At 52.9% G+C, this 57,671-nt stretch carries 43 protein-coding genes, 1 tRNA gene and 1 pseudogene (1 of these 45 cut by a window edge); 29 read left to right on the top strand and 16 right to left on the bottom strand.

Annotation, left to right across the window (positions count from 1 at the left end; genetic code table 11):
- Positions 1-266 precede the first annotated feature (266 nt).
- A complete protein-coding gene (locus CA13_RS06175) occupies positions 267-1,406 on the bottom strand; it encodes a DHH family phosphoesterase (RefSeq protein ID WP_146395082.1) in 1,140 nt (379 codons plus the stop codon).
- A 430-nt stretch (positions 1,407-1,836) separates the two neighbouring features.
- On the opposite strand from CA13_RS06175, the pseudogene CA13_RS06170 reads away from it, so the two are divergent.
- Together CA13_RS06170 and CA13_RS06165 are read left to right on the top strand one after the other, a co-directional pair.
- Positions 1,837-3,060 (top strand): annotated as a pseudogene (locus CA13_RS06170) (RimK family alpha-L-glutamate ligase).
- Positions 3,061-3,100: 40 nt separating this feature from the next.
- Positions 3,101-3,487: a universal stress protein gene (locus CA13_RS06165; protein WP_146395081.1), complete on the top strand. Its 387-nt coding sequence runs from the start codon at positions 3,101-3,103 to the stop codon at positions 3,485-3,487.
- Between the two features lie 42 nt (positions 3,488-3,529).
- Here CA13_RS06165 and ppk2 read toward each other — a convergent pair whose 3' ends face one another.
- Positions 3,530-4,396, bottom strand: a complete 867-nt coding sequence (gene ppk2, locus CA13_RS06160) for a polyphosphate kinase 2 (protein ID WP_146395080.1) — start codon at positions 4,394-4,396, stop codon at positions 3,530-3,532.
- Between the two features lie 375 nt (positions 4,397-4,771).
- Here ppk2 and CA13_RS06155 point away from each other — a divergent pair, with 375 nt between their 5' ends.
- Together CA13_RS06155 and CA13_RS06150 are read left to right on the top strand one after the other, a co-directional pair.
- Positions 4,772-5,089 carry a hypothetical protein gene (locus CA13_RS06155; RefSeq protein WP_146395079.1) on the top strand — a complete coding sequence of 106 codons (318 nt, stop codon included), beginning with the start codon at positions 4,772-4,774 and terminating at the stop codon, positions 5,087-5,089.
- Between the two features lie 152 nt (positions 5,090-5,241).
- Complete coding sequence (locus tag CA13_RS06150) at positions 5,242-5,925, top strand: hypothetical protein (RefSeq protein WP_146395078.1); 684 nt, start codon at positions 5,242-5,244, stop codon at positions 5,923-5,925.
- 111 nt (positions 5,926-6,036) lie between these two features.
- Here the strand turns inward: CA13_RS06150 and CA13_RS06145 are convergent.
- Positions 6,037-6,108 (bottom strand) — tRNA-Gln (locus CA13_RS06145).
- 317 nt (positions 6,109-6,425) lie between these two features.
- Between CA13_RS06145 and CA13_RS06140 the strand changes: the two genes are divergently transcribed.
- The 3 genes from CA13_RS06140 to CA13_RS06130 all read left to right on the top strand — a co-directional run bounded on the left by CA13_RS06140 (position 6,426) and on the right by CA13_RS06130 (position 10,201).
- On the top strand, positions 6,426-8,192 hold the full coding sequence (locus CA13_RS06140; protein WP_146395077.1) for a SpoIIE family protein phosphatase: 1,767 nt from the start codon (positions 6,426-6,428) through the stop codon (positions 8,190-8,192).
- A gap of 93 nt (positions 8,193-8,285) precedes the next feature.
- Positions 8,286-9,290, top strand: coding sequence for an AAA family ATPase (locus CA13_RS06135; RefSeq protein ID WP_146395076.1), 1,005 nt, complete (start codon positions 8,286-8,288; stop codon positions 9,288-9,290).
- Between the two features lie 14 nt (positions 9,291-9,304).
- A complete protein-coding gene (locus CA13_RS06130; RefSeq protein WP_419193995.1) occupies positions 9,305-10,201 on the top strand; it encodes a PSP1 domain-containing protein in 897 nt (298 codons plus the stop codon).
- A 6-nt stretch (positions 10,202-10,207) separates the two neighbouring features.
- On the opposite strand, the gene CA13_RS06125 is transcribed toward CA13_RS06130, so the two are convergent.
- A complete protein-coding gene (locus tag CA13_RS06125; protein WP_146395075.1) occupies positions 10,208-10,723 on the bottom strand; it encodes a hypothetical protein in 516 nt (171 codons plus the stop codon).
- 172 nt (positions 10,724-10,895) lie between these two features.
- Between CA13_RS06125 and CA13_RS06120 the strand changes: the two genes are divergently transcribed.
- Together CA13_RS06120 and CA13_RS06115 are read left to right on the top strand one after the other, a co-directional pair.
- A complete protein-coding gene (locus CA13_RS06120; RefSeq protein ID WP_419193994.1) occupies positions 10,896-12,425 on the top strand; it encodes a carboxypeptidase M32 in 1,530 nt (509 codons plus the stop codon).
- A gap of 115 nt (positions 12,426-12,540) precedes the next feature.
- The gene (locus CA13_RS06115) at positions 12,541-14,430 is read left to right on the top strand and encodes a hypothetical protein (protein ID WP_146395073.1); all 1,890 of its coding nucleotides are present in this window, start codon (positions 12,541-12,543) and stop codon (positions 14,428-14,430) included.
- Positions 14,431-14,566: 136 nt separating this feature from the next.
- Here CA13_RS06115 and CA13_RS06110 read toward each other — a convergent pair whose 3' ends face one another.
- Together CA13_RS06110 and CA13_RS06105 are read right to left on the bottom strand one after the other, a co-directional pair.
- Positions 14,567-15,970, bottom strand: coding sequence for a Gfo/Idh/MocA family protein (locus tag CA13_RS06110; protein WP_146395072.1), 1,404 nt, complete (start codon positions 15,968-15,970; stop codon positions 14,567-14,569).
- A gap of 36 nt (positions 15,971-16,006) precedes the next feature.
- Positions 16,007-18,958 (bottom strand): zinc-dependent metalloprotease, encoded by a 2,952-nt coding sequence (locus tag CA13_RS06105; RefSeq protein WP_419195088.1) that lies wholly within the window; start codon positions 18,956-18,958, stop codon positions 16,007-16,009.
- A 227-nt stretch (positions 18,959-19,185) separates the two neighbouring features.
- Between CA13_RS06105 and CA13_RS06100 the strand changes: the two genes are divergently transcribed.
- The 4 genes from CA13_RS06100 (at position 19,186) to ispG (ending at position 25,452) form a co-directional block, all read left to right on the top strand.
- Positions 19,186-20,004 carry an inositol monophosphatase family protein gene (locus CA13_RS06100; RefSeq protein ID WP_146395070.1) on the top strand — a complete coding sequence of 273 codons (819 nt, stop codon included), beginning with the start codon at positions 19,186-19,188 and terminating at the stop codon, positions 20,002-20,004.
- Between the two features lie 304 nt (positions 20,005-20,308).
- On the top strand, positions 20,309-22,174 hold the full coding sequence (locus CA13_RS06095; protein ID WP_146395069.1) for an ankyrin repeat domain-containing protein: 1,866 nt from the start codon (positions 20,309-20,311) through the stop codon (positions 22,172-22,174).
- Positions 22,175-22,391: 217 nt separating this feature from the next.
- A complete protein-coding gene (locus CA13_RS06090) occupies positions 22,392-24,143 on the top strand; it encodes a hypothetical protein (protein WP_146395068.1) in 1,752 nt (583 codons plus the stop codon).
- 163 nt (positions 24,144-24,306) lie between these two features.
- Positions 24,307-25,452, top strand: a complete 1,146-nt coding sequence (ispG, locus tag CA13_RS06085) for a (E)-4-hydroxy-3-methylbut-2-enyl-diphosphate synthase (RefSeq protein WP_146395067.1) — start codon at positions 24,307-24,309, stop codon at positions 25,450-25,452.
- On the opposite strand, the gene hemL is transcribed toward ispG, so the two are convergent.
- Positions 25,438-26,745, bottom strand: a complete 1,308-nt coding sequence (gene hemL, locus CA13_RS06080) for a glutamate-1-semialdehyde 2,1-aminomutase (RefSeq protein WP_419193993.1) — start codon at positions 26,743-26,745, stop codon at positions 25,438-25,440. The two genes, ispG and hemL, sit on opposite strands and share 15 nt — an antisense overlap.
- Before the next feature lie 183 nt (positions 26,746-26,928).
- Between hemL and mgtE the strand changes: the two genes are divergently transcribed.
- Positions 26,929-28,248, top strand: a complete 1,320-nt coding sequence (gene mgtE / locus CA13_RS06075) for a magnesium transporter (RefSeq protein WP_146395065.1) — start codon at positions 26,929-26,931, stop codon at positions 28,246-28,248.
- A 104-nt stretch (positions 28,249-28,352) separates the two neighbouring features.
- Here mgtE and CA13_RS06070 read toward each other — a convergent pair whose 3' ends face one another.
- Positions 28,353-29,516 carry an AraC family transcriptional regulator gene (locus CA13_RS06070; RefSeq protein WP_419193992.1) on the bottom strand — a complete coding sequence of 388 codons (1,164 nt, stop codon included), beginning with the start codon at positions 29,514-29,516 and terminating at the stop codon, positions 28,353-28,355.
- A gap of 245 nt (positions 29,517-29,761) precedes the next feature.
- Between CA13_RS06070 and CA13_RS06065 the strand changes: the two genes are divergently transcribed.
- From CA13_RS06065 to CA13_RS06050, 4 genes are read left to right on the top strand one after another with little or no spacing between them, the layout of a single operon-like run.
- On the top strand, positions 29,762-30,664 hold the full coding sequence (locus CA13_RS06065) for a DUF58 domain-containing protein (protein WP_146395064.1): 903 nt from the start codon (positions 29,762-29,764) through the stop codon (positions 30,662-30,664).
- Positions 30,661-32,949 (top strand): BatA domain-containing protein, encoded by a 2,289-nt coding sequence (locus CA13_RS06060; protein ID WP_146395063.1) that lies wholly within the window; start codon positions 30,661-30,663, stop codon positions 32,947-32,949. The genes CA13_RS06065 and CA13_RS06060 overlap by 4 nt, the downstream gene beginning before the upstream one ends.
- Positions 32,946-35,324 (top strand): hypothetical protein, encoded by a 2,379-nt coding sequence (locus tag CA13_RS06055; RefSeq protein ID WP_146395062.1) that lies wholly within the window; start codon positions 32,946-32,948, stop codon positions 35,322-35,324. The genes CA13_RS06060 and CA13_RS06055 overlap by 4 nt, the downstream gene beginning before the upstream one ends.
- A 28-nt stretch (positions 35,325-35,352) precedes the next feature.
- Positions 35,353-41,019, top strand: coding sequence for a hypothetical protein (locus CA13_RS06050; RefSeq protein ID WP_419193991.1), 5,667 nt, complete (start codon positions 35,353-35,355; stop codon positions 41,017-41,019).
- Here CA13_RS06050 and CA13_RS06045 read toward each other — a convergent pair.
- On the bottom strand, positions 40,908-41,141 hold the full coding sequence (locus CA13_RS06045; RefSeq protein WP_419195087.1) for a pentapeptide repeat-containing protein: 234 nt from the start codon (positions 41,139-41,141) through the stop codon (positions 40,908-40,910). The genes CA13_RS06050 and CA13_RS06045 overlap by 112 nt on opposite strands.
- On the opposite strand from CA13_RS06045, the gene CA13_RS06040 reads away from it, so the two are divergent.
- Together CA13_RS06040 and CA13_RS06035 are read left to right on the top strand one after the other, a co-directional pair.
- Positions 41,031-42,143: a prenyltransferase/squalene oxidase repeat-containing protein gene (locus tag CA13_RS06040; RefSeq protein ID WP_146395059.1), complete on the top strand. Its 1,113-nt coding sequence runs from the start codon at positions 41,031-41,033 to the stop codon at positions 42,141-42,143. The two genes, CA13_RS06045 and CA13_RS06040, sit on opposite strands and share 111 nt — an antisense overlap.
- A 51-nt stretch (positions 42,144-42,194) precedes the next feature.
- Complete coding sequence (locus CA13_RS06035) at positions 42,195-44,162, top strand: PIG-L family deacetylase (protein WP_146395058.1); 1,968 nt, start codon at positions 42,195-42,197, stop codon at positions 44,160-44,162.
- Between the two features lie 33 nt (positions 44,163-44,195).
- Here CA13_RS06035 and CA13_RS06030 read toward each other — a convergent pair whose 3' ends face one another.
- Positions 44,196-44,387: a hypothetical protein gene (locus CA13_RS06030; protein ID WP_146395057.1), complete on the bottom strand. Its 192-nt coding sequence runs from the start codon at positions 44,385-44,387 to the stop codon at positions 44,196-44,198.
- Positions 44,388-44,513: 126 nt separating this feature from the next.
- Between CA13_RS06030 and CA13_RS06025 the strand changes: the two genes are divergently transcribed.
- On the top strand, positions 44,514-45,215 hold the full coding sequence (locus tag CA13_RS06025; RefSeq protein ID WP_419193990.1) for a hypothetical protein: 702 nt from the start codon (positions 44,514-44,516) through the stop codon (positions 45,213-45,215).
- 12 nt (positions 45,216-45,227) lie between these two features.
- Here the strand turns inward: CA13_RS06025 and CA13_RS06020 are convergent, their stop codons facing one another.
- Together CA13_RS06020 and aroH are read right to left on the bottom strand one after the other, a co-directional pair.
- Positions 45,228-46,157 (bottom strand): hypothetical protein, encoded by a 930-nt coding sequence (locus tag CA13_RS06020; RefSeq protein WP_146395055.1) that lies wholly within the window; start codon positions 46,155-46,157, stop codon positions 45,228-45,230.
- Between the two features lie 4 nt (positions 46,158-46,161).
- Positions 46,162-46,587 (bottom strand): chorismate mutase, encoded by a 426-nt coding sequence (gene aroH, locus CA13_RS06015; protein WP_146395054.1) that lies wholly within the window; start codon positions 46,585-46,587, stop codon positions 46,162-46,164.
- 280 nt (positions 46,588-46,867) lie between these two features.
- Between aroH and CA13_RS06010 the strand changes: the two genes are divergently transcribed.
- From CA13_RS06010 to CA13_RS06000, 3 genes are read left to right on the top strand one after another with little or no spacing between them, the layout of a single operon-like run.
- Positions 46,868-47,119: a hypothetical protein gene (locus tag CA13_RS06010; protein WP_146395053.1), complete on the top strand. Its 252-nt coding sequence runs from the start codon at positions 46,868-46,870 to the stop codon at positions 47,117-47,119.
- A gap of 8 nt (positions 47,120-47,127) precedes the next feature.
- The gene (locus tag CA13_RS06005) at positions 47,128-47,970 is read left to right on the top strand and encodes a pyruvate, water dikinase regulatory protein (RefSeq protein WP_146395052.1); all 843 of its coding nucleotides are present in this window, start codon (positions 47,128-47,130) and stop codon (positions 47,968-47,970) included.
- Positions 47,963-48,358: a PGPGW domain-containing protein gene (locus CA13_RS06000; RefSeq protein ID WP_419193989.1), complete on the top strand. Its 396-nt coding sequence runs from the start codon at positions 47,963-47,965 to the stop codon at positions 48,356-48,358. Before CA13_RS06005 ends, CA13_RS06000 begins: the two co-directional genes overlap by 8 nt.
- Here the strand turns inward: CA13_RS06000 and CA13_RS05995 are convergent.
- From CA13_RS05995 to CA13_RS34725, 4 genes are all read right to left on the bottom strand, one after another.
- Positions 48,350-50,278, bottom strand: a complete 1,929-nt coding sequence (locus CA13_RS05995) for a sodium/solute symporter (RefSeq protein ID WP_146395051.1) — start codon at positions 50,276-50,278, stop codon at positions 48,350-48,352. The two genes, CA13_RS06000 and CA13_RS05995, sit on opposite strands and share 9 nt — an antisense overlap.
- Positions 50,275-50,553 (bottom strand): DUF485 domain-containing protein, encoded by a 279-nt coding sequence (locus CA13_RS05990; protein ID WP_419193988.1) that lies wholly within the window; start codon positions 50,551-50,553, stop codon positions 50,275-50,277. The genes CA13_RS05995 and CA13_RS05990 overlap by 4 nt, the downstream gene beginning before the upstream one ends.
- A 240-nt stretch (positions 50,554-50,793) precedes the next feature.
- Positions 50,794-51,795: a fatty acid desaturase family protein gene (locus CA13_RS05985; RefSeq protein ID WP_146395049.1), complete on the bottom strand. Its 1,002-nt coding sequence runs from the start codon at positions 51,793-51,795 to the stop codon at positions 50,794-50,796.
- A 59-nt stretch (positions 51,796-51,854) separates the two neighbouring features.
- A complete protein-coding gene (locus CA13_RS34725) occupies positions 51,855-52,052 on the bottom strand; it encodes a hypothetical protein (RefSeq protein WP_419193987.1) in 198 nt (65 codons plus the stop codon).
- Positions 52,053-52,517: 465 nt separating this feature from the next.
- Here CA13_RS34725 and tmk point away from each other — a divergent pair, with 465 nt between their 5' ends.
- The 5 genes from tmk to CA13_RS05960 form a co-directional block, all read left to right on the top strand.
- On the top strand, positions 52,518-53,189 hold the full coding sequence (gene tmk / locus CA13_RS05980) for a dTMP kinase (RefSeq protein WP_146395048.1): 672 nt from the start codon (positions 52,518-52,520) through the stop codon (positions 53,187-53,189).
- A 119-nt stretch (positions 53,190-53,308) separates the two neighbouring features.
- Positions 53,309-54,229 (top strand): 4-hydroxy-tetrahydrodipicolinate synthase, encoded by a 921-nt coding sequence (dapA, locus tag CA13_RS05975; protein WP_146395047.1) that lies wholly within the window; start codon positions 53,309-53,311, stop codon positions 54,227-54,229.
- 98 nt (positions 54,230-54,327) lie between these two features.
- Positions 54,328-54,525, top strand: a complete 198-nt coding sequence (locus tag CA13_RS05970) for a hypothetical protein (RefSeq protein ID WP_146395046.1) — start codon at positions 54,328-54,330, stop codon at positions 54,523-54,525.
- 214 nt (positions 54,526-54,739) lie between these two features.
- Positions 54,740-56,776: a DNA primase gene (gene dnaG / locus CA13_RS05965; RefSeq protein ID WP_419193986.1), complete on the top strand. Its 2,037-nt coding sequence runs from the start codon at positions 54,740-54,742 to the stop codon at positions 56,774-56,776.
- Between the two features lie 283 nt (positions 56,777-57,059).
- Positions 57,060-57,671: the 5' end (the start) of a sigma-70 family RNA polymerase sigma factor gene (locus tag CA13_RS05960; RefSeq protein WP_146395045.1), read on the top strand. 1,056 nt of this gene lie beyond the right edge of the window; only the first 612 of its 1,668 coding nucleotides appear in the window; it begins with the start codon at positions 57,060-57,062; its stop codon lies beyond the right edge, outside the window.

Raw genomic sequence — 57,671 nt, 5'->3', positions numbered from 1 at the left:
TGAAAAGAGTCGCTGCGAAAGTGGATTGGGCAATTTGTTGACACACTCAAAACAGCGTTGAAAAGAGACTTTTCGATTCCATCCCTTTTTGTTTAACTGTGGCGGAGTTTGGATACTGCGGTACGAAAACGGCATTAAGCGAGTACTATCCGCTACTTGGAACCACTTGCACCAAAACAAGCTGGCGAAGCCGCACGTCCACTATGACGGATTACCCTATGCTCTCGTCGCGTTGCGTGGGAGGGAATTCAAAACCGATCAAGTCTCTATCGATGCAAATTTTGCACAATCTCGTGCTTGGCGATCAATCTTGATCCGCGCTGACGCGTCACATCGCAGACCGATAGCCAACGGCTATGTAATTGGTCGTACAGGTTGTCGGTCGCCCTCGCTCCATGCTTGATACCAGACACTTTTCCACCCGCGCGGTGCGAGTGCCCTCCGGCACCGCCCAGACCATGGAGCGTTTTTTGTAGAAGAAGAACGGCACTATCGGAATCTCGCGATGTTCGTGCCGAGATCAGTAAATCGTCTCCGACAATTGCAGCACAAAGCACGCTACGGATGTCGTCACAACGAACAAGCATGTCCGCGACCTCACCTACAATTTCTACGCCAGCGGCTCGTGGAAGGAAACAGATCGCGACATCTCCATAAAGAAAAGTGCTCTGCAGCGCCAAAAGCAGATCAGCGAAGTAGTCTCGCGTTAACGGGGCGTTCTGGATTTCCGCCAGCAATTCAGGCTCACCAAACTCCGTCAACCAAGTTAGCATCGTTCGATCAAGCTGAGAAAAATGGGTTTCGTGACCGCAAGTTTCCGTTCGTACCGCGTACAGCATGGCGGTTGCCAGTTTCGCGCCTGGGTCGATCCCTTGTTCTTGAAGGTAGCTGGCAGTGATCATCGCGGATGCCGCTACATTGGGGCGAATGTCCGTGAACGGCATTGCTAAGGAACCATTGCCGGTAACGTGATGGTCAATGATGCCAACCGGCTTGATGTTGTGGCGGGTCAAAAGATGGTTCGTTGCCTCCAAGCCACAGTCGACCAGAATCGTCGCCGTTTGGCCGTCAACGAAGATGTCATCCACTAACTCGATGGGCGGATGAAGCAGTTCCACCATGTAACGGTTTTCCGCTCGAACGATCGCTCCCCCAGCGATGACTCGAACCGGCTTTTGCAGTCGCTCGTGGACTAGAACCTCGATCGCCCAACCCGATGCAATCGCATCCGGATCAGGGTTGTCATGCATGACGACAAGAACTCGCTCGTAGGCATCAAGGACTTCGAGTAATCGAGAAGAAGTTGATGGCGATGAAACTTGGTTGTTTGTCATGATCGAAGAGATGCAAATATGAAATGCAGCGACACTCGATAGAACACAACTATCGAACACGCTGCCACTCATATCATAACCTGATGGAATTGGCTGACGAGGCAACCAGGGCGGTGAATTGACGTCAACTCTCGAATTCGGTTGTAGGGAGTGCGGATTGCGTAAGCGAGATGGCCAAAACCTTGCCGCATTGGAAAGAATCTTTTCAAGATTGTGCCCGCTGCGAAAACATATGCATTGACCGCCCTACCCAACATCAGGGTAAATGACCGAATCGCGACGATGTGCAACGGAGAAATCCAACAATAAGAATCGTCGTTTGGCATGACGTGTGCGGCAGGGTTATTGATCCGGTTGTTCGCTCGGCCCGAATTGCTTGACCCAAATTGCTTGACCCAAATTGCTTGACCACGAAAGAGCCTCAATCGGACTGCCAAATACTGTCAAGCGAAAATGGGTATGGGCAGATTTTCTTTCCTCGAAGACAAGGCTGACTGAAACAATGAAATTTGGCATCATTTCGTGTGCACCACGATGTTGATGTTACAAAACTTGTCGACTTGTAGCAGCGGCAAGGGAACTTGGTTACAAAACGTCGGTCATTAATACACTTAAATGCGCCATCGATCTGCAGCGTGGTAAGCCTGGCATTTACAACAAGGGGAAACCGCTTGGTGACTATGATGCAATGATTCCGCGTATCGGAGCCAGCGTTACCGACTTTGGTACTGCGGTTGTGCGACAGCTTGAACCGATGAACGTGTTCGTTGCCAATCGTTCCGCAGGGATTGCGAACAGTCGCGATAAGTTCCGTAGTTTGCAAATCCTCAGTCGGCACTCCATCGGGATGCCCAAGACGACGTTTGTGCGAGACCGTGGCGATGTGACCGCGTCCATCAACCGAATTGGTGGCGCTCCAGTAATTATCAAATTGCTTGAGGGGACTCAGGGAGTCGGCGTGATTTTGGCTGACTCGATCAAAATCGCTGAGGCGATCATCGAGACACTTCAAACCGCGAAACAGAATGTTCTCGTCCAGGGCTTTGTTGGCGAAAGCAAAGGACGCGACGCGCGTGCGTTTGTTGTCGGAGATCGTGTGGTTGGAGCGATGCGACGGGTTGCTCAGGGCGATGAGTTTCGCAGCAATGTTCATCGTGGTGGCCAAGTGGAAAGCATCGAACTTGATGATGAGTATCGAGAGACGGCGATTCGGGCGGCTCAGATCATGGGGTTACGGATTGCGGGTGTGGATATGCTTGAAGGCAAAGAGGGCCCCCAGGTGATGGAGGTCAACAGCTTCCCAGGCCTTGAGGGAATCGAGCGTGCAACAAGAACGGATATTGCTGGTGCAATCGTGGATTACTGCGCCGCGCATGTCGATTTTCCTGAAATGGATATTCGCCAACGCTTGACGGTTAACCGTGGCTACGGCGTCTGTGAACTTGTCGTGCCGGAGGGTTCCCATTTTGTTGGCATGACGATCGCAGAAGCAGCATTCACTGACAAAGACATCAACGTTTTGACCCTTTATCGAGGCAGCACCGTGATCCCGAATCCGAAATCGACACGCAACATGGAAGCGGGAGATCGCTTATTATGCTCTGGGAAACAAGAGGCGATGAAGGCGATGGTGCCGACGAAGACTCGTAAAAAACGTAGTCCGAAAATTAAAACTCTCGATTCTGCAATGATCGAGGATGCCACTTCGCATTCGGACCAAAGCTAACCCCTTAAACTCAATACTCTAACCTCGAAGAGAAACACCAATGCGTATTTTGATCCCAACCGCTGGAGAAGAAGCCGCCTGCGAGATTGCGGAATACACGATGGAGGTTGCCAAGCGGATGGGAGCCGACGTGATCGTACTGCATATCTTGCGTGACGGAGAAACGGATGAGGACGGCATCCAATCTTGCCTCGTATTCACGAATGCTGCCAATAAGCTTGGCGTGTCCGTGTCGTCGCGAATCGGCGGTGGTGAAGTGGTCAAGGCAATTCTACGCGTGGCACAAGAGGACAATGCGGACATTATTCTCATGGGAGCCAGCCGCGGTAGTTTGGTTGAAAATTGGTTGAGCGCCGACGTGATGGGGCAAGGCAATGTTCCGGTCCTGGTGATTCCACATTGCTTCCGACGATTGCGAAACCAGTAACCACTTTGATCCAGACGCTGTTGATCACCACAGTATTGTCGATCACCACAGTTCAGGGACGAAAGTTTGGTCTTCCAGTGGTGGACGCAAATAGGCGCCCGCGGTCGGTCGTTTTGGCAATTTCGGTGGCGTAGGCGTAAGATCCTTATAGGAAATTTTGCTTAGTAAGTGAGTGATACAGTTTAGCCGAGCACATTTTTTTACATCCGCCTTGACGACGTACCAAGGCGCTTGCTTGATGTCCGTGTGCGCGAACATGGTGTCTTTCGCTTTCGAATACTCGATCCAGCGTGAACGCGACTCAACATCCATCGGACTCAATTTCCAGCTGCGGGTTGGATCCTTCATCCGTTTCTGGAACCGTCGCTCTTGTTCATCATCGCTCACGGAAAACCAATACTTAATCAGGATGATTCCCGAGCGAACCAACATGCGTTCAAATTGCGGGCACGACCGCAGGAACTCGTCGTATTCCTCGTCGGAGCAGAATCCCATTACGCGTTCGACGCCGGCACGGTTGTACCAACTGCGATCGAACAAAACGATTTCACCTGACGCGGGCAAATGAGCCGCGTAGCGTTGAAAGTACCAACTGGTCCGATCCCGTTCAGTGGGCCGGCCTAACGCAACGACGCGACAAATACGTGGATTCAAACTTTCGGTGACGCGTTTAATCACGCCACCTTTACCCGCCGCGTCCCGTCCTTCAAAAATCACAACGACCTTAAGCCCCTCGTGCTTGACCCACTCCTGCATCTTCACGAGTTCAATCTGGAGCCGAGCGAGTTCCTGCTCGTAAACTTGTCGGTCAATTTTATGCTTCGTCGGCTTGACGTCGCCGGGGTCGTATAGAGAAGCCGCCGATGTGGTCTTGCGTGTCGGTTCCTTCTTGCGTTGCTTGCGTGACATGGTGCTAGCCTCTTAGGTCGCGGATCAATTCACGTTTGGTTCGAGCGGCTCAACCTGTCATTGTAATGGCACTCGCCGATCGCTAGCAAAAAACACGTGGAAATGGGCCAAAGAAGTGGGAGACAAGCCAATAGAATCGATTTGACAAGGAGAACCGTTTGTGCAACATCGGCGTCCCGCATGTCTCGCGTTTGACGGGCACGGTCGTGAAGCGTTTTTCACCCCTCTCTCTTCCGCCACGAACCGACGTTCACGACGGATTGTCTCTACAGGTACCAAGCCGGACGTAACACGTCCTACAATGATGGAATTGAAGATCGTGTGGAAGCCTCCTGATAATGCTACTAGACGCATTAACTCAAGCGAGGAATCACGATGAAAGAAAGAGTAGTGTTGACCCTGATTGTTCTAGCCACGGTGTTAAGTGTGTTAGGCATGTTAGGTGTAGTCTGGTACGAGGATCACGCGTATTCGTACGGGACACCTGTAAGGATTAACACAGGTGTCTTGAAAGGAAAGCATGGCGTGATTGTTGACGGGGCTCACTATTTTGACTGGGTTTACACCGTAGTTGTTGATGACCGTGAAACACAGGTTGTGGAAAGTGACTTAAAGCCCGACTATCAAACACGTGAGCGTGTAGAGGAAGCGAGACGTCGTGAAGAGTTGAAGGCCAAAAGGTTATCGATATGACAGGCGAAAGAAAGCTATGAGTTCAGAAAAGCTAAGACGAGTGAGCCTGTGCATTCAAAGGCTCTGCAGCAAGGGGGATGCGGTTCAAGGCTCAGATGTTTGAGGGTGCCAGGAAGGTTCGCGGGGCACGGCAGCGGAGACGAAAAGGCATCATGGCCCGATCACCTTCATGCGTAGATAACATTCTCAAGCACTGTAACGAAGCCCTTGAGCGGGCAACAGACGAAGGTCGGGTGCGGAAGAATCCTTGGAAGCGGTTGGAACGTCCAGGGCAACATAGCGGTGTCACGGAGTACATCTCACGTGCGACAATCGCTCAGGTTATCAAAAAACTTGACAACGTCGCTCACATTCGTGTCCTCTCACTCGCCCGTTTCGCTGGGCTTCGTATCTCCTCTGAGTTAATCAACCAGAAGTGGGGGCACGTCACCTTGAATGAAGACCCACGTGTGCTCATTCACTCGCCTAAGACTGCCCGGTACGCGGGCGGGGATTCACGTATTTGCCCCCTCCTGTTTGGGCTCGATACGTTACTAGCCCACGAAAGTGAAGGCCCACACGTCATTCAACAACCTGAACTTTGGAAGTACAAAGGCAACGCGAACGCGAAGTGGTTAAGCGACGTACTCAAATCGGCAAAGGTCCCTCAGCGGCGAGGGTTGTGGACTTCTCTGCGAGAAAGTGCGGAAGCAGACATGCGTGACTTACCGGGTGTTGACCCTGAGCAAGTCTCTTTGTGGATTGGTCACGACATCAAGACCTACCGAAAGCACTACCGTAATCCAAGTACCGAAGCCCGCCGATGTGCTAGAAAGGCATCCCGTTCGAGGACATGAAGCACCCATTGAGACCCTGACTCTTGGGGGAATCTCTGTACGTTTGGCAGACTTTCGCGAACCGGAAAAACCGTAAAACACAGTGTTTTGCGGTGAATCGCACGATAGCAACTGTCCCATTAGGACTTGAACCTAAAATAACAGAGTCAGAATCTGTCGTGTTGCCAATTACACTATGGGACATTTAGGGAATGCCGGGGCAACCCTTGGGAATGCCGGGGCAACCCTTGGGAATGCCGGGGCAACCCTTGGGAATGCCGGGGCAACCCTTGGGAATGATCGTCCGGACTGATCCACTGGCGGGGCGTTTCTCACTTTGGCTCCAATTGAAGTACTATTTAGATCGTTTTTGCTGGCGGCGTCAAGATGGCAAAACGCTGCGTTTTGGGTTGCTTTTGCGGGAAACGGTTTTCGGTGGGCGGCGAATGGTCGCGTTGTTGTCTTTGCGAACCAGACTTACAATGGCTCTCTTTCACTTCCTTTCGGGTTCAATAGGCGTTATGGCTTACTTATCCACTAGCTCGCTCGGTGACGATGGCAGCGCTGAGCGTTTCCAGCTTCAGGACGACGAAACGACGATCGGCCGGCACCCTGAATGCCATGTGATGGTCGATGCAGGTGCGGTGAGCCGATACCATGCGAAAATCCTCACTCGACACGACGATTTTCTTGTCGAAGACTCTGGTAGTCGCAATGGCACCTTCTTAAACGGCCAATTATTAACAGGACCGGAAGTGCTTCGCGAAGGCGACCGAGTCCGCATCAGTGACGTGGAACTGATCTTCCATCGCGACATCGTTCCCGAGTTTGCTCGAAACGAAAACCAAATGACCTTTGACGGGTCTAACTTCGGCATCATGATGGTCGAAGATCAGGACACCGAGCGAGCCAGTTCATCGAAAATCGAGTTTCGCACCGGTACGGACGGATTCAAAATGTCGGCCACTGCCGAGGCGAAACTGGAGGCGTTGATACGAATCAACAGCAGCCTCAGCAACGCGCTGGGGCTGGACGAAGTTCTACCTAAAGTCTTGACGAGTTTGTTCGATATCTTCCCTGCGGCTGATCGCGGTTTTGTGGTGATGGAAGATTCGGAAAAGAACCTGATCCCACGCTGGGTCAAAACTCGTCAAAGCCGTGATGAGACCGAGACGGTTCGGATTAGCCGCACGATCGTTCGCGAGGTGATGAATTCGGGTGAAGCAATACTTTCGCTTGATGCATCCGAAGATACTCGTTTCGACAGCAGTCAATCGATTGCGGATTTTTCAATTAAGTCAATGATTTGTGCCCCGCTGGTCGATGGCGAAGGAAAGGCGTTCGGGGCACTGCAAATCGATTCGCTCAAAGGTCGCGGCCAATTTCGCGACGAGGATACCGATTTGCTCAGCGGCGTTGCGGCCCAAGCGGGGATTGTGATCAATAACGCCCGGCTTTACGAGGCGGCCCTGCACCAAAGGGAAGTCGAGCAAGATCTGAAATTGGCGACCGAAGTCCAGGCGGCGTTCTTGCCTCAGTCACCACCGGATGCACCGGGGTACCGCGTGCATAGTTTCTACAAAGCCGCCAACCATATTGGCGGTGACTATTTCGACTATATTCATCTACCGAATGGTCGAATCGGGATTGTTGTCGCCGATGTGGTCGGCCATGGTGTCGCAGCGGCGATGTTTATGGCGAAATTATCGGCGGAAACACGGTTTTGTTTAGCCAGTGATGAGAATGTCGCTCGCGCGATCGAAAGGCTCAATGATCGGATGAGTCGACTGCATGTTGAACGATTTATCACGTTCCTCTTGATGGTGATCGATTCGAATAGCGACACAGCGACGATTGTCAACGCCGGCCATATGGCACCGGTGGTCCGGTTGTTCCGAGATGGAACGATTTCAGAGCCAGGTGAGGAGGAATCCGGTTTGCCCATCGCGATCGATGACGGAATGACTTACGAGGCGGTTGAAATTCCAATGAACGTCGGCGATGTCGCTGTGTTGTACACCGATGGGATCAACGAAGCGATGAACGCGGCGGACGAAGAATTCGGGATGGACCGTATTCGCGAATTGACAGCGTTGGGGGGCGATGCCGAAGAAATTACCGATCGAATTGTCGACGGCGTGTTGCAACATATTGGTACTACACCGCCGTTCGATGATATGTGTTTGGTTGTTGTGGAGCGTGTTTCGGCTGCCGAGGCGGTTAAAGCGGATATCCACGATACGCTCGATAGCGATGAAATCGGCGAACTTGGTGAAACCAACCTCTAATCGGGCGGTAGCTACCAGCTCGGCGCGGAATTCGACTAGAATGGCCATCCTGATTTTGTCCGAAGAATCCTCTTTTTTTGAAACCTAGGCAATATGACGACAACCGTCGAATCGATGCAGGCTCAAGCCGACGAGTTCCGCCGACGCTACGAGGCGGTCAAAGCGATGATTGGGCGAGTGATCGTCGGTCATGACGATATTGTCCACGGTGTACTGACCGCGATGCTGTGCGGCGGCCATTGTTTACTCGAAGGGGTCCCCGGGCTTGGCAAAACGATGCTCGTCCGAACACTTGCTGAAGTGATGAGTCTCGATTTCAACCGCATCCAGTTCACGCCTGACTTGATGCCGGCGGATATCTTGGGAACCAACATGATTGTTGAAGACGATCAGGGTCATCGCCGATTCGAGTTTCAACGCGGCCCTGTATTTACACAAATTTTGTTGGCTGACGAAATCAACCGTGCAACGCCAAAGACGCAATCGGCAATGCTTGAAACGATGCAGGAAGGAACCATTACAGCAGCCGGCCAACGCTATGTGCTCGACAAACCGTTCTTTGTTTTAGCAACGCAAAACCCGATCGAACAAGAAGGAACGTATCCGTTACCCGAAGCACAAATGGACCGTTTTTTGTTCAAACTCGTCGTCGGCTACAGCACACGCGAGCAACTCAACACGATTGTCGACCGAACAACGCGAGGCGAACAGGCCGAGTTGTCAAAGGTAATGGACGGCAGCGAGATTTTGAAATGGCAATCGCTCGTACGGCAGGTGATTCTTGCACCGCATGTCCAAGATTACTTGGTTCGTTTGACCTTGGCAACGCATCCTCAGGGTCCGCACAGTGTCGAGGCGACCAACAACTACATCCGTTGGGGTAGCAGCCCTCGTGGAGCACAAACGTTGGCGTTGGCGTCCAAAGTCCGAGCTTTACTTGAGGGTCGCTACAACGTCAGCTTCGAGGACATTCGCCGCGTCTTTTTGCCGGCGATGCGGCATCGCATTTTGCTTAACTTCGAAGCGCAAGCCGAAGGGGTCGATCCGGATCAAGTGCTGCTCGATGTGCTTGAGCGAGTGCCTGAGAAAGCGGACTGAGTACGGAACTTTAAATGAGCAATCTGATCGATCCTATCGACGCTGAATCGACGGAAATTCCTGAACCAACAAGTTGGGAGTATATCGTTCGGAGCGGTTCGATGCGCACATTGGGTGTGATGACATCCAAAGAACGATTTCGCTATAGCGATCAGGTTGTTATTCGGGCCGATCGAGGTGTCGAAATCGGAACGGTGCTGTGCGAAGCGACGTCGGTAGCGAACGAAGCGATCACCGAGAAAACACATGGCACGATATTGAGAAAGGTGACGGCCGAGGATCGCCGGAAGCGGGACTCGCTTGACGCGATGGTACGCCAGGATATCGATGGCTGCCAACGCTCGGCCAATCAATTGCGGTTGGAAATGCAAGTGGTTGATGTTGAACGAACGCTTGGCGGTGAGCGGATTGTCGTCTATTACTTGGCCGAGCAACGAGTCGACTTTCGCCAATTGGTCCGCGACTTGGCAGGACATTTTCAAACGCGAATTGAAATGCGTCAAATCGGTGTCCGTGACGAGGCGAAGTTGTTAGCCGATTTTGGCGATTGTGGCCAACCTATTTGTTGTGCGAACCACTTAAGCAAGATGCCGCCCGTCTCAATGAGAATGGCGAAGTTGCAGAAAGCGACGCTCGATCCGAATAAGATCTCTGGTCGATGTGGTCGCTTGAAATGCTGTTTGCGTTATGAGTTTGAGACCTACGAAGCTTTGGCCGCAGAATTGCCGGCAATTGGTAGTTTGATCTTAACTCGAGATGGCCAAGCGACCGTGCTCGGCCATGATATCTTGTCGCAACAAATCGCGGTTAAAACCGAAGACCATCGCCGAATTATGATCTCCAATCCCGACGTCGTTTCCGTGATCCGAGTGGGATTCGAGGAAAAGAAGTCTCGAAGGAAAAAGAAATAGACGCGGCTACCTCTGCTTTTCTCTTTCTTCTTTGCGGGCGGGGTATTCAACCACGACCAACTCTTGGGAATCGTAGTCCCATGCGTATTCTTGATAATACGGCAACATCGACAATCGCATGCCATCCGGTTGCCCTACCTTGATGATCTCATCCATGAACTCTTGATGCGTCAGCGGCTTGGGGTCTTGGATGCTTTGTGCATTGCGAAGTTGGATCGCTTGGTGGATAGCCATGGAATTGATTTTCCCGACCTGCGTTCGATAGGCCGATGCACTCTGGGTCAACGGATTGGCACGTTCGATCTTCATCGAAGCCCTGTTTGCGCCCTCGGCGAGTGCTTCCTTTAGATCCACCACTGTGGTCGTTTTCTTGCCTAGTGTCTCACGCGGGGTCGCTTCTTCGGCCGTGACACCGGGCGTTGTTGATTCCGTCGACTTTGGTTGCGATGTCGAAGGAATGCATCCTGACGAAGCGATCACCATCATCGAGAGCGCGCAGAGTGAATGAAAAATCGGTTTCATGTTGGTAGTATCCGTTATGCGGGAAGGGAGCATTCATCTTAACATCTTATTCGACCGCTGGCACATGCGGTGTGGTTGGCTTAATGATTCGTGTAAAATCTCCCTTTTCATCGATCATCGACATCTTTTGTCGCGGGTTTTTCACCGCTCAAGGTAGCCAAGTTTTATGAATATGGATCAAACGGATTTCCAATGGGTTTGCGACCAAGCGAGAGAAGCAATGTTGCTGCAAACCGTCGCCGATTTGTTGGAGTGGGACGAACGAACTGGAATGCCAATTGGTGGTGGAGATTATCGTGCACAGCAGGTTAGCCATTTGCGAGGCAAGGTCCACCGTCTTCGGACAAGTGAGAAGTATGGCGAAACGCTCCTCCGGCTAAGTGAATCGCTTCCTCAAGGCCATGATCTTGCGTCGGATGCGCCAGCCACGATTCGCGGATTGACGCGACATTGGAATCGAGACCATCGATTGCCGGATGATTTGGTCGAGCGAACCGCACGTGCCACAGTGAAAGGCCAGCAAGCATGGGATGCAGCCCGCAAGGCGGACGACTTTTCGATGTTTCGCGATGCGTTGGCCGAGGTCCTCGTGTTAAAGCGGGAAGCGGGCGAGCGGATCGCCGAAGGAACCGACCGAAGTGTTTACGAGGCCCTGCTTGACGAGTATGAACCGGATGCTCGCGTCCATCATTTGAACCGAGTGTTCGCCGAACTTCGCACGCCACTTGTGCGACTGATCGACCAGATCCGTGGCGCGTCTCAACAACCGAATCGTGAATTGCTTGAACGAGATTATCCGGTCGATATCCAGCGTCGGTTGAGTCGGTTTGTTGCCGAGCAGGTTGGTTTTGATTTCCAACGCGGACGACTTGATGAAACCTCGCATCCATTCTGTACGACACTGGGACCAAGCGATTGCCGAATCCTTAGTCGATATGATGCAAATTGGTTGCCCGGTGGTTTGCTCGGTACGCTGCACGAAGCAGGACATGGGATGTACGAACAAGGACTGCGGAGCGATTGGTTTGGTTTGCCACCCGGTTCGTATTGTTCGCTCGGCATCCACGAATCCCAATCACGTTTGTGGGAGAACCAAGTGGGGCGTAGCCGAGCATTTTGGCAGTGGTTATTTGAGCACACGAAAGAGATGTTCGGTTCGACGTTAGCAGACGTGTCACTTGATGATTTTCACTTTGCGATCAATCAGGTCCAACCCTCACTGATCCGCGTTGAAGCGGATGAGGCAACTTATAACCTGCACATCATTATTCGATTTGATTTGGAACAACAACTGATCGATGGTTCGTTGTCGGTTGACGATTTGCCCGAGGCTTGGAATGCGCGATACCAGTCGGATCTAGGTATTTGTCCACCGTCAGCTGCCGACGGGGTTTTACAGGATGTGCATTGGAGTGCTGGACTGATCGGCTATTTCCCGACATACACGCTTGGGAATTTGGCGAGCGCACAATTGTATGATGCTGTAAAAGACCAAATCGAAGGGTTAGAAGAGGGGTTTTCGGAAGGACATTTCCAGCCGTTATTGGCCTGGTTGCGATCCAAGGTCCATGAGCGTGGGCAATGTGAAAGTGGCAACCAGATCGTCGAAAACGCGACCGGTAAACCGCTTTGTGCCGAAAGCTTAATTGGTTATTTGCAGAACAAGCTTGGCAACTTGTATGGACTCAAGTCCCCTGGCTAAGCCCTACGGGGTGCGTGCCCAATTGTCACGGGGGTGTTTCCCCCCTGCATTTCCGTCTTTGGGGAGGTACAATTGGGGTCGCAGATTCGCTTTCCCCGAACCTTGATGCCATCGAATGATTACCTCGACCTGCCCCCGGTGCTCTGAACTCTTCCGCTTGCCTTCGGCTGATGTGCCTCCGGATGCGACGGCGCAATGTCCCTGGTGCGGTGAGATATATCCGGCCAGCGAAATTGTAAACCAATTGCCGCCGATGGTTCAGTTGATTTCGGTTGATGGTCAGCCTCTTTTTACGGACGAAACCCCAGCGGCGGCCGGATTTGTGGACACTTCGGCAGCCGGAGTTGGCGGATTGGCCGCCGTGAGCGCGGCGGGAATTGGCGACGAGACATTGGAGGATGTCAACGAAACGGTCTTTGATAAACCCAGCGAAGATATTGATGAAACGTGGACGGACGGATCCGAAAAAACGGTAGCAGATGTCTCTGGTTTTCAGCCTGAAAACGTGGCGTCAACCGAGTTTGAAAGCGACTCGTTGGAGATTGAAGAGTTTGGGGAGGACGTTGAATCCCCCGAAGGAATGGAGCTCTCTGAGGGCGATCGTTTTCAAGAGAGCCCTGTTGATCTCGATGGTGCTGTGCATTTCGATGGTGAAGAGGACGAAGAGTCAGCGGATGATTGGAATCTTGAATTGGCCGATTCCGGGGCTCGAGACTCAACGATGGAAACGGATGACGAGTTGGCGTTTGCAGACGCAACCGTTCAGGCTGGCACGGTTGCGCCGATGAACGTTCGGCCTCGAACAAAGAAGAAATCGTCGCCGATCAAGACTCTGCTTGGCTATGTCGCAGGCTTTTTTATCGCTTTGCCTCTTGCGGGCGGGCTTTTGTTGGCAATCGGCAAACCGTTGAATCTGGGGTTTTGGCCATTCGATGGGACCGTGGGCAGCGGGGCATCGATGACACGTTCGGCAGCTCCGGTTGTCAGTAGCACGCCAGCGGCCCCAAACAATTCACGGCCAAGTGTTCCGCTACCGCCGGGCACTTCGGGTGGTCTTGGCGATGGGTTGCAGGCGGTGACCGACCAGCTGGCTGAGCTAAGTAACGATGGGCAAGACGCGGTGGATAGCACTGCTGGAACCTCGGACGAGGCGCTGGCGATGCCGAGCGAGTATTTGGCTTCGGACGACCCTAATTTGAATCCGAGTGCTAACGGTGAAGTTGCGTATCCACCCTCCGCTGAGCCGGCCGAGCCAGAGTCGGGCGAAGTAGAGTCGGGCGAAGTAGAGCCGGGCGAGACAGCGGCAGCTGTTGAAGAGGTGGTTGACGAGAACTCGAAGTCCATGGAATTGGCTTTGCCGAAAGGATACGACGAGACGAATTTGCCTTCCAATGTCGCTTCCACTCTTGAATCGCTGGCTTACGGTGACGTCGAAACGGAGCCTACCGTGCCATCGTTGGATTTGCCTGATGCGTCCGCAGTGCTTGATGTTGATGAAGCGAAACCGCCGGTGATCGACATTAAGCCCGCTAAGGTGGTTGCTTCTGAATCGACGGTCGACAAAGCGGTGACCGGAGCGAACACCTTGCTCGGTTCGCTGCTGAACTACGAGGGAGCAGAAAAGGGGCGTCGCAGTTTGTTAGCCAGATCTTATGCTGCGGTCGCTGCCCTGGGCGCCGAATCGGGGGCGGGGGAAAGTGAAAACGTCGAACGATTGCTCGATGATCTCGGCCGAAGTCCCCTTTCAAAAGATCTTGGCGATGCAGCGAATCTGTGGCTCGACTATTCGAAACGTAACACCGAAGGGGTCCTGTTGATCGGTCGTACCGGTGCGAATACGCGGGGGACCGTCATTCGTATCAACACTCCTAGTGGCGACGAACGTCCGGTGGTTGTCACGGGCCAAGCATTGCCGCCATCCGACCGAGTCATCGCCCTTGGGCGAATCCTTGATTCGGGTGATGGACAAACGGTCGACGTCGTGGCGGTCAAAGAATTGCCGTAGTCGAAAAGCTCCGTGCTTGTCAGTGAGTGTCAATCCGGACGCCTGCACCGGAGGCGGCAACGACGCTATAGACGGAGCCTGCTGTGGCACGTGTTTGACCTTTGTCCTGTTATCGTTTGCTTTTGGACAACGGACTTTAGCTAAGCATTCCAGGTGTGCTTTGACCCGGGATCGCCTTTGGGTATTTTCCATATTTGTCGGGCGATAGCGGGGCTGGATCGTTGAACGACTTGATTGCGTCGAGGTTCGCCAGTGATGAAACGCATCCAATGGCATCGTTCCATTTCACTCGCTTGCCGCTGTACGTCGCCATTCGGCCTAAGATAGCTGTCATCGTGCTGGCGGCTGCATCGTCGACTTCGTTTGGCGTCTCACCACGGCGCAATGCCTCGACGAAGTCCGTTTGCTCTTGTTGCTGCCTTCGATCGCTTCGCATCGGTTCGGCGCCGCTCTCCCAAATGCGATTGCCCGCTAGGTCGCTGATCACACCGCTGCTAATGTCGGCCGTTGCGACCGTACCATGAAGGTGTTCGCCGATTTGGTTACTGCAGCCTTTGATGTGTCGGCATTGGCTTAGCAGTCTCGTCCCGCCGGGATAGATAAATTCGACCATATGATGATCAAAGATTTGTCCATGGTCGGATCCACGTCTCACTTCGCGGCCACCTTGACCTTGTGCTTCGATTGGGTGAGTGCCGATGGCCCAATTGATAATGTCCAAATTATGTACATGCTGCTCGACGATATGATCGCCGCTTAGCCAAGTGAAGTAGTACCAATTTCGAAGTTGGTATTCGAGTTCGGTTTGATCCTTGGTTCGCGGACGGACCCAATTACCGCTGCCGTTCCAATAGGCACGTGCGAAAATCGGTTCGCCGATTGCGCCCGAATGGATCTGCTCGATCGTTTGGCGATAGCGTAAGTCGTGACGACGCTGGAATCCAACTTGTACGGCCAATCCATTTTGCTTTGCAATTTCATTCGCAGCCAAAATGCGATTTACTCCGACAGCGTCCGTCGCCAGCGGTTTTTCCATAAAGACGTGTTTTCCCGCTTGAACAGCCGACTCGAACTGCAACGGACGAAAACCGGGTGGCGTTGCCAAGAGGATGATGTCGGCGTCGCTATCGATGACTTTCTGGTAGGCATCGAGTCCGACGAAACGCGAATCGCGTACATCAACTTGATCGGCGTAGTGCCCTCGAAGTGTTCGGTAGGCTGTGTGCAGATTGTTTTCAAAGCAATCGCCCATTGCAACCAAACGAACCGAGCCGGAATTCGATCCGCCCTCGAAATCGCCGCCGGTGTCTAGCATTTGCATGGCCGCGCCAACGCCGCGGTTGCCACACCCGACTAGACCGATTCGGATCGTGTCGGAGCCAAAAGCATAAGCGGATTTGGCGACCGACAAATTCGTCCCAACAATCGCTCCACCGGCCAACATCATGCCGCCACCTTTCAAAAACCCCCGTCGCGATGCGGCGGGTGTTAATGAGGGTGAAACGGTCGGTGGTGTTTTCTTTCGAGATCGTTTTGACATGGTGTCATTGTAGCACGATCAAACATTCGGTCGACGTTACTTTTCGGCTTCTTCCCCGAAAAGCAGCATGATCGGCGAGCTGCCTTGCGAGCTGCCGTTGTAGGTGTAGCCGGCTTCGAGAGCTCGCTTAATTCGCTCGGAGGCTTCCGAAAGATGGGCTCGTGTGTAGGCATCCATTTTACCGCCACACTTTTTGATCGTCTTCGCGATCTTCTCTCGCAAATCCTTCAATTCCATTCGAGCAAGGTTGCTGATGGGCTTGTAGGCAGCGGTGCTGGTGGAATCTTCCAAGACCAGGTCGACCAATCGTTGCAAGTGTTCGCGTTGCAGGTTGCGACGCAGTGAGCTAATCATTGGCTTGCGGTCGTTTCGTCCTTCGGGGCATTCCAGGTCAAGTTCGCTCCACACTTCGGAGCCAATCGTTTCAAGCAATTCGGGAAGCGTCAATGCATCCTCGTCCGCTGGTAATCGCATTTCGTTATCATAAACGCGTCGAAGTGTCGTGGGGTTCATCAGCGACGTTAAGGCGGACGCTTGTGTGCTGAGAATCCGATCATGGATCGGCCATGTTGCCTCACTGCTCATCGATGATCTGCTACCACCGTCAAGCCATTTGTCGACACTCATGCGTTCGAGTAATTCGGGTGTTAACCCAAAGGCTTCGTCATTGAATGACGTGTCAATCACGAATTGGAGCGCATCCCGTTGGTCTTTTGCAGGGACAACGGTAACGGGTGGACGATTTCCAGGGTCACCCTTCTTGTCACGAATCACAAACGCACCACCGATCCAATTGGCCATCATGCTAACGCTGCGGGTTTGCAATCCCAACGTTAACTCGTAACCGCGACGAGCCTTGGCCCAACTATCGCCCTCTTTCACAAATTTATCTAGCATACGGCCGCGGTACAGTTTGATCAGCTTTGTTTGCTCGGTCGCATACGAAAGTGGATCGGCAGCGAAGTCGTATCGGCGAGCTAACGGATCGGGACCGCTGGTGTCTTCGTCAGTCGCGTATTGCAACTCAGGTTCACTGCATCGTTTCAAAATTTCCGGCAGCTTTTTGCTGTCAGCAACATATCCGTACTCGATTGCCCAGTAATCGTAGGGGCCGATATCGATCATCGCGTAATCACCTTGGACCTCACCCGCTTCGTAGCGGTAGTTGATCGGTGAATAATCCATTACCGATGACGCGAAGGTTTCTTTTCCTTTGACGCCTTCGGAGTTAATGTCGTCCAGTGTTCGGAGTGCCGAGGCTTTGAAGTTGTGCCGCAGTCCGAGAGTGTGGCCTACTTCGTGTGCGACCAAGTCCGACAACAGAGGACCGACGAACCATTCAGGCATACCGTCAAGAAGTTCACCCTCAGCGACTTTGTCCTCGGACTCGTCGTCTTCCTCATCTTCTTCGTCGTCTACATCTTCGTCGTCTTTAGCGACTTCTTCTTTGTCCTTCTTTGCGTCATCCTGATCCGCAGCGGCCTGTTTGGCTTCGTCAGCGGCTTGAGCTTGTTCTTGGTCGTCCTGCTTGTTTTTCTTTTTGTCTTTCTTGGCGTGTTCGTCCGCCATCAAGGCAAGGTTCCAATTCATACGGGCGATGGCCAGATCCAAATTCTTGCCACTCGCTGCCATGCACAAACCATTTTTTTGGCTAACGTGACCGAACAAGCCGTCGTACTCATCATCGCCAAGCAATGTTGGGTCGGCTTGGGCCATGGCGTATCCGGCCATGGGGGAGTGCGCTTGACGGGCAAATTTGGCCTGCAGTTCCGCTGCGTTTTCGGGCCGAGCAAATCGGATGCGCGGGTCCCAGTTGGGGTGCTTGCCGAGCCACGCTAAGGTTTCAGCGCTCGTTCCTTCCATCGCCAATTTTGGCATTAGGTCGTGGTAATTGAAGTTGAAATGGCGAATCCAACCATCGGTCAAAACGATATCTGCGTCGAGGATTTCGCCTGTTTCAGGATGCACACGACTCGGCCCGATGGCGGTGCCAACGTCGTTATTGAGCCATCGGATGAAGTTGTATCGAACGTCCTCAGGATCCTTTTCCATATGGACGCCGCTTTCCGCGTCTTGGTATTCGATCACGATCGCATCGACCAAACCGACCTTTTCAAATGCCTTGTTCCAATAGTCGACACCGTTTTTGATCCAGCGACGATAGCGGACCGGTGCGGTGTGCTCGACATAGAACCGGATTGGTTCTTTTGGTGGGCTAAGTTTTAACTTGGAATCGCGTTTTTCGAGGTTCCATCGGTTGATGTAGCGGACGCGTGTGTCGTCATCTTCATATTGACTAAGGTCCGAGAACGATGTCGTGAAGAAACCAATCCGTTCGTCGGCTTCGCGTGGTTTAAAACCATTGCGTGTCGATGGGACTTCGCTAAATGAATAGTGGATCGTCTGCAACTTGCCGGCGTTGCCAACGATTTCAAATGCGATCTCGACGTTCTTGGGGAAGACTTTGGCCGATTCGACCTTTTGGATTCTTGAATTGGTGATGCGAACCGACGAGCCAAAGAAGCGGGTTGCGTTGCCAACGAGTAACGCGTCAAGATCGATCACCGGGCCACCACCAGGTCCCATCGCGAGGATTGGAATGTCCAACATCACCGTGTCTGTGAACAACCGTTTCACGGAGGCTTTGGATTCCGCATCGCCAGTTGCACGAATGTCCAGGTTGGGTGAGATCACCGCCAATCGGTCACCGTAACGACGCCATTGAATCACCCAGTCGCCTGACTGTAATCCGGCGAATTTGTCGCCGCTGCCGACCGTCAATGCCAAGAAGTAGCTTTTACCGGCAAAGCTCTTGGGCAATTCGCCGATCAGCTGAGATTCCTTTTCTTTTTGCCAAACATTGAACAACCCTTTGGGGTTTTGTTGGTCCGAAACGGGAACGGCCTTGTATCCTTCGGAAACTTTTTCGAAAGTCGGCAAATCGCCGTAGCTGTTTTGGGTGAATGCCGCCAGGGCGCAATACAGCAAGCCGGCGAAAAAGGGGAGACGTTTGAAAGCGATCACGGTTGGCTCTTGGGTGATATTGGCAGGAAGAAATGTCGGCTGCGGCAGTGATGGCCTAAGCGCATAAACACGGACCGAGCTGCATATAGGATAGCTTCAAGGGCAGCGTTTCGTATAGTTTACGCAGCCCAGGTGGTTGATGGTTCAGATAACCACCGTTTCCTAATCCAGTTTATCCGAATAATCCGCAAATGTCCTCTCCAAACGATCTTCTTCAAACTGCCATTCAAGCCGCACGCATCGGGGGAGACGTACTAATGCGCCATTTTCGCGACGGCGTCGAAATGCGAGATAAGTCTTTTTCAGGTGGCAAATCGTATGACCTCGTCAGTGACGCTGATTTAGAGAGTGAGAAGGCGATCGCCGAATTCCTACATTCGGCGCATCCGGGCCATGAACTGCTCGGCGAAGAATCGCTGGCCGGAGGATCCGCCGATGCGGAGCACCTTTGGGTGATCGATCCGCTCGATGGGACCAATAATTTCGCTCACCGGTTACCCCATTTCGCGGTTTCGATCGCTTACTATTTTCGCGGCCAAGCGGTTGTCGGCGTCGTCTTAAACCCAGCTCGCGATGAGTGGTTCACGGCGACCGCCGGTGGTGGAGCATTCCATGATGGACGTCGCGTTGAAGTTTGCGATGCTGCGGTACTGGATAAGTCGCTGATTGGATGCGGGTTCTATTACGACCGAGGTGCCATGATGCGGGGAACCTTAGCCGCGATCGAAGAGTTTTTCACCCACGATATTCATGGTGTTCGGCGAATGGGAACTGCATCGATCGATTTGTGTTACGTCGGTTGCGGGCATTTCAGTGGTTTCTTCGAATACAGCCTCTCGCCATGGGACTTTGCTGCTGGACGATTGTTTGTCGAAGAAGCCGGCGGACGGATCACCGACGCGACGGGAAGTCCATTGCCAATGGCAAAGACAAGCATCGTCGCCAGTAACGGCAAGCTACATGAGGCAATGATCGCGATCACGAGCAAGCACACGGTCGAATCAACCTAACGCTTGAATCCACATCGTGGCAAACCACAACTCATTGCGCGCAGGCTGTTTGCCGCTGAGGCCTTCTCGGTTGATTGTCTCTGGCACCTCTCGCTCTTGGCATGCCTCGCTCTTGACATGCCTCGCTCTTGACATGCCTCGCTCTTGACATGCCTCGCTCTTGGCACGCCTCGCTCTTGGCACGCCTCGCTATTGGCACGCCTTGCTATTGGCACGCCTAGAACGAGTATCCAATACGGCTTCCCCGTTGCAAACTATCGCGTTTGTCGATGGTGTTTGCGCCAACCCCTGCTATAATTCGCGAATGATTACAACACAACCGAACAAACCGTCGTCGATTAAAACCGGATCACTGGTAGCCTTGTTTGTCCTGTTGGGCGTTGGTTTGCAGTTGATTATGCCCAATGCAATTTTGCCCTTTGCGATCGTGCCCGATGCGATTGCACAGGAAGTCCAACCGAAAGCTGCGGGTGAAAAACCGAAGGTCAAATTCAGTGACGATTCGTTTCGCCGAGCCGCACTCGATGGGAACATGCAAATTGTCAAATTGGCTCTCGATTCCGGGTCTGATCCGGACGCCAAAGACGCTCAAGGCCATACAGCGATGCATTATGCGGCATTCAACGGTCATACCAAAGTCGTCGAATTCCTGCTCGGCAAAGGTGTCGATGTGAATGTGGTTGATGGCGAGGGAAAGACGCCACTGATCCATGCGTCCTCAGGCCCGTTTAACGAGACAGTGGTTTTTCTTTTGGACCACAAGGCCAAAATCGATCATGCCGACGCGACCGAAGGTTTTACGGCATTAATGATGGCGGCTGCCGAAGGGCAATTGGAGGTAGTGGAAACTTTACTGAAGCGAGGTGCCGACCCGACAACGGTCGATGTCGATGGAGAAACGGCTGAAATTTTTGCCGCGAACAATGGGCACAGCAAGGTGGTTGCAATGATACAAAAATTTGACGTGGATCAAGCCAACTCTTCCTGGCAAGCCGACGCGAAGTTAGTAGTGAGCCTTAGCGAGAAGCGATCCGAATTTAACTACGACGAATCGAAGGTTCCCGCCTACACGTTGCCCGATCCGCTTGTCGACAGCGAAGGCAAGCCAATTACAAAGCCCGAGCAGTGGTATGAGACTCGCCGCGATGAAGTGGTCGAGTTGTTTCGCGAGAATGTTTTCGGTCGACGACCGGAGACGGACTACTCTGTCTCGTTCGAAACGACAAGTGAAGTTCCCGATGCACTCGGCGGCATCGCAACGGGTCGAAGCATGAAGGCGATTGTCAAAATCGATAATCGTACTTATGAGTTTCCGTTCACCGTCTTCGTTCCTAATAATTCGGACGCGAAAGCGCCAGCGATTGTGTTGATTAACAATCGAAAATTCATTTCTCTCGAAGACGCCCTCGGCGAAGAAGACCCGTTTTGGCCCGTCAAGGAAATTGTTCAATCGGGATGTGCAACGGCATCGTTTTTCACATCCGATGTCGATCCTGACGACAAGGACGGCTATGACAAAGGGATTCGAGCGTTCTTTTCCGATCGCCAAATGCCTGCTGATGATGCGTGGCGAAGTTTGTCCGCGTGGGGTTGGGCGGCCAGTCGTGTGCTCGATTATGTGCAGACTCTCGATGCGGTCGACGCATCGCACGTGGCGGTTGTGGGGCATTCACGCGGCGGCAAAACGGCCCTTTGGGCTGCCGTCGAAGACCCTCGTTTCGCGATCGCCTATAGCAATAACTCAGGCTGTGGCGGTGCGGCTTTGTCGCGTCGTGCCTACGGTGAAACGGTTGGCCGAATCACGTCCGCGTTTCCCCATTGGTTCGTACCTCGGTTTGGCCAATTCGCAGGCCGCGAAAGCGAATTGCCCATCGACCAACATGAGTTGATCGCATTGGTCGCGCCACGCGGTGTCTATGTGACCAGCTCGGACGAAGATTTGTGGGCGGACCCAAAGGGTGAATACGAATCGCTAAAAAGAGCCGCCCCCGTTTTCACGTTGTTAGGGGAATCATCGATCACCGAACCGACGATGCCGTCACTCAATGGGCAACGAATCGTCGGCAAAACGGGATACCATATCCGCGAAGGCGGTCACGGGTTGACGTCACAAGATTGGGCATTGTTTCTCAATTTTGCCAAGCCGATCCTGATGCCATCCGCTGAGTAAGGTCTTCAACTAAACAAGGTCTTCAACTAAACAAGGTCTTCAACTAAACAAGGTCTTCAACTAAACAAGGTCTTCAACTAAACAAGGTCTTCAACTAAACATTGTTGCCTTAGACACTGTTGCCCTAAACTTGTCGTTATCCCTCTGGGGTTGCCTTGGTAACGCAGCTTCGTGGAGCGAGGGGCGATATTCTTTTCCTTTTTCTATTGGGTCAGGCATGCATCTTATCATTCGCCCACTTCTAGTCTTGCTGGTATCGCTGGCAATCTTTCCTGCGGTTCCCGTTCAGGCACAACGGGGGCAATTTGTCGAAGAGTTGTTTCGTACGATTGCCGAAGCACAACTCGAACGCGAGCAGCGAAAGCGGATTGAGCAAGAACAGAGAGAGCGGGAGCAGAGGGAACGCGAAAGGTTGCAACCTCCGATCGCCGACGTGCCAACGCCCATTCAGCCTCGGCGAGATCGTGGTGAAGGTCCACGTGGCGATCATGACCACGAACATGGTGAACCTGTCACCGCGCAGCTGCCGGCGATCAATGTCCGTAGTCGCGAAGCAGCCGGCTTTGCTCAAGACTTGGTCGACTTCTACGCTACGATTAACTCACTTGTGAACGATTTGCGGGCAGCATCGATCCAAAATCCCAACTTGCGTCCCTTGCTACCGGATGCCTATCACGTTCGCGCCGATTGTCGGACGCTGATCAGCAATTGCGATGGACTCGATTCGCTGGCAACCATCGAACCGGTTTTCTCTCCGCTTGACGCATGTTGGCGGCAATTGTCTTTTTCGCTCCGAGCAATTGGCTCGCTTGATGGCACTTGTAATGAATTGATCCGCCGAGCCGACCGATTGTGTTTATCGATGGAAAAACGGTTTGGCGTGGGGCCACAATTCAATCGCGCGGAGTTACGTGATTTGATGATTGTCGGTTCGAGTTACATGGAAACCTTGATTGATGACTTGGAATTAGCCGCCGCATCACGCCGGCAAACCGCCCCACTGATTCACGATATTCGTTTGTTGAAACAGCAATTGCTCGGCCAATCGGGGCGGCTTAGCCAAGGAAACTATGACGATGTCGTCGCGGCATTTACCGATTTTGCCCATCAATGGGGCGAATTAAGTCGGCGTGCTTACACGGTGGACGATTTGCATGTCCATCGTCGCTTGGACCGCATTCATGAAGTAGGAGACCAAACGTATGCGTTGTTGTGGTTGCCGCCTCCGACGAGTACGGTCGATTTGCAGGCAGCCGCTCAGCGGCTCGATCGAAGCTTCACTTCGGTGATGAACCGATTGACGCTCGCCACCATGGTGTCGCTTCGATCCAATGACCAACGGCAATTGCTCGAAGCGAGTCGTCGACTCTCGGACCAATGCCACCAATTTGAAAACGCAGCGGCCCAACGGAGTTCGCTTCAAGAGTTGAGCGGTTTGTTTGGCGGCATCGATCGCGACTGGAGCACGCTCCGAGGGGCGTACATGCAACTTGGTTCGTTGCCGCGTGGGGCGATTTTTGAAGTCGATCAAGCATGCGGACAAATCCGCGGGATGCTCAATATTGGACCGGCTGTCGAAACCGGCGCCGATTTGCGGTCGATGCTACCGTCTGTGGCGGCGCTTGAAGGAGGAGCTGAGTACCTTGACGCCGACATTCAACGGTTCAAACGGTACTTTGTGTCGTCTTCTTTCCGCAATTCGATCACCGATGCTTCAAGGGACGTTTACTCGCACGCTAAACGGCTCAATGCCGAACTGAGCCAACAGCTCGACCGGGGGCGCGTCGATATCGCTGATTTGCAGCGCGAAGCAGGTAAAATGGTGGACGCATGGCAACAACTTAGTCGCGATATCGAACAGATTCAAAACCAAGGTTTGCCGCACCGTTCCGCAGAAGGGGTGAAACGGGCTCGACGCGATTTGGCACCCTATGTTGCAGAAATCGCAGCCGCGCTACTACAACAGTGACCGCATCTCGATAACTCATCGTCGCTTTAAGCTGCGTGATAGACGCCGCTTTTGTAAGAACGCCAAACGACGATGCTGGTAGCCGATTCATCTGCACCGATTCATTTGCACCGACCCTATTTGCACCGATCCTATTTGCACAGCGAAACCCTCAAACGTCAACATGACTATCAAACGAAACCAAACTCGTCCGGTTCGCATCGGATCCATTATCATCGGTGACAATCACCCGATCGCGGTCCAAAGTATGACTGCGACCAAGACACAAGACATCGATGCGACGGTGGCACAAGCGGAAGCATTGCGTGAGCGAGGTGCGGGAGTCGTTCGGATTGCTGTGGACAGCGATAAGGATGCCGAAGCACTCGGTGAAATTCGCAAACAGACGACGGCCAATTTAGCGGTCGATTTGCAAGAGAATTTCCGGTTGGCGGAAAAGGTCGCGCCGTTTGTTGACAAAATTCGTTACAACCCGGGGCATTTGTATCACCATATGCGAGATACGCCGTGGCAAGACAAAGTCCGATTCATCATCCAACAGGCGACCGATCACGATTGTGCAATTCGCATCGGCGTGAATTGTGGCAGCGTCGATCCAGCGAAAAAGGAAAAGTATGCCAAGGACGATTCGGTCACGCCGATGATTGAAAGTGCGCTCGAACATTGTGAGCTCGTTGATTCGCTCGGGTTCTTTCGCTACGTCGTTTCGCTCAAAGACAGCGATCCGAAACAGGTCGTCGAAGTCAACAAGCGATTCGCCCAGACGAGGCCCGAAGTGCCCTTGCATTTGGGCGTGACCGAAGCAGGCATGCCGCCCGAAGGGATTATCAAAACACGCATCGCGTTCGAGCAATTGATCGGCAAAGGGATCGGCGACACCGTTCGCGTGTCGTTAACGTTGCCGAACAATCGAAAGCCTGAAGAAATCGACGCAGGCAAATCAATTATTGACGACATCCATGCGGGGCGAGTCCGTTCGGTGGTGGTGTTTGATGACACGAAGCTCAATATTATTAGTTGTCCCAGTTGTTCACGCGTCGAGAACGAAGCGTTCATCGAGTTAGCTGCAAGCGTGAAGGAGATGACCGAGTACGCCAAGGATTACGCGATCACAATCGCCGTGATGGGGTGTCGAGTGAATGGGCCCGGCGAAACCGATGACGCGGATCTTGGTTTGTGGTGCGGGCCAGCGAAAGTCAATCTGAAACGAAGAACCGAACCACTGGGCGCGTTCGGTTACGACGAAATTCTTCCGAAGTTGAAGGAAGAACTGGATCTGTTGATCGCAAACAAATCAGCAACTCTTTAGCACTTCCTTGGCTGCGTCGATCGTTTCGTCAATCATCGATTCGGTGTGTGTGCGGCTAAAGAACAAGGCTTCGAATTGGCTGCATGGCATGTAGATACCCTTGCCAATCATCCCCCAGAAATAGCGTCCGAATCGTTCGCGATCGCTGCGGTCCGCATCGTCCCAGTTGTTAACTGGATTGGGGTTAAAGAACAACGTCATCATGCTGCCAACCTGTTGCACTTGGTGAGGAAGTCCCGCATCGGTGGCGGCGGCATCTAAGCCTTTGGCCAACCGGTCACCTAAGCGTTCAAGATATTCGTACGGTGAGTCTTCTTTGAGGATTCTCAGTGTCGCGCTTCCGGCGGCCACGGCGACCGGGTTTCCGCTGAGTGTTCCTGCTTGGAAAATTTTGCCCGCTGGCAGCACTTGATCCATGATTGATTGTCGGCCACCGTATGCACCAAGCGGCATGCCGCCACCGACGATTTTGCCGAGCGTCGTCATGTCGGGCGTCACGCCCAAACGCTGCTGTGCTCCGCCAAACGCGACACGGAAGCCAGTCATCACCTCGTCAAAGATCAAGATTGTCCCCGCTTTTTCGGTCAAGGATCGGGCGGCTGCAAGGAATTCCTTGGTCGGGATCACGCAGCCCATGTTTCCGACGACCGGTTCCAAAATGACGGCCGCGATTTGCCCGTCATATTGGTTGAAAGCTTCGGTTAAGCCTTGCACGTCATTGTAGGCGAGCACGATCGTATCCTGAGTTGCACCTTGGGTAACGCCAGGCGAATCAGGGACACCGAGCGTCGCTGCGCTACTGCCGGCCGAAACGAGGAGTGAATCAGCGTGGCCGTGGTAGTTGCCAGCGAATTTGATGATTTTGTCACGGCCTGTCACGCCACGGGCGACGCGAATCGCACTCATCGTTGCTTCGGTACCACTGTTCACCAAACGCACACGCTGGACACTCGGCACGGCTTCGATGATCTGTTCCGCCAATTCCGACTCGGCTTCCGTTGGTGCTCCGTAGCTAGTCCCGCGAGCGGCCGCTTGGTGAATCGCTTCGATCACTTCCGGGTGAGCGTGGCCAAGAATCATTGGTCCCCAAGAGCCGATGTAATCGAGGTAGCGGTGGCCGTCGATGTCAAACAAATGAGGTCCGCGGGCGTGATCGATAAATAGCGGCGTCCCGCCAACACCACCGAACGCTCTTGCCGGGCTGTTAACACCACCGGGGATCAACTTTTGGGCACGGGCAAAAGCAGCGGTACTAAGGGGGCCAATGGCGCGTTCAGTCTTCGAGTTTGACACAGAAAAAAGTTCCGAAGGGAAGGGAATCGAATTCGGTAAGTTCTAAGCGTATGCCAAAACAGGCCGTTCGCAAAGTGAAGAAGTAAACCACAAATGTTCAACGCCAGAACCGGACTACGGAATTACGGTTCGTGGTGCTAGATTAGCTGCGTTGAAAATCGCCTCTAAATTGAAACGAATGTGATGAACGCTAGTGAAAACGAACTGAAGAATATCGACGAACTTCGCGAGTTGATGCATTCGGATTTAGTAAACGATGCTGCCATTGTGATCGACCGGATGTCGGATGAGCAACGGTCGGCCGCAGTGGGCGAATTGCCCGCCGAAGAGGCTGCGGAATTGATCGATCATTTGGTCGAAGAGCAGGCCGCAGAGATTCTCGAGCAGCTTTCGCCCGATATTGCGGCGTCGATTTTGGAAGAGCTAACCAGCGATGTTCGCGCCGACTTGTTCGCAGGCCTTGATCCTGATTCGGCTACTCAAATTCTAGACTTGATGGCACCCGAGGAGGCGGAGGAGACGAAAGAGCTAACCCGCTACGACTCCGAATCGGCGGGCGGGTTGATGGTCACGGAGCTGCTCTCGTTCGACATGAATGAAACGGTGCAAGGCGTCTTTGATGACTTGGCTGAGAACTCTGATTTGTACCGTGACATCGATGTCCAATACAGCTTTGTTCTCGACGAAGGTTGCTTGGTCGGTGTGCTACCGATGCGTGATTTGTTCTTGGCGAAACGAAGCACGCCCCTGCGGCAATTAATGATCGCCGATCCGATCAGTGTGCGTGACGATGCCGACATGAGTGCTCTTGAAGATGTCTTTGACAATCATCATTTTCTCGGTATTCCCGTTGTCAATAGCCAACGAGAATTGGTTGGCGTGGTTCAGCGATCCGCAATGGAGCGTGCGCTTGCCGCCCATGACCGTAGTGACTACTTGAAGTCGCAAGGGATTGTCGGTGGTGAAGAAATTCGGAGTTTGCCGGTGATCGAGAGGGCGCGACGGAGGTTGTCGTGGCTGAGCGTGAATATTTTATTGAATATTGTCGCGGCCAGTGTGATTGCGATGTTCCAGGATACCCTTTCGTCGGTCATTGCGTTGGCGGTATTTTTGCCGATCATCTCCGATATGAGCGGTTGCAGTGGCAATCAAGCGGTTGCGGTTAGCATGCGAGAGCTATCGCTAGGGCTGATCCGCCCAAGTGAGCTGTTACGCGTGTGGGGGAAGGAAATCTCCGTAGGGACGATCAACGGGATATGTTTGGGGGCTCTCGTTGGCTTGGCTGCCTTTTTATGGAAAGCCGACCCGATGCTCGGGTTGGTGGTGGGATTGTCGCTGTGCGTCAATACGATGGTCGCGGTATCGATCGGCGGGATGGTTCCGCTATTGATGAAACGATATGATTTTGACCCCGCCATCGCATCTGGTCCGATCCTCACAACGATTACGGATATGTGCGGATTTTTCTTGGTCCTAAGTATGGCCAGCGTATTGTTGGTTTAGGGTGACTTGAGAGTACCCTTGCGATCTCGTCGTAGCTGGGGAACTCGTGTCCGCCGCTCATTGGCGAAGCATTGCTGGGGCGAGTGGTTTCGTTTTGGTCCCGTTCATTCGGCTCGGGATTGACGCCGGTATTGGCCAGGGGTCATGTCGATTTCGCGGCGGAAAACGACGTGCATGTATTCCGGGTGATCAAAGCCACACAAGTTGGCAATGCGTTCCATCGATAAGTCGGTCTCGGCTAACAATTTTCGAGCACGCTTAATTTGGACGTGGCGAATTTCTTGTTGTGGTGAACGGTCAAATAGTTTTCGGAATTGGCGTTCCAAAGTACTTCGCGACAATCCACAATGCTCGGTTACGCTTTGAACCGTAATGCCGTTGCATGAGTTCTCGTGAATAAAGGCTCGCGCCGAGGCGATCAACGGATCGGCGATCGCCTTAACATCGGTGGATTGGCGTGTCTCGACCGAAATCGGTTGGATATAGCGAACAATCGACTCGGGCTTTTTTCCCATCATGAGTTGAGATAACAATTCTGCGGCAACAAAGCCAACCTCTTCCGGATTGATTTCGATACTCGAAAGAGTGGGGTCACAGAGCGGGCCGATGATCGAATCATTGTCGACTCCTAATACCGCCACCTCCTCCGGGACCAGCAATTCAGCTCGCGAGCAGGCTTCTAGCACATGCTGTGCCCGTCCATCATTGGCGCAAAACACGGCTACGGGTTTTGCGAGTTGTCCGAGCCATGTGATCAGTTCCGCCTGTTGGTCTTCCCACGATCGCAGTGATTCACCAAACCATCGCGAACGATAGATCTCGCACCCATCCACACCCGAATGGCGGGTTACGGCGTCGACGAAAGCCTTTTCGCGGTCAGTCGACCACTGTTCATTTTCGAAGCCGCAATACGCAAAGCTTCGAAAGCCGCGTTTGATAAGATAATCCGCAGCCATTTCACCCACTCGAACGTTGTCCGTTCGAACCGATGGCAAGTCGTGGATGATACGTCGATCGGACAAGTCGACCATCGCAATTCCTGACTCTTTGACTGCGTCGGCCAATTCAGGCGTCGTTAGTCGCGATATAATCCCGTGGCCATTCCAATCGAACAACCATTTCGGTGGCTCACGTCCAACATCGCATAGTTCGAGAAACACCGACCAATCATGATGCGTGCGAAGAAATCGCATGATTCCTTGAAGTGTTTCGCGGCCGTAACCACTCGACGTTTCAATCAACAGAACGACACGATATTTTTGCAGCATTTTGGTTGGATTTCCCGTCGCTACCAAGAAAGAGTGTCAAAGGAAGGGGGCAGCGATCCCGCATTAAGTTACACTACAACAAAGGAATGCGGAATGCGGAATGTGAAATGTTCCCTGTGTGTTTTTACCGTGCCGATCGTCGGCGGTAGAAAAAATACTATGATATGCATGTTAGCTTTTTGAGTCTCGCTTCCGAACCCGCTCACAGTCAATTTTCCCACCTGCGACTTTTTGGCACTCTCTCGATGCGAATTCTTGACCTCGTCTCTCCCCAGCAACTTTCACGAGTCGCAGCTTTGCAGGTCTTGGCGCGTCAAATCGTAGAAGGTTTCTGCTCGGGCCGACATCGGTCACCCCAAAAGGGGTTCAGTGTCGAATTCAAAGAGCATCGGCCATATGTCCGCGGTGACGAGTTAAAGAATATCGATTGGAAGGCTTATGCCAAAAGTGATCGGCTTTACATCCGCGAATATGAAGAGGAAACCAACCTCCGGTGTGTCCTTTTGGTCGACCGTAGTGGGTCGATGCAGTATCGAGGTGACCGCAGCGGTGGGCTTAGCAAAGACGACTACACTCAACGGCTTGCTGCATCGCTTGCCTATTTGATGCTTGCCCAACAAGACGCCGTGGGTGCGGTCACGTTCGACAGCATCCCGCGAAACATTGTCACCCCTCGTGGACGTGCTTCCCATCTTCGCGCGGTTTTGGCTGCACTGGTCAGTCCGCCCGAAGGAATCGAAACTGATCTGGGCGGTGCGATTCGCTCGGTGGTTCCAAAACTCGGGCGGCGTGGCATTGTCGTTCTGTTTTCGGATGCAATGGGGGATCTTGGCTCCCTCAGTCGATCATTGGCCCAAATCCGTTCACGCCATCATGAAGTCGTCTTCTTTCAGATTCTTGATCCTGATGAAGTTGATTTTCCCTTTTCCGGTCGTATCCAATTTCACGATCTCGAAGAAACCGCCGAAGATCAAACGGTCGACGCCAATTCGCTTCATGCGGCTTACTTAGATCGTTTTGAGCAACACGCTTCACAGTTGCGTGACATTTGTCGCCGCAATCGGGTCGATCTGGTCACGATCCAAACCGGTCAACCCTTTGACGACGCTCTGCACCAATATGTCGCATTGCGGAGGCAGATCCAATGACATTCATTAATGGTTTGTTGGCACTTGGCGCAGCCGCGTTTACAATCCCGTTAGTCATCCACCTTCTGTACCGAAATCGATTTAAGACCGTTTCGTGGGGGGCGATGCACTTGCTCGAGCCGGTTGTACGTATTAATCGGCGACGTATTCGATGGACGAATTTTCTGCTGCTTCTAATTCGTTGTTTACTACCGGTTCTTTTGGCACTTTGTCTTGCCCGGCCCGTGTTAACAGGCTTTCGAGCATTGCAAGGGGATTCGCCTGAGTCGATCGTTTTGGTGATCGACGATAGCCAAAGTATGGCGGCGCGGGACGAATCGGGGGTGTCAAGAATCGACCGAGTTCGAAACGAGTTGGGGCAATCCCTGGGTGAGTTTTCCCCGCGTGACGAAATCCTTTGGATGCCGACCAGTCAAATCGAATTTCCACCTTCCACAATGGGCACGGTTGACGCGGTTGATAAATTGAAAACCATTCGCACCAGCAGCGGCCCCTTTGATATTGCCCGGGTGTTGCGTGCGGCTGTGAAAGCGTCGAACGCCGGCGTGAATGCGCGAAAGCGAATTGTGTTTGCGTCTGACTTTCAGGGTGTAAATACCTCCGACGCCTCGGTTGAGTCGCTACGCACGTTTGCCGATGAACTAAAAAATGATTCGTCACGCCCCGATATTTTGTTCTGGAATTTGGCTGATTTATCACGATCCATTGACAACGTTTCCATTGATTCGATTGAAACCTTGTCGCCAGCGATTGTCCCCGATCGTGAGACTCGATTTGCCGCTCGTCTGCGAAACGCGACGGATCAAACGCTCAATGATTTGCGTGTGAACTGGTTGGTCGATGGAACGCAGGCTGCTTCGCAAACGATTTCGATTCCTGCTCGTAGCACGTCGACGGCGAACATGCGATATGCGTTGTTGGAATCTGGACTCCATGAAATCTCTGTTTCGGTCGAGTTCGTCGATGGAATGAGCGAAGACAATAATCGCAGCATTGCAGTCGAAGTGATCCGAGAAATTGAGGTTGTCTTGGTGGACGGCCAACCGAGTAACGAACCGCTGCGGGGGGAAACGGATTTCCTCGCAATCGCGCTAAGTCCGTTCGCGTTTTCTCAGCAGGACCAAGTCGACGCGGTTCGCGCCTCGGTGATTCGGGAAGGAAAAGTCGTTGAGGTGCTCAGTGAAAAAACGCCAAACATTTTGGTACTTGCGAACGTCGCTTCTTTGGACGAGAAACAACAATCAAAGATTGTCGAGTTTGTCGAATCGGGTGGTTCGTTGATTTCGTTTGACGGTATCCATTTAGGGGATGCCAACTATGTTTCGCGATTGTTGCCAGCTTCGATTGGGACGATTGTCGGTGATCCCAATGCTCGGCAAAACGCCGAACAGTCCGCGCCAATGCGGATCGGAATGCTTAGCTCCCAATACGCTCCGTGGCAAAAGCTTGCACCCGCTAATACGCGGCCTCTTGAAATAATCGACGTGTTTGCTTATCGAAAACTAATTATCGATCCAGATGCGAGCGACGAGGACAAGCCGACCGTGATCTTAGCAATGAAGAACGGCGATCCGTTGGTCGTTTCGGCGCGTCGCGGCCGTGGCCGAATTGTCCAATTTGCGATTCCCGCTGATGCCGATTGGACCACACTTCCGCTACGCCGACTCTTTGTGCCGATGGTACAGCAATTGGCACTCGACCTAATCGGTAGTGGGAAAATGCCGACCGTGACAACAGGACAACCGATGATCGTGAGCTTGGACGAATTGATGAAAACGCCAAGTGCAGAGAATGACTCGGAGGAAAGTGTTCGTGTTCGCTATACGGTCGAACCCCCTGGTTCAGCGGAGATCGACTTAGATGTCGACTCGCAACAGGAGGGGCAGTTGGTTTGGACAGCTACACAACTCGCCGGTGTCTATCGTTTTCGCCGAATTGAAATTCCCGTTTCATCGGATGAAAATAATCCGCCTGGGAACCTCATCAAATCAACGGTCCGTGTGGCACAAGTCCCCTCCGAGGAATCGAAGTTGCGTCCGGTGCTACCTGGTCAACTTGCCGCGATTGCAGGTTTTCTTGATGCGACTGTTTACGATCGAGCAAACACGCTTCGGGATGCTGAGCAAACACGCCGGTATGGACGCGAAATTTGGCGATGGCTGCTCGTCGCATTGTTAGTTGCGATGATTTTGGAGCTAGTTGTCCAACAGCGATCGGCTCCGGCTAAAGCGGTCACTCCGACAATGAATTCCGCAAGCGACTCCCTTGGAAGGAGTTCCGTATGATGATTGCGACGCTTCGTTTCGCGGGCGACTTGCCCGTTTGGTTGGTGGTGGCGGGGGCGTTGCTAGCCACCATCGCCGTGATGGTTTATTACTTACGCGAAACTCGCTCGTTGGCCGCTCCCTATTCCTACTTGCTGCCGGCGCTGCGTGCGGCGGCCGTCGCGATGGTGTTGTTGATTTTGGCGGGGCCGATATGGCATTCACGGCGCGTGGTTGGCACGCTCGGGAAAGTGGTCTTTGCGATTGATACCTCCGAAAGTATGGCCGTTACTGATAGTGCGTCTGTTGACGCGTCGGAAAGTCGCGTGCGGCGAGCGGCGCGGTTACTTTCGGGGCAAGGCGAATTCGCCGGCCTCGTCGAGTCGCTTCGCAGTAGCCACGAAATCGAAGTCGTGGCATTCGATGGAAATGCGTCGACGCCAATTTGGACTAGCCGTAATGAGCAGCCGCTGGGGAGTTTGGTGGACGTTGCGGCCTCGGGAGCGCGAACGAATTTGTCAGCACCACTGTTGCAACAAAAACATGGTGTCGCGTCTGGTGAAGTCGATGCCAATGATACGGTTGAAGCCGACACGAGCGACGAATTGGTTGGCCGGTCGGCTGTCGTGATCTTGAGTGATGGGCGTCACAATTTCGGGCCGTCCCCTGTTAACTCAGCGGAGCAGTTGGCGTCAAATCGGATGCAAGTGCTCACCGTTGGGATGGGGTCAGAGGACGAACCGGATGATGTTGGCATCGCCGAGATGGTGCGGCCTGATTCGGTCGCAGCCGATGGTCAGTTGTCAGGCCGAATGGTATTGAAACAATTTGGTATGTCAGGAAAACCGGTCGGTGTCCGGATTGAACATCTAGGCCAAACGGTTTGGCGGCAAACCGTCACGCCCGAGAGCGACGGCGAGATGGACGTTCCGTTCACGTTCGATGTGGAACCGTTGGTGAAGGCAACTCGCAGTGAAACAGAGCGTGGTGTTAGTCGCGATGCCGTGGCGCTCGATCTGAAAGCGGTGGTCGATGGACCGGAAAGCGAATCGACCATACCGGGCATGATACAACCGCTTGCCAAGAACGACTCGATGCCGTTTCGCGTCGCTGCTGCTACGCGTGATCGTCGTCTGTTGATTCTCGATGGATCAAGTCGCTGGGAGACGCGGTACATTCGGAACTTGTTTGATCGCGACCCTGCTTGGCGGGTCGACACGATTTTGTTTGGCCCTGGAACCGATACGGCAACGGTGCTTCGCGGTGAGCAGCCGGGGCAAATGCCGAACTCGATAGAAGCGATTTCGGTCTACGATGCCATTATCCTGGGTGAAATCCCGCCAGATCAATTTGGTGATTCCGATGCGTCTGTTTTGACCCAATTCGTTTCTCGCGGTGGCGGCCTTATTGTGGTCGATGGTCGCTACGGCAATGTGGGGCAATTGGCCGACGAGCGGCTTGCAGAATTGATTCCTGTTGAATATCCCCGGGGCAATCAACCGGTTGCGTCAAATCAGTTGATTCCTACCGGCATTGGAATGGAACATCCTGTATTGAACATCAGCCATTCGGATTCGGATCCATTGGCGATTTGGCGGGATTTGCCGCCACCTCAATACGCGGCCATCGTCAAGCCTCAGGCGGGCGCGGAAGTTTGGGCCAACACGATATTGGGCGATCAAACGGTGTCACCTTGGTTGGTGACGCGGTTGTTCGGTGCTGGACGCGTCTTTTACATCGCATCGGACCAGACTTGGCGTTGGCGTTACAAAGTCGCCGACGAATTGCATTCGCGTTTTTGGAATCAATTGCTCAGCGCCGCGATGCAACCACCCTATTCAGCTAGCGACGCATTTGTAGCGATTGGAACCGATAAAGTTGAATACGAACCAGGCGAATCGTCGGTCATTCGTGTTCGCTTGCAGGACCCGAGTGGCAAACCGATAGGTGATGCCGTGGTCGATGCGCTATTGGTTTCTAACGATCAAGTTGTCGCAGCCGTGCCGCTTGGCGTCGACAATCCTTCACGAGGAACATTCCAAGGGGCGACTCTACCTCTTGAACCAGGCCAATACAAAATTCGGATTCGTGCCAGTGGTTTTGATTCGACTGCACTGCAAGCGACAACTCCCATTTGGGTCGGATCGGCGGACCGTTTCGAGTGGAGTCGCGTTGGATTGGATCGAGACGCGATGGTTCAAATTGCCCAGCGGGGTGGTGGTGAATATTTTCACGAATCCGCCGCTGACGAATTGCTTGAGAGTCTTAAGCCACTTTCGAGCGGCGTCGTTGTTGAATCCGATATCTTGGTTTGGCAGTCCTTTTATTGGTTTTGGTTGATCATTATTGTGTTAGCGGTCGAGTGGTTATTGCGCAAACGAGCGGGGTTAGTTTAGACAGATGTCGACAACCGGTTCCATCTTTTTGAGTCAATCGAATCTTGATCCCGTTACGGTCGAGACGCTAGAGAATTTTTCGCGTCGTCGTCGATGGCTAATTCTAGTGCGGTGTGTCGCAGTCGCGGTGTTGGCGTTTGCGATTGCGATCTTAGTCGTTGCTTTGTGTGATTACCTGTGGATCTTGTCGGATCCGGTGCGATGGGGGCTGAGCGCGGTAGCCTATGGAATTACCGCGTCGGTGCTATGGTATTTCGGCCTACGGTACCTTGGTCAAACGGATCCCAAGCGATTAGCGATACAATTGGAAGCGGTCGCACCACGCGTTCGCGACGACTTGTTGTCGGCGGTCGAGTTTGCCGATCCGGAGGCGGTCAATGGTTCGCCCGAACTGCAAGATCGGCTCCAACGGATGGTGGCGCGACGGCTGTTGCTACTGGATGTTTCGAAGTTGTTGCCAATGGAATTGGTCCGCCGATGGTTGTGGCTCGGTAGTGGAATTGTGGTTTGCTACTTGCTTCTGATGTTGGTGCCGTCGCTTCAGTTTGGTCGTCGAATTGCTCGTGCGGCGTTGCCGATCGCTGCGATTGAGCGAGCGTCACAGACTCAAGTGACGATCTTGGAGCCGTCACCTGAAAGTAAGTTTGTTGCCGAGGGAGACGCGGTGGCCGTGGTTGTGGGAATCGGTGGCAGGATACCGCATGATGTCACTTTGCAGTGGCAAGTGGACGGTCGAACTCTCGAAACGCCGATGCTTTCCCGCCAACTCGGCCTCGGTTCCTCGCCTCAGCCCGAGGCCAGTGAGCAAAACCAAACAAATGATACCGAGCTGCAATGCTCCGCAAACATCGGCGTCGGCTCGACCAACGTTCGCTATCGAGTGTTGGCGGGTGATGCGGTCACGCTTTGGCACACCTTGTCTCCGCTGCCCCGTCCTCGAGTTACCTCGTTCGACAAACGTTATGAATACCCGGCCTATGCAAGCGTGGAAGATACAGTCGAAACCAGCGAACACGGGGACATTAGGGCCTTGGTTGGAACAATGGCTCACTTGACTGTCCATTTCGATCAACCTGTTCGCGATGCAACGCTACGCTACGGCAACCAAGGCGTCGCTGTGCCGTTGGAGCCAACGGATTCGACGGCAACTAGCTATACGGTTTCGGTGCCTGTAAAAACAGCGGGGCACTATCAAATGGATGCTGTCAGCCAAAGATCGGGTCTCGACAATCCCTTTAGCCCGCAATACACGATTACTCCGGTGATCGACACACCGCCGGTTATTCGGTGGGACGATTCGGTTCGTAGCACTACGCTCGCTTCGCCGCTCGATGTCCTTTCCCTCGCCGGATCGGTGAGCGACGATTTGCCAATCAACCGAATTCATCAAGAGTTCTCCATCAACTCAGGGCTGTTTGAAGAATACTCGCTTTCCATTGATCAACCGGAAAAGGAAATTTCGCTTGAGTGGTCTTGGGATTTTGAGTGGTCTTGGGATTTGATGCACCGCGAAGAAGGGACCTCCAAAACGGAGAGCGTGGACGAATCCCCAAAAATGCAGCACGGTGACGCGATCCAAATACGACTAGTTGCGATCGATCGACGGGGGCAACGCAGCACATCCAATCTCATTCAAGTTTTGATCGTCGACGAGACGTTCTCGCAAGACCGTTATGATCAGTTGGAATCGCTAGCGGAAATCGTCCAACAAGTGATCGCATGGACGGAGAAAGCGACCATCGTCACCGAACAGTTAAAAACCGCTTTGCCAACAAGTGACTCAAAAACATCGCTGGGAGAGGCCAAGACCAAATTGACGGATCTTCAAAAACGAACTCGCGGTCTGATTGGAAACATCGAATCGCGGTTGCCTGAATGCGAACACGAACCCGATGCAACGAACTTGGAACTGCTCGGACGGGTAGCGATTGACTTGCAAGCCGAACTCGATGTTGCAGTCTTTATGATCGAATTGTATGGAAGTGGTGATTGGCAAGAGTCCGAGAAGGATATCAAACGGATCGGCGACCAATTGAATCATATCAAGAATGAAAATCGGTCCGTGGCCGACAGTGCGCGTGCCATGTTGGCCCAAAAAGTCTCGATTGGAGCGCTCACGGACATCGCGTCACTGTACCAGAGCATGGAACGGTTCGCCGACGAAGATTCGGGTGTTCCCACGGGGCGTTATCCTCGCTACATCAAATTGGCCGAAGCTCGGATGCAAGCGGTTGATGATCTAATGGACGAGTACAGTGATCTGTTGCCGGAATTCACGAACAAACGGTTTCGTGATTGGCGAGGCTACTCTCAGTCGTGGCAGATTCGGTTGCGGAATGCGATGAGCGATCCGTCGGGAAATGAAGACGTGCGAAGTTTGGTTCGCCAATATGTTCGCGAGTTAGAGGGGAAACGGAACGGTAGCATTCTTGATGGCAATCTTAGCAATCGTCTTCGAGATGGTATTGGGCAACTCAATCGCCGAATTGAATCCAGTCGTGAATCGACCACGCAGATCAGTCGGGCTGGAAGTCGCGCGGCGTCCAGTCGCAAAGAACTCGGGAAAACCGACGATGCGGACAAGGCCGCGGAGGCGTCACGCGAGACAAAGCACCAAGAAGCGATCTACGAATTCAAACTGGTCCAGTTGACGGATCGTTTGCAGCGCCACGAGTCGCTGCACCGCCAACGACCCAATGTTGATTTGCGTTATGCCGCCGATTTGAACCTTTTCCGTCGAGCCCTCATCCATGTCAATCAAGGTGGCTTTGTCGACATTGGCGAAGAACGCCCGGAACAAGTGCACGATAAGCTTGGCCAAGCGATTGGCGTGATCGAAAGTGTACATTCGATGGGCACGGTTGTGGCCGAACTCAATGAATTATTGTTAGCCGAATCACAGCGGGCATCCTATGCGAATGCACGGATTGAACATCCGCATTGGTCCGATCGGATTGTTCAGGGGATTCAGCACTCGATCGAGGCGATCAAGCAAAACGGCGTCGATTGGTCGTTCCTTCATCCAATTCAAGACGTGCTTTATGGAGAAAGTCTTCGACTCGCTACGGGCCGAATAGGTGAACGGCGTTGGCAAGGCGAACCACCATTGTCGGCTGATCTGTGGTTGCGACCCGTGGTGGGCGAGCTGCAGCCCGCCTTTGCAGGTCTTACGCCTGAGGTCGACAAGGCTCGTGAGACGATTCAGCAGTATGTTCCTTCGCTTGCCGAACAAGCTCGCCGCGCGGCGGAAAAAGTGGCTCAGGCAAAAGAGCAAACCGAGACACGAGAGGATGCGTCCAAGGAAACAGCGGAACAGTTAGCCGAAAAACATCGAGAAGCCGAACAAGCGGCGGCCGAGACGATGCGGTCGCTGGCCGATCACGCGAATAATGCGAACTTAATGGATGCCGAACAACAAGAGTTGGCCCGGGATGCCGATGCGGCGTCTGCGCAAATCGGCGATGCGTTGAGCCGTGCTCAACAAGACATGCAACAAGCAACCGCAGCGTCGAATCAGGAAAAGCGTAGCGAATCCCTCGACAAAACGGCGACGTCACTCGAAAAACTAGAGAAAGCACTCGAGCAAACGGCCGATCACTTCGAGCGTGCCGAGGCCGGCGAGGACGTTTCGCAGTCTCGGGAAGCATTGCGTGAAGCGGCCGAGGAATTGCAGAATGAACAGTTGATGCGAGAGTTCGAAGCCGCCAAGGCAATGGCGGACGCTGCGTCGGCATCCCCCGAAGAGATGCTTCGGCGACTCGAAGCGGAGCTAAAACGAAACCAGCCGATGCAAAAGGAATTGTCGGAAATCGGCGATGATTCCGCAGAATCGGCGGAACAACTGCTCCGCGATGCGGCTGAGAAGCAAACCAATATCCAAAAAGATTTCGAGAAGTCCGATAGGGCATTGCGAGAAACGAAAGCTCAGAAACAACAACAACTTAGTTCGTTGTCGCGGCGACTCGAAACGGTTCGAAACGCTATTCTCAATCGCGCGCGTGAAGTAGCAAAAACGGCACGCGTGCCTGGTATGACTGACAAGTTCTCGGAGACTCAACAAACCTTACAAAAAACGGCTCAGGCGATTCGAAGTGAAACCGAGGGCGAGCATTTGATGGCCGAGTTGAATGAGTCGGCAACCAAATCAGCCGAGGCGGTCGAGAAGGTTCGCGAGGCGGTCAAGGAGATCGGCGATCAAGCTTCGGATGCGACGCAAGATGCGATTACGGATAACCAAACTGAACGCGATCGTGCCGAACGAAACGCTAAACAGCAGCAGACTGAATCGCGGAACCAACATAGTCGCGAAACCCAACAACAGATCCAATGGTGGACGCAGAGATACAATGAAGCTAAACGTCGAATCAGCGACGCACAGCGAGAGATTCGCGAAGGCGAAAAGCGAGTTCGTCAGGCCGAGGAAGAGTTGGCGAAGCAAAGCGACAATCAATGGCGAAAGGACGTTGTGGCCAATGCGAAAGAGCAACTGCAGAATGAAAAAATAGCGGAAGAAGCGGCACGCCAATCAGGCCAGTTTGCCAAAGATAGAAAAGCGGACGCCGAGCAACGTAAACGTGATATTGAAAGTCAACGTATCGACGACTTGAAAGATCCCAACCCATCTGCTCAGGCGGCGACACGCATGGCCAAACAAGCGATGGACGAATTGGAAGCAATCCAAAGCGAACTGGAACAACTTGCAGAGGAAACAAATGAAACTCAACCGCAATCAATCTCTAGCCAGTCGGCACAATCGGCTAGCCATCGTCAAATTGCTGTGACGGATCAAACACAGTCGGTCGCGGATGTTTTGGAGCGAGTCGCTCGCCATGAGCAGCGACTCGGTAACAACAAGACCAATCAAACCCTCAACCAAGCTGCCGAGTCGGTCGAGCAGAACGCTGTCTCTGCGGCACGCAGCGCCGAAGCGAATCTTGAAGCGGTCAAGGAATCTTCGGACGCTGCGCCCAATGCAAACCAGGCGATGGCTGAGGCGACAAAGAAGATCGATGCCGAAGCATCAAAGTTAGCTGAGATGCTCTCTCGTTTGTCGGACGACGCGCAGGACGGTTCTTCATCCGAAAACCAGGCCCAACAAGACCGTGCACGGCAATTGGCCCAAACCTTGGATGAACTTGATCGGGCTGTATTCCAGAAATCCAATCAAAGATCATCATCCGGGCAGGGTCAGCAGAGCGAACAGGGGCAAAGTGGATCACAGGGAGAGCCTTCGTCGGAAAACGGGCAGGGAAAACAACCGTCCGCTTCGGAAGCGTCACCCACTTTGGCTTCGGAAATGAACCAACGAAACCAAGGATTGGCTAAGCAGCGACAAAGCCAAATTCAATCTGCCTCGGACGCCTCAAAACCCTCGGATTCGACGTCTCCGCGTCAATCCTCAGCAACTCGCACAACAAACCGAAGGTCGTCGTCGACTTCGATTGCCGCTGGTGGCCCGCTCAACTCGGTCGATATGAATCGTTTGGGAAGCGAGTGGGGGAAACTGCGTGAGCGGCGGACGGATGATGCGATTGAAACCGATGCGACGGTCGCCTCACCCGAATACCAATCGCAAATCGAAGCCTACTTCCAGGCCGTCGCCCGTCGGGCATCGGAAAGTCGGGCATCGGAAAGTCGGGCATCGGAAAGTCGGGCATCGGAAAGTCGGGCATCGGAAAGTCGGGCTTCGGAATGACGGACAAGCGAATGAATATCCCACGGTTTAATCGTCGAGCAACGCTCCGAGCGGCACTGGCAACATGCCTTGTCCCGATGGTGCGACGGCACGGCCAAAAGTGCTGTGCAGACGATCCATATGCCACCCTTTACATCGCCGATGCGGTTGATCAAGCCGTCAAAAACGGTGTCCGGTATTTGGCAAAGGTTCAGAAAGAAGGTGGTGCAATCAACGATCGGTCGCACCAAGTGGCGATGACCGCGTTGGCAGTCATGGCGATGGCCTCGATTGGGACTCAGCCGAGCGAATCGACCGAGTTAGGCAAATCGATGATGCATGCGATTGACTTTGTCCTTTTGCCTCGACACCAAAACCAGCAGGGGTATTTTGGCGATTCCGACGGATCGCGGATGTACGGGCATGGTATTATCACGCTGATGTTGACCGAAGTTTTGGGAATGGGGGCAACCGTCCAGCAAAACGCGCGTATCCACGCGGCACTCGTGCCGGCCCTGCAGCTGATTTTAACGGCACAGAAAATGCCGAAACCGGAATCGCATCGCGGTGGATGGCGGTACACTCCGACGAGTCACGATTCGGATCTAAGTGCATCGGTTTGGCAATTGATGGCCTTGCGAAGCGCAAAGAACGACGGAGTGGATGTTCCCGGCGAGGCGATCGAACAAGCGATTGACTATTTGCGAGAATCATATACCGGGCGACCAAAACCGGGCGGCAAAGAATTCGAAAATAGTGGTTTTTCCTATACACCGGGGTCCTATCAACCCACATTCACGATGACGTCGGCCGGATTGTTGGCGATGCAAGTGTGCGGTCTTTATGATTCGCCGATGGTGACGGGAGCCGGAGAATGGTTGCTGCAACATCCACCCCAATTGAACGAGCGTTTTTTCTTTTATGGAATTTACTACTACGCCCAAGGGATGCATCAAATGGGTGGCAAGTACGCCAAAGTCGCTGAACCGATCGTCGATCGATTGCTACTTGACTCGCAAAGTGAAAATGGATCGTGGCAAGCCAGCGGCGGGGAAGAACGAAATGTTGGGATGGTTTACGCCACATCGTTAGCAGTGCTAAGTTTAAGCGTCCGGTATCACTACTTACCGATTTACCAGCGGTAAGTAGTGACACCGGATCAAGCGACTCTATCTCTTGCGCTTTCTGTCCTTCTTATGAGTGAAACTGATCTAGCTGTGACCTCGCATCTTACCAAATTGCCCAGCACGATTCGCGAAAGAATTCCTTGTCGCGTCTATTCAAAGGCATCTGACGCCAGTATCGCGGCGGCTGCGGAAATCGCCAATTTGATCCGATTGCGCGAACTCAAGGGGCTTCCTTGTACACTCGGGCTGGCTACGGGGTCATCGCCGACGCGGATCTACGAAGAACTGGTAAGGCTCCATCGTGAAGACGGGCTATCGTTTGCGGGGGTCGTTGTGTTTAGCCTCGACGAATTCTTCCCGATGCAACCCCGAGAATTACAGAGCAATGCACGGTTCTTACGTGAGTATCTGACCGACCATGTTGACATCGATCCGGCCAATATTCACTTTCCAAATGGAGCAATTGGAAAGGCCGACATTCCCGCTTTTTGTGTCGACTACGAAGAACGGATCGCCGCCGCCGGTGGTATCGACTTGCAAATCCTTGGGCTTAGCCGCATCGGTCACATTGGATGCAACGAACCAGGCAGTGATCGCAGGACGCGAACTCGAATGATTACACTCGATCGAGTTACCCGTATCGATGCCGCCAGCGATTTTTTCGGCGCCGAAAATGTTCCTCGCCACGCGATCACGATGGGAGTAGGAACGATATTGGAAGCCGAACGGATTCTCTTGCTCGGGTTTGGTGAAGGCAAAGCGTCGGTGATAGCGAAGACGGTCGAAGAGGAGGCAACGTCGGCGGTTCCCGCTTCGTTCTTGCAGGGTCACAAAAACGTCGACGTTTTCCTCGACGAAGCCGCTGCTTCGGCGTTGACGCGGTTTGCCACCCCATGGCTTTGCGGCCCGATCACATGGGACGAAATGATCACGCGGCGGGCGGTTATTTCGTTGTCGCTCCAAACCGGTAAGGCGATCTTGAAGTTAACTGAAGCGGACTACAACGAAGCTGGGTTTCAAGACTTGCTTGCCAATCATGGCAGTGCTTACGCGATCAATTTAAGTGTGTTCCGTCATTTGCAATCGACGATCGTTGGCTGGCCTGGCGGTAAGCCGGCTCATGCCAAACAAGTCGGCGATCGGCCTGGGGATCGCGATGATATTTTTCCGAAACGCGTGATTGTGTTTTCCCCGCATCCAGATGATGACGTGATTTCAATGGGGGGAACGCTCATTCGTTTGGTCGATCAAGGTCACGATGTTCACATCGCATATCAAACGTCGGGCAACATCGCTGTGTTTGATAACGACGCGCTGAAGTTCGCTGAATTCGCTGCAGAGTTTTGCCGCCGCTTTGGGATCAAGGCAGATGGCTTGGACCAACTCGAAGACCATGTTGATGAGTTTTTGCGTCACAAGCGTTCGGGCCAAGTGGACAGTGTCGAGGTCCAACGGATCAAAGGTTTGATACGCCGCAGTGAAGCTCGCGAAGGCGCAAGGTGTTGCGGTGTGCCGGATGAAAACTTGCATTTTCTTGATTTGCCCTTCTATCAAACCGGACGAGTCAAGAAGTCGCCACTTGGTTCGGACGATATTCGCATCACCGTCGACCTGCTTCGCGAAGTCAAGCCGCATCAAATTTACGCGGCAGGCGATTTATCGGATCCCCATGGCACTCATCGTACTTGTTTGAGTGCGATTTTGCAGGCATGTGTCCAATGCCAAAATGAAGACTGGTACCAAGCCTGCGTGGTATGGTTGTACCGAGGGGCGTGGCAAGAATGGGCGCCCGAGCAAATCGAAGTTGCGGTACCGCTGAGTCCGATGGAAGTCGAGCGGAAACGTGCGGCAATCTTCAAGCATCAATCGCAAAAGGATCGTGCGTTGTTTCCTGGGTCGGATATGCGAGAATTTTGGCAGCGGGCCGAAGCACGAAACGCCGAAACCGCTCGCCGCTATGATGCGTTGGGATTGGCTGAGTATGCTGCGATCGAAGGCTTCGTTCGTTGGGACGGTCAGACAGGAATCTCGCTGTAGAGTACCTGCCAAGGCAGCCGTCTAACATTCGTTCTACATTGCAGGTGTTGGCTCCGTCAGCGGGGTGGTCATCAGGAACAGGCCCATGATTTGTACGTCAACCGCATGCTTGCGAGTATTTGGTCCGAACCGATCCGCCGATAATTTCGTGCTTGTGTACTTGTCGCCAACCTCAGCGCCCGACATCGGCTGAATTTCATCCAAAGTCGTCCGATTCTGATCCATGAGCGGTTCAAAATAGGTCAACTTGCGTCTAGACTTCAAGTACAGGAACCGTTTTGCCCCTTCCCGATTCTGAGAGGTGACGAATTGAACGGATACGGCGCGTACAGCGACGATTTTTATATAAACATGATTTTGGCTACGGAGATGGAACTCCCGAAAGGCCGCGAATCTATACTTCACTTTTTTGAGCAAATCCGACGCCGATATCCAAAACTGCAAAACTTCTACGGTCGCGACAAAAACGAATTCGTTCTTGAGGAAGAAAAAGAAGCGGGAGCTTACCGTTGGGTTTCGACCGAACAAAAGCGAATCAACTCGGGCGCCGTGAACCCCGGATCGATCGAAGACGTGGACGAGTTGAACCGTAGCGTTTTGGAATTGATTCCCTATGAATTGTCCGTCACGCCGCTCGATTGTGAATCGCTTAGCGTGATGTTCGGGTTTGACTTTGCGTACCGTGGCAATCACAACGAAATGATTGCGGAAGTGGTCGGAGTGGCGCCTGGGTTGCACCAATTCACCAACGTACCCTATGGGAAGTTGTTGGCGCACGAACCAGCAATCCAATTTTCGCTCGACGAAGATTGTCGAACTCAGTGTCGTGTAAGTTTCGAGTCAAGAACCAATGCGTACCAAGTTCGGACGGGGGATTTTGGCGAAGAACAAATTAGCGTTTACTTGACCGTCCGTCGGTACGACAGTCTAGGGCCGGATGACACGTACGTGGGTGAGTACAATCGGTTGGCGGGTCTTGGACGCGACCTTGTTGATGAATTCCTCGTCAATAGCGTGCTCAAGCCGCTGCAAGAGGCTATTTCGCTAAGGTAGCAATGTCGCTGCTCAGAAGGCGATTTGTTTGGCGAGTGCTTTGAGTGCGATCGGTAGCGGCACGGGCGCAGCTAAGAACTCGTCCCACCACTTCGCCACGGATTCACCGAGCGAAATGTCGTCACTCAAACCCCATATTCGAATCGCATCGTTAATGGCAAGCGGATTGGGGCGAGTGAGATCGAGTTGGGAACCAGCATGCATTGTGATCGCGACCGATGCGAATTTCCATGCAGGTAACAAATCGGATGGCTTTGTCGGTGTTGTCGAAATCGGTGAGGTCCCCGACTTTTTCATGACGTGTTGCTCAATCGCTACTCGGGTGACCAACCAAGCCGCTCGCAACACTTCGGGGACCATCGGCTCCACGTCGGTCAACATCGCTTCGATCCAAATCGTGGAATGTTCCGAGTGAAAACCGCCATCGCCGCCGCGAATGGGTTGGACGAACAGTCCATCAACACGAGCTGGCCACCATGACGTTGGTGTCGTATCGTTCCAAATTGTTTTACCGATCAAGTTCAAGAGTCCTACGCCAACCGTGTCCCAGCGTTCCTTTAGCGGCTGCGCGCGGAGCAGCAATTGATCCTCGAGCCTCGGGAATCGCCTAGCCACAGCAATTCGGCATTCGTCCAATTGCCGCAATACTCCTCGGCTAGTCGAGTCGACTTGCAGTTCATTGCATCCCGAGTTCGCGAGCGCTTTTTCGCAAGCATTTGGAAGCCCATCGGTGCAAAGCGATTCGTGAACGAGTTGTTCCCAGAAAACAGGCACATCGACCAAGGCTGACAATAAGCGGTTATTGACTTCGGTGACGTAGGGAACGAGCGCTGCTTCGATTTTTTCGTCCGTACAAGGCAGACCCACCGCGACCGAGTGTGCCAAATGAAGCGTGCTCAGTGCCGTGTCGATTTTCCATCGGATTTTCGTCGCGGAAGCCACGGCGTTATGCTTCCTTCAAATGTTCTTGGATCCATTGTTCGAGTTCCGCAAAATCCACCGGCGGAAACTCGGCGAGGTCGGGACGCAGTTGTTTGGCCTTATGCAGGTAAACATGGTGGATTTCGGATTGTGGTTGATCCGTGTTCCAAAGCAGCATCACGCGAATGCATTTCTTTAGCGAGCCGCCGACCGAGATTTCATAGCCACAAATCATCGGGACTTCTATCCACCCCAATTGCCGGGCGGCCAAGGCGGGGAATTCCGCTTTGAGGTCCTCGGTCACGGTGAATTGGGCACTGGCGATATCGGCCGAGTCAATCCTGTTTTGACGGATTAGCAGCGCCAACAATTGACGTGTCGCTTTGAGAATTTGCTCGCGATCGTCGTTTTCCACGGTCGTCGCGCCTCGAACTCCTCGGCAGGCAGTCATCGTTAGCAAACTCACAAAAAATTTGTAGGAAAAACAGGAAATTTACAAAACGAGGCGCCGCGACTCAATGGATCGCTCCTGAATTCTTGCGGGATTCTAGCACGTTTCGACGTTCTTTTTGGATACGCAGGTCCTACTATAGAATAACGTCGCCTCGACCGATAATCGGGGAGAGTCAAGAATCGGCCAAAACGTGCAAAAACCCATGCCGCGCCGCTTTATTCCAATTTAACCCAACCTCGACCCGAATTTTCTGGTCCATTTTACTGAGCGAGAGACGATGGCAGAGCATAGCCGACACCAAGAAAAGATCATCAAAAACTATTACCAAAATCGCGACGCAATTGGCTTGCAGAAGGCCCAGGAGGCCGTGACGGATCTATACTTGAGTGAAGGAAAGAAACGAGCACAAGTTTGGAAGCGTTTGGTTAGCCATCTTGAGAAAATCGGGATCCCGGAAAAACAGATCAAACAAATGCAAGAGGACGACGACCCAGCCAAGGTTGCCAAGGTGCTTGAGAAATACGTCTAGGGCCCGAGATGTCTAAGTCGAAATCAAACGAACTGCCCAAAATTGTCATCCTCTCGGGGGGAACCGGCCGTACCGTCCAAAACTTGTTGACGGCTGCGTTGGAACAATTCCCCGATAACCAAGCCAACGTCGTCATCCATGCGGGAATTCGTAAACGTGACAAAGTGGTCGCTGCGATTCGCGAAGCCGCCGAAAGTGGAGCGGCGGTTTGCCATTCGCTCGTCGAGCCTGAAATTCGTAAAGCTGCGGAAGCGGAAGCTAGGCGGTTAGCAGTCCCTTGCATCGATGTGCTTGGCCCCGCGTTGGCGTTGTTGGGGGCCCATTTCAGTGCGGTGCCTCGTGGGCGGGCTGGTCTTTTGTATCAAGTTCACCATGAACAATTTGATCGCATCGATGCGATGGACTTTACGCTTGAGCACGATGATGGTCAGAAGCAAAACGAGTTGCGGAAAGCGGATGTTGTTATTGTGGGGGCATCACGCACTTCGAAAAGTGTTACCTGTTTCTATCTTGCCTTTCGTGGCATTCGTGCGGCCAATGTACCATTGCTGCCTGGCATGCCATTGCCAGCACCGCTGTTGAAACTGAATTCAAAACGTGTAATCGGGTTGACGATGAGTGCCGCTCACTTGGAATCGGTTCGACAAACGCGATTGGATCAAATCAGTCACCGGCCGGTTCCCCAATATGCGAATCTTCGTGATATCCAAGCAGAGCTGCGCGAAATTCGTACCTTGATCACGAATCAGGGATGGGAGTGCGTGGATGTTTCTTACAAAGCAACCGAAGAAGTAGCGGACCAAATCATCGAATTGCTTCCCCGCCGTCGAGCGAGCCGAAAAGTTGAATAGGGACGAGATTTTTTGGTTTCTCGCTGCGTCGTCGGTCGTCATGTTCGTCGGTTCCCTCATTGCTGTCCCCGCGATCATCGTCCGTTTGCCAGAGGACTATTTCGCTCACCGCCATCGCCATCCCATCAAGCCAAGCGGAAAACGAATCGGCATGCATTACGTCTGGTTAGCCGGAAAGAACTTGTTGGGTGTCGCCTTCGTCGTGATGGGAATCGCGATGTTAGTGTTGCCCGGTCAAGGGATCCTGAGCATGCTGATTGGATTGTCTCTTTTGAACTTTCCAGGCAAATACCATTTAGAACAACTGATTGTATCGCGAGATCCGGTGTTACGATCCCTGAATTGGATTCGTCACCGCGCCGGTAAACCATCGCTGCGTTTACGGTGAGGGGGTTTGAGCCGAGCGAGTCATGAGCGAAACCAACACCAAGGTTGCGAATGCGAGGGGGATTGTTACGATTCCAGGTTGGCTGAACGGCGCGATTGCGTCAGCAGCGTCCCATCCATAGACCTTCTGGTACGTATCGGCAGACAGCAAGATCCATCCGAGCGAGCTGACCATTCCGACGATCACACTAGCGATAATTCCCTGTTTGGTTGTCCCTTTCCAAAACAATAGCATGACCAAAGCCGGCAAGTTGGCACTTGCCGCTACACTGAACGCCCAGCCCACCAAATAGCTGACGTTCATCTCCTTAAACGCGATCCCGAGCAAAATCGCAATGGCGCCGACGGCAACCGCGGCGATTTTTGCGACACGGACTTGCGCATGCTCGGTCAATTCAATCCCCATCACGCCGCCGATTAAGTCATGCGCAACTGCGCCGCTGCTTGCCAGAATCAATCCGCTAACCGTTCCCAATACCGTCGTAAAAGCGATTGCTGAAATGATGGCAAACAACCATTGGCTCATGCTGCGTGCCAATAGCGGGGCTGCCATGTTGGTATCCGTTAAATCCAACGCACCACTTGTCATTGCTCCGAGTCCCAAGTAGAGCGTTAACACATAAAAGAAGCCAATGCTGGTGATTCCGACGATCGTGCTCTTTCTGGCCGCCGAAGCGTCTTTGACGGTGTAGTAGCGAATCAAAATGTGTGGCAGCGATGCGGTGCCACAAAACAGGGCCAACATTAACGATAAAAAGTTGACTCGATCCTTGGCGCCGCCACTTCGAATTCCCGCAAACGTCGGATGCTCGCCGGGACGCAGCACGTGGCTACCATCGGTCGGCTTTTGGTAAAACACCTTGGTCGTCGATCCGTCATCGGTGCGGACGACCGTGTTTCCCCACAACACGACTTCGCTATCTTGCAAGGTCGTGAAAAACGAAATGGGCCCAACGGATTTGGAATCGGCATAGCCATCGGGTAATTTTGTGATATGGCCGATTGGCATCAATTGACGTTCCGCTTCGCCCGCACCAAACGGCAGACCATCGACGAGTTTTCGGCCATCGGACAGCACCGTCATCGCTTGCGCTTGGGCAAGAATCGCGCGATCGGGATCATTGTCGGGTGAGGCGGCGATCCGAAAGATATCGAATCCGCCTTTCGAGTTGACCAAGCGGACGAATTCGGGGTGCTTGTCCCATCCGGCTTCGGGCGGCAATACCGTCCGGCCTTCAATTTCTGCGCTGCGAATGTCGCTTCGATCAATGGGGCCAATGGTCTTCAAGCCACCATCGCTGACGGTGAACCCGCGGTCGAGCACGATGATCACCAGGATTGCGCTAAATAGAACCAACAACGATCCTTTGAGGAACTGGACCCAAGTGGTCGAGACCATGCCGGCGGTCACAACAATCGTAATCACGACGATGCCGACCAACACGACGCCAACCCAATGTGGGAACCCAAGCAGCGGTTGGATTAACGAACCAGCACCGACCATTTGAGGGATCAAGTAAAAGACGCTCACAGCCAATGTGCTAACGCCAGCGGCCAACTTGATTCCGCGTGAATTGAATTGTGCGTCCAACGCATCCGCAAACGTAAATCGCCCAAGTCGTTTCATCGGCTCCGCGATTACAAACAACGCAACAATCCAACCAGCAAGATAACCGATCGAGTACAAGAAACCGTCGTAACCGTAAGCGGCGATCATGCCGCAAATACCGAGAAACGATGCGGCAGATAGATAATCGCCGGCGAAAGCAATTCCGTTGACAAACCAGGGGATTTGTCCATGAGCCGCGAAATAGCCTTGGGAAGATGTTGCTTTGCGGCCAAGGTAAAAACTAAGGCCAACCGTGAACACAACAAACGCTAGAAAAACAAAAACGGCAATCCAAGAAGGTTCGTAAATCATTCACTCGCTCCTTCTTGTGGACGATCGGTATTGGCAGTTGCGTTGGGGATCTCTTTGCGGCACAGCAATCCATAGAGCAATGCCAAAAAAATCGCGGCAACGATCAAGGCAAATCCATAAACAATCGCAAGGTTCAAGCCCAACACGATGATCGTTTCCATCGCCGATGGCTGTAGGGCATTTGTCAGCACAAAGCCTAAGTAAAGAACCAAGTAGACGGCAAAGAGGATCAAACCAAGACGCGAGTTGAACCGTCGCTCGGGTGAGGGTGGCATTGGCATGGAAATTTGCGAGTAGGGGCGTTCGAGAAGAGCAGAAGGGTTATCGGTTGGTCACATGATAACCGCTGTGCAGGGCGCTGTGGGGAACGTGGTGGGCGTTTTGTATTGCCATCGCGGTCGGAGTAAGTCTTGAGTCGGCTATTTCGAAGCATGAGTTTCCGACGCTTGCCTGGGCTTTTTATCCCATTTTAGGCTCATCCTGAAAGGGCGTACTGCAATGTCACGTCGGAAAGCCTAGTGGGTCTCCACGCTCTGTCCCTGAATTGCGCTCTGAGTCTGAAACGCGTTCTGAGTCTGAATTGCGCTCTGAGTCTGAAACGCGTTCTGCGTCTGAATCTCGCTCTGTCCCGGGATGTTGCCGATTTGCTTGGTTCCAAGTTGCGGGAATAGTGCCGATAGAAAATATTGCCGAAGTAGAAACCAAACCAAATTGGTTTCATTTAATTTCGGGTCGATCGTTTCCGCGATGCGTGCATGCGCATCCGGTAATTCGCTCCAGTGCATCGCGGGGTGGTCATGATGAACGGTGTGGTAGCCATTGTTGAAGAAAAGGAAATTGAACCACGGGCCCGTAAAATTGCGTGAATGATCATGGTCACTCCATGCGTCCGTGTGGACATGCTGGATGAAGTTAAAGAACATGATCACGGTGCTAGACAAGATCGCTGGCAAGATCACCGAAAAGAACCAAAGGTAAAGACCAAGCCCGGTTTGTTGATGGTGATACAAGGTTGCCGCTAGCACCCCAAGCCCGACATACGTGCCGATCCACAACGCGTACTGGAAACGAACCCGCGAATAGAGATTGGGTTTTCGTGTTTTGATCCGATCGATGTATTGCCGAATCGGGATGCTTTGAAAGTATCCCGACACGAATGGATACGTCAGCGCGACCCACAGGTTGTGTTTGTTTGTGTATCGCCAAGTTGCGGTAGCATCGCCGGGGCGATTAACGAATTTGTGATGATTTAAGTTATGGGTTGGCACCCACATCAGTGTGGGGTAGCCATAGAAAATCGTTAGCAGATGCCCGAATAGATTATTCAGGCGAGTACTCTTGAACGTAGCGCGATGGTTATGATTGTGCGAAACCGTGCCAAGCGAAATTGCTAAATAGCAACTGATAGGCGACAAAAAAACAACCAGCGCTGGGTTGCAATATTGCGCGATCACCAACGTTATCGCTAACAGCAACCACAACACACTGCGGTAATCGGAGGGATTGTGAACGAGCATCAAGATGCTCCTTTTTGGGCACGCGCGATGATGCGAGCGCGTTAGCCTGTTTGGGTGGCCTAGGGGATAAGAAAAGCAGACAAGATTGTCAGCGGAGCCACACCACTGCCTCCGTACGTTCCATTGTCAAGTTCAAGAGTACGGAGGTTCGATAATTTTGGCAAGTGTTGCGATCGTGATTCGGCGGCAAGACGATCCGGGGGGGGGCAGGTATAAATCATTGCGTCCTCGGATTGCGTGTTACTGCTAAAAGTCATCAAATTGGATTCCGTTGTGATTTCGGTGTTGGCCTCTGGGACGCTTCGCTGGGGCCGTTAGAGTTTGCGGAGCAACGATACTAGAAGACGCCACACTCGAAGCTCTGATTTTCGAGTGTCAAACTTTGCAGATCAGTCAATTTGCGGGATTTGCCTTTTGCATCGCCATCGATCGCCTGTCATCGTAGTTCGGTGAAGGGGCATGCGGTGAAGGGGCATAGCGAGACTGCTCGGAAAGAAGTCAAATCACCGCTAGAACTCGAGTTCAAGAAGAATCCATTCAGTACTCTCCATTCAGTACTCTCATCGCGATGGCATCGGATTTCGCGACGGCATCGGATTCTTGACATGGAAATCCGGTTTGTCGTTGGGACGCTGTGTCGTTCCGCTTTCACGCGATGAACGTCAAGCTTGGGGAATTCGAACGGGCGACTTTTTTTATACTCTTCGAGAATTTTGAAATTCATGAGCGTTTCAGCACCCCCCGGCATCTTCATCGTGGTCGACGGTATCGACGGCGCTGGGAAATCGACCCAGGTCGATCGGTTTCGCGAGCAATTCGAATTGGCTGGCCGAGAAACAATCGCGTCCAAAGAGCCAACCGATGGGCCGTGGGGACGCCGGATCCGCGACAGCGCGGTGACTGGCCGGATGTCCCTCGAGGACGAATTGTCCGCCTTTATTGAAGATCGTCGCGAACATGTCGCAGGATTGATCCGTCCCTCGGTTGCGGCCGGGAAAATTGTCATTGTCGATCGCTATTTTTATTCGACGGTCGCCTACCAGGGGCTTCGGGGGGCCGATACGGACGAGTTACTAAAAAAAATGCGTGCCGAGTTTCCGATCCCCGACGTGACACTGTTTTTCGATTTGCCCGTTCCGGTGGCCCTAAAACGTATTTCGGAGAACCGTGGCGACACGCCCAATGAGTTTGAACACGAGGCTGCATTGCGGCAAATTCGGGACTTGTTCGATCACATGGCGAATGTTTGCCCCGAAGTCGAGAAAATCGATTGCTCGAGCGACCCGGACGAGGTGACTCAAGCGATCGCACGGACGCTGCTTCGACGGTTGTCAATCGACCCGGCGTCGCCGTTAGCCGAACGACTTGGCCGCGTCGCGTCGGGTGCCCGCTAGTTGACGAAATGTGGCCCAAGAGTCTACGTTTCACCTATCGCATTTATGCAAAAACCCCAACGATTCGCGGCAGACGCCTCGAAAATCCCATCACCTCTATTTGAATTCACATCACCACTATGAGTTTCAATACACCGGTTCGCAAAGGGAGCGACTTCGCCGGGTTGTCGGTCGCCATTATCACTCCGTTCGCCAATGGCGAGGTCGACTATGGACGACTACGCGAACAGGTTGAATTTCAAGTATCCGCGGGCACACGTTGTATTGTCCCGGTCGGTACAACCGGGGAATCGCCCACGCTGTCTCACGACGAACATGAAAAGGTAATTGGGGAAGTCATCCAATGTGTCGCTGGCCGCGCAAAAGTGATGGCCGGGACAGGCAGCAACAGTACTGCCGAAGCGTTGCGTTTGACCAAACGTGCGGCAGCCGAAGGGGCCGACGCGACGTTGCAAGTGGCACCTTATTACAACAAGCCTACTCAAGAAGGTTTCTACCAGCACTTCAAAGCCATCGCCGAAGCGGTCGACATCCCGGTTTGCGTCTACAACATTCCCGGGCGATGTGGAAAGGAAATCGAAGTGGAAACGATCCAACGTCTCGCCGATATTGACGGAATCACGATGGTCAAGGAAGCGACCGGAAAGCTTGATCAGTGTTCGGCGATCATCGGTACGACCGATTTGACGGTCCTGTGTGGTGACGACTCGTTGACGCTTCCGATGATGAGTGTCGGTGCCGAAGGAGTGATTTCCGTCGTCGGCAACCTCGTTCCTAGCGATATGATCAAGTTAGTCCAAGCCGTTGCTGCGGGCGATTTGCGGGCAGCCGGAACGCTCCATCACCAACTCTTTTCGTTGTGCCAAAACATGCTTGGCTTGGCAACCAATCCGATTCCCGTTAAGGCTGCAATGATGTTGGTGGGCCGAGACACGGGCGATTTGCGTTTGCCGATGACGCCACTGGAATCACGCGAACTCGAGAAGCTTCAACAGACGCTGCTCGCCTATGGAATGACCAGTGCAGCCAGTTTGGTGTAGGGCGAGTTTGGTGTAGGGCGAACGTCAGTAAATTTGCCGTCCCTTCTTTTTGGGGATGACTTCGCCATTGTGTTGGTGTTCCGTTCCGCTTTTTCCTGATGGCGGGTTCGTCTCGATTTACTGCAAAATGGGGATGGCTCAATCGAGGTTTGTCCTATTTTTCGCTAAGTATTGAGTATCTTTGCGTCAAATTATCGGGAATTTGTACGATTCGACTCAAGAAAATTGATCTTGACGCCGACGGTGTCGATTCGCACAATCCCGGGTCGCTCGTAATGAACCGAACCGTTATGTAAAAATAGGTCCTTGGCGGCCCAACGGTTTTTGTTACGCTGCAATGGATTGCAAGATCGAAATTTGCCCGTTGTTTGTCTTTTGAAGACGCTCGAGAACCTGGATTACGCCTTGTAGGCGAATTTGGTGATGGGTCGACCGATCGTTACGTTTCGCTTGGTTTTGAATTCCGTGTTCATTACTTCGAAACGATTCCTAGGATAGGAGACAGTCGAATTGTCCTTACCTGCGGACTTCGATTTGAAAGAGCGAGTGCGCGCGAGTGTCGACATCGTGGATGTTGTCGGCAGTACGCTCGAATTACAGCCTGCCGGGCGCAACTTTGTTACCCGATGTCCATGGCATAATGATCGCCGCCCATCGTTAACGATAAACCAAGAACGTCAAACCTGGAAATGTTGGGTTTGTGACATTGGTGGTGATATCTTTAGCTACGTGATGCAGCGAGACGGAGTCGATTTCCCCACGGCATTGCGCTCCCTAGCCGAGTTAGCAGGTATCGAAGTCGACGAGTTTCGCGGCAAGAAAACCGTGTTCGGCAGTCCCGACGACAAGGCCACGCTATTGGCGGCAATGAAATTGGTCTCGGACGCCTATTTTGAGCAACTCGAAAGTGGCAAAAGCGACGATTCGAAAATTGCTCGTGAATACTTAGCCTCACGAGGCATTGACGACGAAAACCGCAAACGATTCCACGTCGGTTTCTCGCCCGAATCATGGAGCTTTGCAGTCGATCTGCTTCGCAAGAAAAATTTCAGTGGCGAAGTGGCCGAGGCGGCCGGATTGGCGATCGCCCGAAATGGTGGCGGGCATTACGACCGCTTCCGTGGTCGATTGATGTTTCCGATACATGATTTGCAGGACCGGCCAATCTCTCTCGGTGGACGCGTTATTCCCGCAATCGCATCGAAACGAGGGGATGACGGCGGCGGGGCAAAGTATATCAACGGCCCTGAAACGCGTTTGTTTCGAAAATCGCACCAGCTTTATGGTCTGCAACTCGCCCGCGAAGCGATCCGACGTAGCGGCGAAGTGTTGGTAATGGAAGGCTACACGGATGTTGTGGCTGCTCGCCAAGCGGGAGTCGAATCGGCCGTCGCGGTCCTTGGTACTGCGTTGGGCGAAGATCACATTAAGCTGCTCAAGCGTTTTTCCAAACGAGTGGTTTTGGTGCTCGATGGCGACACGGCTGGCCAAACACGAGCCGATCAGGTGCTCGATTTATTCGTCCGAGCGGACGTCGATTTGCGTGTGCTGACGCTACCCGAAGGAAGCGATCCAGCCGATTTCCTTGCTTCGCATGGGCGAAGCAACTTTGATGAGTTGGTCGCCAAAGCCCCCGATGCCCTCGAGCATAAACTAAACCGGCTTACCGATGGTGTCGACGTTACTAATGACACGCATCAAGTCACCACGGCGATCGAGTCGTTACTTGGAATTGTGGCTCAAGTGCCCTCTCACGCATCGAGTGGAATGGCGTTAAAGGTTGACCAATTAATGCTGCGAATGTCGCGGACCTTTGGCATCACGGCGGAGCGATTAAATCAACGACTCGAACAACTTCGCAAAGCGAAATCGAGTAGCCGTTCATATACGAAAAAAGCGAACCCAACGGTTCGGCGAGTTAACGCTCCACCACCGAGTAAACAGCCAACTCGTCCAGCCCCGTCTTCTCGTCCGCTCGATCCGAACGATGCGTTTGCCGAGGCGAGTGACTACGATCCTGATTTGGGTGATTACGGCGTAACAAATGGTGGTATCGGAAATGCGACTGCGATCGTCGCTGAAGCCGCCCCACTCGACCGCTTGACACCACTTTCAGGGGTCGACCGTGAATTGTTTGAAACACTGATTGAGTCGCCTGCTTTGGCAGCCATGGCGGTGGAGTCAATCGACCCGGATTGGTTCGAATCCAATACGGCAAAGATGTTGTTGTCGGCGTACCAGGATTTGGACCTTGATGGTCGCGATTTGTCGGTGGATTCGTTGCTTTTGGTGCTTGAGAATGAGCTCTTGAAAAACCAAGTGGTGACGTTAGAAGAACGGGTTCGACGTCGTGGGTCTCAATCGACTCAAACGCCCGAGCAGCGTTATGCAACCATTATTTTAAGCTATCGTCAGCGCGAGATTTTGGAAGAAAAATCTCGCCAAATTGCAAAACTTGAAACATTGGCATTGGCAGAAGACGAAGAGGAGGCTCTATTGAAGAGCCTGTTCGATGCCGAGCGGTCGCGACACGCGATTGATGATTAGTACATTTCCCGAACACGTTTTCTATCGCATAATTGAAGGAGCTTTCGCAACCACAATTTTGAATCTTTGTACGAACATTTGTTTTGTAAGCATTTTTTGTACAAGCATTTTTTGTACGGGCATTTCACCGAACGCTCAATGACGAGCACCCGCCGGTGATACATGAATCAAATGAGTTGATTGATGGCTTGTACCGACCGAAAAACGATTTTTCATTCGACCCAGACACTTTTGCAATCCCGAGGATAGTGGGATTTAGTGTCACAAAACATGAGGTTTTCAGATGCATTCAACGGACTTAGCTCTTTCGCAACTCATCGCCCGCGGATCCAAGGATGGATTCCTAACTTACGATGAAGTCAACGCGTATCTCCCTGACGAAGACGTCAATCCCGAGAAGCTCGAAAAATTGATGGTGGCGATCGATCGTCATGGCATTCAGTTGGTCGAAGCTTCCGAAAAGAAAGCGATCGTTGCTGCTGGTAAAAGCCCCTCGCTTCGCATGGCTGAGAACCGCGATTCGTCAGTTGAATTCAGCGACGGCGCACCTTTGACGCTCGTTGATAGCCCGAAAGCAAGCGAAGACCCCATTCGGATGTATCTGAGTCAGATGGCTGAGATTCCGTTGTTGACTCGCGAAGAAGAAATCTCGCTTGCAAAGAAGATCGAAATTACGCGTCGCCAATATCGTCGCACGCTACTCGAGTCCGACTACGCTCTTCGCAGTGCCGTCGAAGTGCTTCACCGCGTACACGATGGGGAATTGCCGTTTGACCGAACGATCAAAGTCTCGTTGACCGAACTGTTGACCAAAGAGCAAATCACCGCTCGCATGCCACACAACTTGCGAACCCTTGACGTTTTGATTGCTCAAAACAAAGACGACTTCGACCAA

Origin of the sequence: Novipirellula herctigrandis (assembly GCA_007859835.1) — a bacterium.
Taxonomy (GTDB): Bacteria; Planctomycetota; Planctomycetia; order Pirellulales; family Pirellulaceae; genus Novipirellula_A; species Novipirellula_A herctigrandis.
Note: the sequence above shows the minus strand (reverse complement) of the source record. Positions and strands in the feature narration are given on the sequence as shown.

Bases quoted from the DNA above. Each gene is read 5' to 3' on its own strand.
- CA13_RS06035 (WP_146395058.1), top strand. From the start codon at position 42,195: ATGAGTGAAACTGATCTAGCTGTGACCTCGCATCTTACCAAATTGCCC.
- CA13_RS06070 (WP_419193992.1), bottom strand. From the start codon at position 29,516: ATGCTGCAAAAATATCGTGTCGTTCTGTTGATTGAAACGTCGAGTGGT.
- CA13_RS06130 (WP_419193995.1), top strand. From the start codon at position 9,305: ATGAGCAATCTGATCGATCCTATCGACGCTGAATCGACGGAAATTCCT.
- CA13_RS06060 (WP_146395063.1), top strand. From the start codon at position 30,661: ATGACATTCATTAATGGTTTGTTGGCACTTGGCGCAGCCGCGTTTACA.
- CA13_RS06135 (WP_146395076.1), top strand. From the start codon at position 8,286: ATGACGACAACCGTCGAATCGATGCAGGCTCAAGCCGACGAGTTCCGC.
- CA13_RS06040 (WP_146395059.1), top strand. From the start codon at position 41,031: ATGAATATCCCACGGTTTAATCGTCGAGCAACGCTCCGAGCGGCACTG.
- dapA (WP_146395047.1), top strand. From the start codon at position 53,309: ATGAGTTTCAATACACCGGTTCGCAAAGGGAGCGACTTCGCCGGGTTG.
- CA13_RS06140 (WP_146395077.1), top strand. From the start codon at position 6,426: ATGGCTTACTTATCCACTAGCTCGCTCGGTGACGATGGCAGCGCTGAG.
- CA13_RS06010 (WP_146395053.1), top strand. From the start codon at position 46,868: ATGGCAGAGCATAGCCGACACCAAGAAAAGATCATCAAAAACTATTAC.
- CA13_RS06025 (WP_419193990.1), top strand. From the start codon at position 44,514: ATGATTTTGGCTACGGAGATGGAACTCCCGAAAGGCCGCGAATCTATA.
- CA13_RS05990 (WP_419193988.1), bottom strand. From the start codon at position 50,553: ATGCCACCCTCACCCGAGCGACGGTTCAACTCGCGTCTTGGTTTGATC.
- ppk2 (WP_146395080.1), bottom strand. From the start codon at position 4,396: ATGTCACGCAAGCAACGCAAGAAGGAACCGACACGCAAGACCACATCG.
- CA13_RS06120 (WP_419193994.1), top strand. From the start codon at position 10,896: ATGGATCAAACGGATTTCCAATGGGTTTGCGACCAAGCGAGAGAAGCA.
- CA13_RS06150 (WP_146395078.1), top strand. From the start codon at position 5,242: ATGGCCCGATCACCTTCATGCGTAGATAACATTCTCAAGCACTGTAAC.
- CA13_RS06030 (WP_146395057.1), bottom strand. From the start codon at position 44,387: ATGGATCAGAATCGGACGACTTTGGATGAAATTCAGCCGATGTCGGGC.
- ispG (WP_146395067.1), top strand. From the start codon at position 24,307: ATGACTATCAAACGAAACCAAACTCGTCCGGTTCGCATCGGATCCATT.
- CA13_RS06065 (WP_146395064.1), top strand. From the start codon at position 29,762: ATGCGAATTCTTGACCTCGTCTCTCCCCAGCAACTTTCACGAGTCGCA.
- CA13_RS06005 (WP_146395052.1), top strand. From the start codon at position 47,128: ATGTCTAAGTCGAAATCAAACGAACTGCCCAAAATTGTCATCCTCTCG.
- CA13_RS06155 (WP_146395079.1), top strand. From the start codon at position 4,772: ATGAAAGAAAGAGTAGTGTTGACCCTGATTGTTCTAGCCACGGTGTTA.
- CA13_RS05970 (WP_146395046.1), top strand. From the start codon at position 54,328: ATGGCGGGTTCGTCTCGATTTACTGCAAAATGGGGATGGCTCAATCGA.
- CA13_RS06100 (WP_146395070.1), top strand. From the start codon at position 19,186: ATGTCCTCTCCAAACGATCTTCTTCAAACTGCCATTCAAGCCGCACGC.
- CA13_RS05985 (WP_146395049.1), bottom strand. From the start codon at position 51,795: ATGCTCGTTCACAATCCCTCCGATTACCGCAGTGTGTTGTGGTTGCTG.
- CA13_RS06110 (WP_146395072.1), bottom strand. From the start codon at position 15,970: ATGTCAAAACGATCTCGAAAGAAAACACCACCGACCGTTTCACCCTCA.
- CA13_RS06115 (WP_146395073.1), top strand. From the start codon at position 12,541: ATGATTACCTCGACCTGCCCCCGGTGCTCTGAACTCTTCCGCTTGCCT.
- mgtE (WP_146395065.1), top strand. From the start codon at position 26,929: ATGAACGCTAGTGAAAACGAACTGAAGAATATCGACGAACTTCGCGAG.
- CA13_RS06165 (WP_146395081.1), top strand. From the start codon at position 3,101: ATGCGTATTTTGATCCCAACCGCTGGAGAAGAAGCCGCCTGCGAGATT.
- CA13_RS06090 (WP_146395068.1), top strand. From the start codon at position 22,392: ATGCATCTTATCATTCGCCCACTTCTAGTCTTGCTGGTATCGCTGGCA.
- CA13_RS34725 (WP_419193987.1), bottom strand. From the start codon at position 52,052: ATGACTTTTAGCAGTAACACGCAATCCGAGGACGCAATGATTTATACC.
- CA13_RS06055 (WP_146395062.1), top strand. From the start codon at position 32,946: ATGATGATTGCGACGCTTCGTTTCGCGGGCGACTTGCCCGTTTGGTTG.
- tmk (WP_146395048.1), top strand. From the start codon at position 52,518: ATGAGCGTTTCAGCACCCCCCGGCATCTTCATCGTGGTCGACGGTATC.
- CA13_RS06175 (WP_146395082.1), bottom strand. From the start codon at position 1,406: ATGAGTGGCAGCGTGTTCGATAGTTGTGTTCTATCGAGTGTCGCTGCA.
- CA13_RS06095 (WP_146395069.1), top strand. From the start codon at position 20,309: ATGATTACAACACAACCGAACAAACCGTCGTCGATTAAAACCGGATCA.
- aroH (WP_146395054.1), bottom strand. From the start codon at position 46,587: ATGACTGCCTGCCGAGGAGTTCGAGGCGCGACGACCGTGGAAAACGAC.
- CA13_RS05995 (WP_146395051.1), bottom strand. From the start codon at position 50,278: ATGATTTACGAACCTTCTTGGATTGCCGTTTTTGTTTTTCTAGCGTTT.
- CA13_RS06125 (WP_146395075.1), bottom strand. From the start codon at position 10,723: ATGAAACCGATTTTTCATTCACTCTGCGCGCTCTCGATGATGGTGATC.